The organism is Streptomyces luteosporeus (genome assembly GCF_039532865.1).
Classification (GTDB): Bacteria; Actinomycetota; Actinomycetes; order Streptomycetales; family Streptomycetaceae; genus Streptomyces; species Streptomyces luteosporeus.
Genome location: NZ_BAAASL010000013.1, coordinates 114149 through 170684, shown reverse-complemented (window position 1 = coordinate 170684; position 56536 = coordinate 114149). Strand labels below are relative to the sequence as shown.

The 56536-nt window shown below is 72.5% G+C and carries 51 protein-coding genes (2 of these 51 cut by a window edge); 19 read left to right on the top strand and 32 right to left on the bottom strand.

Going from position 1 to position 56536, the window contains the following annotated elements; all coding sequences use genetic code 11:
• The 6 genes from ABD361_RS18990 to ABD361_RS18965 form a co-directional block, all read right to left on the bottom strand.
• On the bottom strand, positions 1-49 hold the start of the coding sequence (locus ABD361_RS18990; RefSeq protein WP_344436602.1) for an acyltransferase domain-containing protein. The gene continues 950 nt to the left of window position 1, outside the view; the window shows 49 of its 999 coding nt (coding positions 1-49); its start codon is at positions 47-49; the stop codon falls past the left edge of the window.
• Positions 46-1089 carry a ketoacyl-ACP synthase III family protein gene (locus tag ABD361_RS18985; protein ID WP_344436601.1) on the bottom strand — a complete coding sequence of 348 codons (1044 nt, stop codon included), beginning with the start codon at positions 1087-1089 and terminating at the stop codon, positions 46-48. The genes ABD361_RS18990 and ABD361_RS18985 overlap by 4 nt, the downstream gene beginning before the upstream one ends.
• Positions 1086-2318, bottom strand: coding sequence for a ketosynthase chain-length factor (locus ABD361_RS18980; protein WP_344436600.1), 1233 nt, complete (start codon positions 2316-2318; stop codon positions 1086-1088). Before ABD361_RS18980 ends, ABD361_RS18985 begins: the two co-directional genes overlap by 4 nt.
• Positions 2315-3583: a beta-ketoacyl-[acyl-carrier-protein] synthase family protein gene (locus tag ABD361_RS18975; RefSeq protein WP_344436599.1), complete on the bottom strand. Its 1269-nt coding sequence runs from the start codon at positions 3581-3583 to the stop codon at positions 2315-2317. The genes ABD361_RS18980 and ABD361_RS18975 overlap by 4 nt, the downstream gene beginning before the upstream one ends.
• The gene (locus ABD361_RS18970; RefSeq protein ID WP_344436598.1) at positions 3580-3915 is read right to left on the bottom strand and encodes an antibiotic biosynthesis monooxygenase family protein; all 336 of its coding nucleotides are present in this window, start codon (positions 3913-3915) and stop codon (positions 3580-3582) included. The genes ABD361_RS18975 and ABD361_RS18970 overlap by 4 nt, the downstream gene beginning before the upstream one ends.
• 126 nt (positions 3916-4041) lie before the next feature.
• On the bottom strand, positions 4042-4608 hold the full coding sequence (locus ABD361_RS18965) for a PadR family transcriptional regulator (protein ID WP_344436597.1): 567 nt from the start codon (positions 4606-4608) through the stop codon (positions 4042-4044).
• 227 nt (positions 4609-4835) lie between these two features.
• Here ABD361_RS18965 and ABD361_RS18960 point away from each other — a divergent pair, with 227 nt between their 5' ends.
• From ABD361_RS18960 to ABD361_RS18945, 4 genes are all read left to right on the top strand, one after another.
• Positions 4836-6125, top strand: coding sequence for an activator-dependent family glycosyltransferase (locus ABD361_RS18960; protein ID WP_344436596.1), 1290 nt, complete (start codon positions 4836-4838; stop codon positions 6123-6125).
• Between the two features lie 67 nt (positions 6126-6192).
• Positions 6193-6819, top strand: coding sequence for a dTDP-4-dehydrorhamnose 3,5-epimerase family protein (locus ABD361_RS18955; protein ID WP_344436595.1), 627 nt, complete (start codon positions 6193-6195; stop codon positions 6817-6819).
• Positions 6786-7781, top strand: coding sequence for an NAD-dependent epimerase/dehydratase family protein (locus ABD361_RS18950; RefSeq protein ID WP_344436594.1), 996 nt, complete (start codon positions 6786-6788; stop codon positions 7779-7781). Before ABD361_RS18955 ends, ABD361_RS18950 begins: the two co-directional genes overlap by 34 nt.
• Positions 7778-9208: an NDP-hexose 2,3-dehydratase family protein gene (locus ABD361_RS18945; RefSeq protein WP_344436593.1), complete on the top strand. Its 1431-nt coding sequence runs from the start codon at positions 7778-7780 to the stop codon at positions 9206-9208. Before ABD361_RS18950 ends, ABD361_RS18945 begins: the two co-directional genes overlap by 4 nt.
• Before the next feature lie 67 nt (positions 9209-9275).
• On the opposite strand, the gene ABD361_RS18940 is transcribed toward ABD361_RS18945, so the two are convergent.
• The 3 genes from ABD361_RS18940 to ABD361_RS18930 are packed head-to-tail and all read right to left on the bottom strand — an operon-like array spanning position 9276 to position 11923.
• Positions 9276-10385, bottom strand: coding sequence for a DegT/DnrJ/EryC1/StrS family aminotransferase (locus ABD361_RS18940; protein ID WP_344436592.1), 1110 nt, complete (start codon positions 10383-10385; stop codon positions 9276-9278).
• Positions 10382-11113, bottom strand: a complete 732-nt coding sequence (locus tag ABD361_RS18935; RefSeq protein WP_344436591.1) for a class I SAM-dependent methyltransferase — start codon at positions 11111-11113, stop codon at positions 10382-10384. Before ABD361_RS18935 ends, ABD361_RS18940 begins: the two co-directional genes overlap by 4 nt.
• A gap of 30 nt (positions 11114-11143) precedes the next feature.
• Positions 11144-11923, bottom strand: coding sequence for a cyclase family protein (locus ABD361_RS18930; RefSeq protein WP_344436589.1), 780 nt, complete (start codon positions 11921-11923; stop codon positions 11144-11146).
• A 161-nt stretch (positions 11924-12084) separates the two neighbouring features.
• On the opposite strand from ABD361_RS18930, the gene ABD361_RS18925 reads away from it, so the two are divergent.
• Both ABD361_RS18925 and ABD361_RS18920 read left to right on the top strand, forming a co-directional pair.
• Positions 12085-12498, top strand: coding sequence for a nuclear transport factor 2 family protein (locus ABD361_RS18925; protein WP_344436587.1), 414 nt, complete (start codon positions 12085-12087; stop codon positions 12496-12498).
• 85 nt (positions 12499-12583) lie between these two features.
• Complete coding sequence (locus ABD361_RS18920) at positions 12584-13315, top strand: SDR family NAD(P)-dependent oxidoreductase (protein WP_344436638.1); 732 nt, start codon at positions 12584-12586, stop codon at positions 13313-13315.
• Between the two features lie 46 nt (positions 13316-13361).
• Here ABD361_RS18920 and ABD361_RS18915 read toward each other — a convergent pair whose 3' ends face one another.
• Genes ABD361_RS18915 through ABD361_RS18895 form a run of 5 tightly spaced genes read right to left on the bottom strand, consistent with a single transcriptional unit; the run spans position 13362 to position 19312 of the window.
• Complete coding sequence (locus ABD361_RS18915) at positions 13362-14708, bottom strand: nuclear transport factor 2 family protein (RefSeq protein WP_344436586.1); 1347 nt, start codon at positions 14706-14708, stop codon at positions 13362-13364.
• An 8-nt stretch (positions 14709-14716) separates the two neighbouring features.
• Entirely contained in the window at positions 14717-15508 is a 792-nt protein-coding gene (locus tag ABD361_RS18910) for an SDR family NAD(P)-dependent oxidoreductase (protein ID WP_344436585.1), read from the bottom strand.
• Positions 15505-16812: a lipopolysaccharide biosynthesis protein RfbH gene (rfbH, locus tag ABD361_RS18905; protein ID WP_344436583.1), complete on the bottom strand. Its 1308-nt coding sequence runs from the start codon at positions 16810-16812 to the stop codon at positions 15505-15507. The genes ABD361_RS18910 and rfbH overlap by 4 nt, the downstream gene beginning before the upstream one ends.
• Positions 16813-16823: 11 nt before the next feature.
• Positions 16824-18155, bottom strand: a complete 1332-nt coding sequence (locus ABD361_RS18900; RefSeq protein WP_344436582.1) for an activator-dependent family glycosyltransferase — start codon at positions 18153-18155, stop codon at positions 16824-16826.
• Positions 18152-19312, bottom strand: a complete 1161-nt coding sequence (locus tag ABD361_RS18895; RefSeq protein WP_344436580.1) for a cytochrome P450 family protein — start codon at positions 19310-19312, stop codon at positions 18152-18154. Before ABD361_RS18895 ends, ABD361_RS18900 begins: the two co-directional genes overlap by 4 nt.
• Positions 19313-19517: 205 nt before the next feature.
• On the opposite strand from ABD361_RS18895, the gene ABD361_RS18890 reads away from it, so the two are divergent.
• Positions 19518-20528, top strand: coding sequence for a Gfo/Idh/MocA family protein (locus tag ABD361_RS18890; protein ID WP_344436637.1), 1011 nt, complete (start codon positions 19518-19520; stop codon positions 20526-20528).
• Between the two features lie 52 nt (positions 20529-20580).
• Here ABD361_RS18890 and rdmE read toward each other — a convergent pair whose 3' ends face one another.
• Genes rdmE through ABD361_RS18865 form a run of 5 tightly spaced genes read right to left on the bottom strand, consistent with a single transcriptional unit; the run spans position 20581 to position 25354 of the window.
• Positions 20581-22173, bottom strand: a complete 1593-nt coding sequence (rdmE, locus tag ABD361_RS18885; RefSeq protein ID WP_344436579.1) for an aklavinone 12-hydroxylase RdmE — start codon at positions 22171-22173, stop codon at positions 20581-20583.
• Positions 22174-22202: 29 nt separating this feature from the next.
• Positions 22203-22919 (bottom strand): class I SAM-dependent DNA methyltransferase, encoded by a 717-nt coding sequence (locus tag ABD361_RS18880; protein ID WP_344436578.1) that lies wholly within the window; start codon positions 22917-22919, stop codon positions 22203-22205.
• Positions 22920-22941: 22 nt separating this feature from the next.
• The gene (gene rdmC, locus ABD361_RS18875; protein WP_344436577.1) at positions 22942-23838 is read right to left on the bottom strand and encodes an anthracycline biosynthesis tailoring methylesterase RdmC; all 897 of its coding nucleotides are present in this window, start codon (positions 23836-23838) and stop codon (positions 22942-22944) included.
• Positions 23835-24920, bottom strand: coding sequence for a methyltransferase (locus tag ABD361_RS18870; protein ID WP_344436576.1), 1086 nt, complete (start codon positions 24918-24920; stop codon positions 23835-23837). The genes rdmC and ABD361_RS18870 overlap by 4 nt, the downstream gene beginning before the upstream one ends.
• On the bottom strand, positions 24917-25354 hold the full coding sequence (locus ABD361_RS18865) for a SnoaL/DnrD family polyketide biosynthesis methyl ester cyclase (protein WP_344436575.1): 438 nt from the start codon (positions 25352-25354) through the stop codon (positions 24917-24919). Before ABD361_RS18865 ends, ABD361_RS18870 begins: the two co-directional genes overlap by 4 nt.
• A 193-nt stretch (positions 25355-25547) precedes the next feature.
• Between ABD361_RS18865 and ABD361_RS18860 the strand changes: the two genes are divergently transcribed.
• Positions 25548-26405 carry a class I SAM-dependent methyltransferase gene (locus ABD361_RS18860; protein WP_344436574.1) on the top strand — a complete coding sequence of 286 codons (858 nt, stop codon included), beginning with the start codon at positions 25548-25550 and terminating at the stop codon, positions 26403-26405.
• 65 nt (positions 26406-26470) lie between these two features.
• Here ABD361_RS18860 and ABD361_RS18855 read toward each other — a convergent pair whose 3' ends face one another.
• Positions 26471-27241: an AfsR/SARP family transcriptional regulator gene (locus ABD361_RS18855; RefSeq protein WP_344436573.1), complete on the bottom strand. Its 771-nt coding sequence runs from the start codon at positions 27239-27241 to the stop codon at positions 26471-26473.
• 405 nt (positions 27242-27646) lie between these two features.
• On the bottom strand, positions 27647-27913 hold the full coding sequence (locus ABD361_RS18850) for an acyl carrier protein (RefSeq protein WP_344436572.1): 267 nt from the start codon (positions 27911-27913) through the stop codon (positions 27647-27649).
• 284 nt (positions 27914-28197) lie between these two features.
• Between ABD361_RS18850 and rfbA the strand changes: the two genes are divergently transcribed.
• Positions 28198-29073: a glucose-1-phosphate thymidylyltransferase RfbA gene (gene rfbA / locus ABD361_RS18845; protein ID WP_344436571.1), complete on the top strand. Its 876-nt coding sequence runs from the start codon at positions 28198-28200 to the stop codon at positions 29071-29073.
• 37 nt (positions 29074-29110) lie between these two features.
• Here the strand turns inward: rfbA and ABD361_RS18840 are convergent, their stop codons facing one another.
• The 6 genes from ABD361_RS18840 to bla form a co-directional block, all read right to left on the bottom strand.
• Positions 29111-29986, bottom strand: a complete 876-nt coding sequence (locus ABD361_RS18840) for an aldo/keto reductase (protein WP_344436570.1) — start codon at positions 29984-29986, stop codon at positions 29111-29113.
• 39 nt (positions 29987-30025) lie between these two features.
• Positions 30026-31642, bottom strand: a complete 1617-nt coding sequence (locus ABD361_RS18835) for an FAD-binding oxidoreductase (protein WP_344436569.1) — start codon at positions 31640-31642, stop codon at positions 30026-30028.
• 164 nt (positions 31643-31806) lie between these two features.
• Entirely contained in the window at positions 31807-32247 is a 441-nt protein-coding gene (locus ABD361_RS18830) for a nitroreductase family deazaflavin-dependent oxidoreductase (RefSeq protein ID WP_344436568.1), read from the bottom strand.
• A gap of 269 nt (positions 32248-32516) precedes the next feature.
• Entirely contained in the window at positions 32517-33017 is a 501-nt protein-coding gene (locus ABD361_RS18825; protein WP_344436567.1) for a hypothetical protein, read from the bottom strand.
• Positions 33014-35485 (bottom strand): molybdopterin oxidoreductase family protein, encoded by a 2472-nt coding sequence (locus ABD361_RS18820; protein WP_344436566.1) that lies wholly within the window; start codon positions 35483-35485, stop codon positions 33014-33016. Before ABD361_RS18820 ends, ABD361_RS18825 begins: the two co-directional genes overlap by 4 nt.
• 107 nt (positions 35486-35592) lie before the next feature.
• Positions 35593-36513, bottom strand: coding sequence for a class A beta-lactamase (gene bla / locus ABD361_RS18815; RefSeq protein ID WP_344436565.1), 921 nt, complete (start codon positions 36511-36513; stop codon positions 35593-35595).
• A 164-nt stretch (positions 36514-36677) separates the two neighbouring features.
• Between bla and ABD361_RS18810 the strand changes: the two genes are divergently transcribed.
• Together ABD361_RS18810 and ABD361_RS18805 are read left to right on the top strand one after the other, a co-directional pair.
• On the top strand, positions 36678-37580 hold the full coding sequence (locus ABD361_RS18810) for a LysR family transcriptional regulator (protein WP_344436564.1): 903 nt from the start codon (positions 36678-36680) through the stop codon (positions 37578-37580).
• Positions 37577-38479 carry a serine hydrolase gene (locus ABD361_RS18805; RefSeq protein WP_344436563.1) on the top strand — a complete coding sequence of 301 codons (903 nt, stop codon included), beginning with the start codon at positions 37577-37579 and terminating at the stop codon, positions 38477-38479. The genes ABD361_RS18810 and ABD361_RS18805 overlap by 4 nt, the downstream gene beginning before the upstream one ends.
• A gap of 21 nt (positions 38480-38500) precedes the next feature.
• On the opposite strand, the gene ABD361_RS18800 is transcribed toward ABD361_RS18805, so the two are convergent.
• From ABD361_RS18800 to ABD361_RS18790, 3 genes are read right to left on the bottom strand one after another with little or no spacing between them, the layout of a single operon-like run.
• Positions 38501-39301, bottom strand: coding sequence for an ABC transporter ATP-binding protein (locus tag ABD361_RS18800; protein WP_344436562.1), 801 nt, complete (start codon positions 39299-39301; stop codon positions 38501-38503).
• Positions 39302-39309: 8 nt separating this feature from the next.
• Complete coding sequence (locus tag ABD361_RS18795) at positions 39310-40389, bottom strand: FecCD family ABC transporter permease (RefSeq protein ID WP_344436561.1); 1080 nt, start codon at positions 40387-40389, stop codon at positions 39310-39312.
• Positions 40386-41468, bottom strand: a complete 1083-nt coding sequence (locus ABD361_RS18790) for a FecCD family ABC transporter permease (RefSeq protein WP_344436559.1) — start codon at positions 41466-41468, stop codon at positions 40386-40388. Before ABD361_RS18790 ends, ABD361_RS18795 begins: the two co-directional genes overlap by 4 nt.
• A 161-nt stretch (positions 41469-41629) precedes the next feature.
• On the opposite strand from ABD361_RS18790, the gene ABD361_RS18785 reads away from it, so the two are divergent.
• From ABD361_RS18785 to ABD361_RS18755, 7 genes are read left to right on the top strand one after another with little or no spacing between them, the layout of a single operon-like run.
• A complete protein-coding gene (locus ABD361_RS18785) occupies positions 41630-42622 on the top strand; it encodes an ABC transporter substrate-binding protein (protein ID WP_344436636.1) in 993 nt (330 codons plus the stop codon).
• 8 nt (positions 42623-42630) lie between these two features.
• On the top strand, positions 42631-43425 hold the full coding sequence (locus tag ABD361_RS18780; RefSeq protein ID WP_344436558.1) for a 2,3-dihydro-2,3-dihydroxybenzoate dehydrogenase: 795 nt from the start codon (positions 42631-42633) through the stop codon (positions 43423-43425).
• 53 nt (positions 43426-43478) lie between these two features.
• Positions 43479-44675 carry an isochorismate synthase gene (locus ABD361_RS18775; RefSeq protein ID WP_344436557.1) on the top strand — a complete coding sequence of 399 codons (1197 nt, stop codon included), beginning with the start codon at positions 43479-43481 and terminating at the stop codon, positions 44673-44675.
• Entirely contained in the window at positions 44672-46309 is a 1638-nt protein-coding gene (locus ABD361_RS18770; RefSeq protein ID WP_344436556.1) for a (2,3-dihydroxybenzoyl)adenylate synthase, read from the top strand. The genes ABD361_RS18775 and ABD361_RS18770 overlap by 4 nt, the downstream gene beginning before the upstream one ends.
• A 15-nt stretch (positions 46310-46324) precedes the next feature.
• Complete coding sequence (locus tag ABD361_RS18765; RefSeq protein WP_344436555.1) at positions 46325-46957, top strand: isochorismatase family protein; 633 nt, start codon at positions 46325-46327, stop codon at positions 46955-46957.
• Positions 46958-46962: 5 nt separating this feature from the next.
• On the top strand, positions 46963-47205 hold the full coding sequence (locus tag ABD361_RS18760) for a phosphopantetheine-binding protein (RefSeq protein WP_344436554.1): 243 nt from the start codon (positions 46963-46965) through the stop codon (positions 47203-47205).
• A complete protein-coding gene (locus ABD361_RS18755) occupies positions 47202-51203 on the top strand; it encodes an amino acid adenylation domain-containing protein (RefSeq protein WP_425583250.1) in 4002 nt (1333 codons plus the stop codon). Before ABD361_RS18760 ends, ABD361_RS18755 begins: the two co-directional genes overlap by 4 nt.
• On the opposite strand, the gene fes is transcribed toward ABD361_RS18755, so the two are convergent.
• On the bottom strand, positions 51143-52399 hold the full coding sequence (fes, locus tag ABD361_RS18750) for an enterochelin esterase (protein ID WP_344436553.1): 1257 nt from the start codon (positions 52397-52399) through the stop codon (positions 51143-51145). The genes ABD361_RS18755 and fes overlap by 61 nt on opposite strands.
• Before the next feature lie 95 nt (positions 52400-52494).
• On the opposite strand from fes, the gene ABD361_RS18745 reads away from it, so the two are divergent.
• A complete protein-coding gene (locus ABD361_RS18745) occupies positions 52495-53532 on the top strand; it encodes a YncE family protein (protein ID WP_344436552.1) in 1038 nt (345 codons plus the stop codon).
• Between the two features lie 554 nt (positions 53533-54086).
• Here ABD361_RS18745 and ABD361_RS18740 read toward each other — a convergent pair.
• Positions 54087-56536 carry the end of a hypothetical protein gene (locus tag ABD361_RS18740; protein ID WP_344436551.1) on the bottom strand. Its footprint extends 5209 nt past the window's final position, so the window shows 2450 of its 7659 coding nt (coding positions 5210-7659); its start codon lies beyond the right edge, outside the window — the gene reads right to left on this strand; the stop codon is at positions 54087-54089.

The following is a 56536-nucleotide window of genomic DNA, read 5'->3' as shown; positions in this document are numbered from 1 at the left end:
GCAGGGCGACCGGGCGCCCGGGATTCCCCCGGACCGTGTCGTGCGTCATGCCGCTGGTACCGCCCTCCAGGTGGGCTGCTGCCGTACGTCCACCACGGCGCACGACCAGCTGAATCCGGCTCCGACACTGACCAGCAGGCATGTGTCACCCGGGGTCAGGGCTCCGGTGGTGGCCAGGTGGTCGAGCCCGGCAAAGGGGTCCCCGGCGCCCAAGTGTCCGATCCCGCGGCTCCACTGCCAGGTGCTGCGGGCCGGGTCGATGCCGAACCGGGCGAAGTAGGTCACCTGCAGCCGGCGGCGTCCCAGGTGCGGAAGAACGAACCAGTCGATGTCCTCCAGGGTCGAGCCGGCGTCGGCGAGCGCCTGTTTGATCACCCCTTCCTGGGCGGCGGCCACCCTGGCGACGGTCGGCGACAGGTCGTTGCGGGCGAGGAAGTCCTGCTTGTGCGCCTCCAGGTCGACCACCGTACGGTGGCCGAAGGGTCCGGTGCCGAAGGGGTCGTCCCCCCGGTGCATGCCCTCCAGGTCGGGCGCCGAGACCGATGCCAGGCTGCGCACCCTGGCGAAGCCGTCGTGCCGGGAGACCACGAGCGCGGTGCCGCCGTCGCCGTAGACGGTGCCGGGGTCGCTGCGCCACCGGTCGAAGCGGGGCTCGCAGAACCGGTCCCCGGTGGTGATCAGGGCGGCCGAACGGCCGCTGTCCGCGTGCAGATAGGCCCACGCCAGGTCGAGTGCCGCCATCCCCCCGTTGGAGACCTGCCGGACCTCCATCGCCGGGCACTGGTTGCCGAGCGTCACCCGCTGGATGTACGAGGCCGGCGCCCACAGGTCGAAACCCTGGTAGAAGAAGCTGGCATGCAGCAACAGGTCGATGTCGCCCGGGCCGGCACCTGCCCGTGCCAGCGCGGTGCGGCCGGCCCGGGCCGCCATCTCCGGCGCCGGCTCACTGCGGGAGACGGTCACCGACTCGACCTGCGCGGCCCGCGCGACGGCGGGGTCGCAGCGGCCGTCGGCGACCGCCTCGGCGACGCTCTCCACCGGTGGCAGCCAGGTTCCGGTGGCCGCGATGTACAGTTCCCCGTCGTTCACCCTGTCCCCCCTCCGGCCCGTCCGCGGCCCGTGCCGGGCGCGCGGACCACCATGGCACTGTTGAAACCGCGGAACCCGCGGGCCAGGACGAGCACCGCTGTTCCGGTCAGCGGCCGCGGCCGGTCCACCACGAGGTCCAGCCCGTACTCCTCGGGCACCTGCGCCACGTTCACTGTCGGCGGCACCAGGGCATCGCGCAGGGCCAGCAGCGCGGCGACCAGGTCCAGCGGGCCGGCCCCGGAGTACAGCCGGCCGGTCGCCGTCTTGGGTACGGTGACCGGCACCCCCCGCTCCCCGAAGACGTGGGCGAGAGCCTGCGCTTCGGCCCGGTCCAGGTGTTCCACCGCGGCCCCGTCGGCGAACACCGCACCGATGTCGCCCGGTTCCGCGCCGGCGTCGGCCAGCGCCAGCTCGACGGCACGACCCAGGTTCGGGGGCCGGCCGGAGGCGGGTGGCGGGTCGAAGGTCGCGGCGAAGCCGGCGATCTCCCCGTAGCTGCGCCGCCCCTCGCTCCGGGCCCGCTCCTCGTCCTCCAGCACCAGCATCGCCCCGCCCTCGCCGGGCAGGTGGCCGTCGGCCCGGCGGTCGAAGGGACGATAGGCACCGCTGCTCAGGCGCCCGCTGCTGATCTGGGCCGCCATGCCGTAGGGGCACAGGGAGGAGTCCGTTCCCCCGGTGAGCACCAGCCGGACTCCGCTGCGCACCAGGCGCCGGGCGTGGGCCACCGCATCGAGGCCGCCGGCCTGCTCGGAGACGAACACTCCGGTGGGGCCGCTCATGGCGTGCCGGATCGAGACCTGCCCGGTGTTGACCGCGTAGAACCAGGCGAAGGACATGTAGGCACTGACGCTCTTGGGGCCCTCGCCCCACAGGTGCTGCAACTCCCGCTGTCCGAAGGCGAAACCGCCGGAGGCGCTGGCCGTCACCACGCCGCGCTCCAGCACGGGTACGGTACTCATGTCCACCCCGCAGTCGGCGACCGCCCAGTCGGCGGCCGCCAGGGCGAACTGCGTCATGCGGTCGGTCTGGGGCAGCAGCCGCCCCGGCAGGTGCCCGGCGGCGGAGAATCCGCTCACCTCGCCGGCGCGTTGGGTGGGATAGTGGGTGGGGTCGAAGGAGCGGATGCGGCGGATGGCGTCCTCGCCCCGCAGCGTCGAGGACCAGTACGCCTCGCGCCCCACGCCGGTGGGGGCCACGACGCCCATGCCCGTGACGGCGACCGTGCTCATGCGGCCCGCCCCTCGGGCCGGCGCAGGACCATCGCGCTCTGGAACCCGCCGAAGCCGCTGCCCACGGTCAGCGCCGTCGGCACGTCCTGCTGGCGTGCGGTCAACGGCACGTAGTCGAGGTCGAGTTCGGGGTCCGGGTCGGTCAGGTTCGCCGTCGGGGGCACCACGCCGTGCTCGATGGCCAGCGCGGTGGCGGCGATCTCGATGGCGCCGATCGCACCCAGCGAGTGGCCGATCATCGACTTGATCGAGCTGACCGGCACCGCGTGGGCGTGCGCGCCCAGGCTGCGCTTGAGGGCGGCCGTCTCGTGGACGTCGTTCTGGCGGGTGGCCGTGCCGTGGGCGTTGACGTACGCGACGTCCTGCGGCGCAAGGCGCGCCTCGGCGAGGGCCGCCCCGACGGCCGCGGCCATCTCCCGCCCGTCGGGGCGCAGCCCGGTCATGTGGTAGGCATTGCTGCGCACGGCGTAGCCGGTGATCTCGGCGTGGAGGTGCGCCCCACGGCGTCGGGCCGCCGTGAGCTCCTCCAGCACCAGGATCGCGGCCCCTTCCCCGAGAACGAAACCGTTGCGCGTGCGGTCGAAGGGCCGCAGGGCGGTCGCGGGATCGTCGTTGCGCGGCGAGGTGGCCTTGATGGCGTCGAAGCAGGCCACCGTGATCGGGGAGATCGGTGCGTCGGTGGCTCCAGCGATCATGACGTCCGCGGTGCCCTCGCGGATCAGGGCGGCGGCGTGGCCGACCGCGTCGAGGCCCGAGGTGCAACCGGCCGAGACGACGGTGCAGGGGCCTTCGGCACCGGCTTCCCAGGCCAGTTCGGCCGCCATGGAGCTCGGCACGAAGTGGTCGTACAGGTGGGGGCCGGCGGCGGTGTGGTCCACCAGCCACTGCCGCCCCCGGTCGCTGACGGCCACGTACTCCTCCTCCAGCTTCCGGGTGCAGCCCACGGCGCTGCCCAGGCTGACGCCGGTGCGGTGGGCCGTGCCCGGGTGCGCCGGCAGGGCACTGTCGGCCAGGGCCTCGCGCAGCGCCACCAGGGCGAACTGTGCGGCCCGGTCCAGCCGGGCCGCGTCCGGGCCGCCGATGCCGGCCTCGGCGGCGTCGAAGTCGCACTCGGCCGCGATCCGCGACCGGAAGGGGGCAGGGTCGAAGAGGGTGATCGTACGGGTGGCGGTGCGGCCTTCGGTGATGGTCTCCCAGAATTGCTTGGTGCCGATGCCGCCCGGCGCGACGACGCCGATACCGGTGATCACGACACGTCGTGTCATGTGTGCTCCCCCGCGATGCTCATCCTGTCGAGATACAGATCCGACGCGCTGGTGCTGACCGCGCGCAACGCCTCGGCGTGCGGCCGGAACTCCGGGTGCGCCACCGCCGCGCGAAAGGACTCGACGTCCGCCCAGCGCGCGATGTTGACATAGTTGTGCGGGTCGTCCAGATGGCGCACCAGGGTGTGGCCGAGGAACCCGGGCCGGTCCTTCATGAACCGTGCCGTGCGGGCGAATATCCGCTCGAAGTCCTCCGGGGACGTGCGGAGGGTGAACCTGTTGACGAAGGTGGCCGGGCCGCTGGTGCCGACGGCGGGCTGCTCAGCTGACATGGCAGCGGTCTCCTCATCGTCCGGAAGCCGGGCGGCGGCGTGCGCCGAGGTCAGACTGAACCCTGCGACCCACGCCTCGTGGTGGCCTAGAAGACGAGTGGACCTGCCGGTCCGCGGGGTGGACGGTCAGCCCGGCTGCCGTGTCTCGCCCGCCATCTGGTACGCCCCGGCCTCCAGCCGGTCGATCAGCTCCTGGGTCCATGCCGCCTGGCTGGCCGCGCTGTGCTTCCACAGGCCCAGCAGCTCACGGATGTGGGCGCGCTCCTGCCGTTCGCCCGCCGCCTCGTCGACCCGGCTGACCAGCTCCTCCTGTTCGACGGAGAGCGAGGCGATCCGCTCGCGCAGCAGTGCGACCGCTTCCTGGCGCGGCAGGGCGGGCAGCAGCACCAGTGCCGCGCCCAGCATGTCGGAGCGGTTGTTGCCGTGCCGCAAGGCGTCCTTCAACAGGCGGAAGAACTCCTCCTCGCCGGGCGGTGCCATCTCGTAGTCGACGCGGCCGGGCCACTCCGGGATGTCCGTCGAGTGCAGCAGCCCTTCCTTGGCCAGCTGGCGCAGGGCGTGGTAAATGGAGCCGAACTTGATGTGCGCCCATTCGTCGGCGCCCCAGGACAGCAGCTCCGACCGGACCAGGTAGCCGTGGGCCCGGCCGTGCATCCGCACGACTCCGAGAACCAGCAATCGCGTGGCTGACATCGTCTCCCTACTGAGTGTCCCGGCTTCACCGGCCCCTGTGCCGCGATGCGGCAGGCCATTGGTCCGACATCGAAACGGTAGTACATGACCTGCTGCCCTCCGGTCGGCAGGGGCCGGCCGCGCACCCGGCGGTCGAGCGCCTCTGCAACCGCTCTCGACCCGGGTACGAGGTGACGGCCCGAGGGTGGGAGCAGATCATGACGGGTCCTTCGCCGAATGGGGCTGAGATGCGGGTACTCTTCACCACCTTTGCCGCCAAGTCGCACATGCACGCGCAGGTGACGCTGGCCTGGGCCCTGCGGGCGGCCGGCCACGACGTGCGGATCGCCAGCCACCCCGACCTGGCCGAGGAGATCACCCGCACCGGGCTGACCGCGGTCGGCGTCGGGGAGGAACTGCACCTGGACGAGCAGATGCAGGAGACCCAGGAGAACATCGGCCAGGACGTCGACCAGCTGGAGAGCCAGGCGCAGGTCGGCCTGGACATGAGCGAAACCCGCCCGGAGCGCCTGACCTGGGACTACACGCTCGGGGTGTTCACCGCGATGACGTCCGTGGTGTTCCAGAACTGCTGCTCGGACCGCATGGTCGACGAACTCGTGGACCACTGCCGGTCCTGGAAGCCGGATCTCGTGCTGTGGGACACCATGACCTTCGCCGGGGCGGTCGCCGCCTTCGCCACCGGCTGCGCCCAGGGCCGGCTGCTGTTCGGCATGGACCTGGCCGGGCACATGCGGCAGACGTTCCTGAGGCAGCTGGGCGAACGCCCGCCGGCACTGCGCGACGACCCCTTGCGCGAGTGGCTCACGTGGAGCCTGGAGCGTCATGGCGCCGCCTTCGACGAGGCGGCCGTGACCGGTGACTTCACCGTCACCCCGCTGCCGGAGTCCCTGCGGCTGCCCGTCGACCTGCACTACGTCCCCATGCGCTACGTGCCGTACAACGGCCAGTCCCGGGTGCCCGACTGGCTCGCGAAGCCGCCGGCCGGCCGCCGTGTCTGCATCACCCTGGGCGTGGCGCACCGGGAGGTGCTGGGCAGCGACCGGGCCTCGATCGGCGATCTGCTGGAGGCCGTCGCCGGGCTCGACGACGTGGAGGTGGTCGCCACGCTCAACGAGAACCAGCTCAAGGACTTCGACACCCTGCCCGACAACGTGCGCGCCGTCGACTTCGTTCCGCTGGACGCGCTGCTGCCCAGTTGTTCGGCGGTCATCCACCACGGCGGCTCGGGCAGCTTCGGCACGGCGATGGTGCACGGGGTGCCCCAGCTGATCGTGGTCGACGGCGTGTGGGACACCATCAACAAGTCCCGCTACCTGGAGGAACGCCGGGCCGGTTTGTACGTCCCGGGGAAGCTCAGCGCCGAGGGGCTGCGTGCGCTGCTGGTGCGCCTGCTCGACGAGCCGGTCTTCGCCGCGAACGCCGCCGTCCTGCGGCGCGAGGCGCTCGCGGCGCCGGCGCCGGCGCAGGTCGTGCCGACGCTGGAGCGGCTGGCCGTGGAGTACCGGCGCCGCTGACCTCTCGCCCTACCGTTCGCCGGTCGTCTCCCGGCGTCCCCACTAGCTCCGGACGGTGAACCCACTGATGCAGTTCCGCAGGCTCAAGGTCGAGGGTGCGTACGAGTTCACCCCGCGCCGCTTCGACGACCACCGAGGACTGTTCGTCTCGCCCTTCCAGCAGGAGGCCTTCCGGCAGGCGCTGGGGCGGTCGCACTTCCCCGTCGCCCAGACCAACCACAGCCGGTCACGGCGGGGCACCGTCCGCGGGGTGCACTTCACCGTCACCCCACCGGGCACCGCCAAGTACGTCCACTGCGCCCGGGGCAGGGCGATCGACATCGTGGTCGACATCCGTACCGGCTCCCCCACGTTCGGCCGGTGGGACGCGGTGCTGATGGACCAGGTGCACTTCCGCGCCTCCTACTTCCCGGTCGGCGTCGGGCACGCCTTCGTCGCGCTGGAGGACGACACCGTGATGTCCTACCTCCTGACCGGGGCGTACGTGGCGGAGAACGAGCTGGCCATCGACGTCTTCGACCCCGACCTGGGGCTGGAGGTGCCACGGGGCCTGGACGTGGTGCAGTCCGAGCGCGACCGCACGGCCCCCACACTGGCGAAGGCACAGGCCGACGGCCTGCTGCCGGAGTACGCCGAGTCGGTGCGCCTGGAGGAGCTGCTGTGGCAGTCGTCCGGCCAGGGTGCGAGCTGCTGACCACCATGACCACGATCACGGAGCGCACCGGAACCGTGGCCGTACTGGGTGCCACCGGGTGCGTCGGACGCAGCGTGTGCGACGTGCTGCGGGCCGCCGGGCACGAGGTGCTCGCAGTGGCCCGGCGCCCCGCCCCGCACCCGGTGGCCGACGACTTCGTTCCGCTGGACGTGGCGGCCGCCGCGCCCGGCCGGATCGCCGAACTCCTCGACCACCACCAGGTGGTGGCGGTGGTCAACGCCACGGGAGGCTGGGACACCACCGAGCAGGAGATGACGTACGCCCACGTCGATCTGGTCGACCGACTGGTCGCGGGGTGCGCGCTGGCCGGCCGGCGGATGCGCGTGGTGCACATGGGGTCGATCCACGAGTACGGCCCGGTGCCGGAGGGAACGCGCATCGACGAGGGATGGGCACCGGCCCCCGTGACGCCGTACGGCCGTACCAAGCTGGCCGGCTCCCGGCGCCTGCTGGCCGCGACGGAGGCGGGCCGCGTCGACGGCGTGGTGCTGCGGGCGGTGAACGTGTGCGGTCCGCACACCACGCCGGCGAGCTTTCTGGGGGCGGTCCTGACCCGGCTGCGCAACCGGCCGCCGGGTGAGGTGCTCTCCTTCGACGTGGCCGAGGCCCGCCGGGACTTCATGGACGTACGGGACCTGGCCCGGGCCGCACTCGCCGCGGTGCGCGTCCCCGATCCCGCCCGGGTCGTCAACCTCGGCCGGGGGGAGGCCGTGCCGGTGCGCGACCTGGTCGGCCACCTCCTCGACGCCGCCGGCGCGGGGCCGGAAGCGGCACGGCTGAAGGTTGCCGATGTGCCCAGCAAGGGCGGCAGCTGGACCTGCGCGGACATCCGGCTGGCCGCCCGGACCCTCGGCTGGCGCCCACGGATCCCGCTCCGCGACTCGCTGCGGGCGATGTGGGACGCGGCCGCCGGCACCGCCTCGCACCGGGAGCAGACATGAATGACGCCCTCGCCCTGCAGGACCAGCAGCGCATCGCCGAGTCGGCCGCCCATCGTGACGGGCTGCGCGGCGGCCTCGCCGCGTTCGACGCCTGGTTCGCGGCCTACGGGCGGCAGTGCTACACGCAGGTCGAGCGTGTGCCGCTCGACGAGCTGGACGGCTGGGTCACCGATCCGGACACCGGTGACCTGCACCACCACACGGGTCGTTTCTTCACGGTGCACGGTCTGGAGGTCGGCCGGCCCGGAACGCCCGTGCCGCTGTGGACGCAGCCGATCATCGACCAGCCCGAGGTCGGCATCCTCGGCATCCTGGCCAGGCGGATCGAGGGGGTCCTGCACTTCCTGATGCAGGCCAAGGCCGAACCGGGCAATGCCGGCGGGCTGCAGCTCTCCCCCACCGTCCAGGCGACCCGCAGCAACTACACGCGGGCGCACCGCGGTGGGTCGGTCCCCTACCTGGAGCACTTCCAGGACATCCACCGCCGGCCCGGCGTCCTGGCCGACGTACGGCAGTCCGAGCAGGGCGCGTGGTTCTACCGCAAGCGCAACCGGAACGTGGTGATCGAGACCCGGGACGAGGTCGAGGTGCTCGAAGGGTACCGCTGGATGACGCTCGGCCAGATACACCGGCTGCTCTCCCGCGACGACGTGGTGAACATGGACGCCCGGACCGTCCTGGCATGCCTGCCGTTCACCGGTGCCGGCGGCAGCCACCGTCCCGGGAAGGGGGACGGCGACGGCTTCGCCGCCGCGCTGCGTCGCTCCGGCGAGGCGCAGGCCCCTGCCGTGCACCACATGCGCGACATCTTGAGCTGGATCACCGAGATGCGCACCACCACGGACGTCGCCACGCGCCGCCTCCCGCTCGCCGCCCTGCCTGCCTGGCAGCGCACCCCGCAGCGGATCACGCACGAGAGCGGGGCCTTCTTCGACGTCATCGGCGTGCGCGTCTCCGCTCGTGGCCGCGAGGTGCGCAGTTGGTGCCAGCCCATGATCGAGCCGGCGGACCGTGGGGTCGTCGCCTTCCTCACCCGCACCGTGGAGGGCGTGCTGCACGTCCTGGTGCACGCGCGCGCGGAAGCGGGGTTCGCCGACGTGGTGGAACTTGCGCCCACCGTCCAGTGCATTCCCAGCAGTTACCGGGCCCTGCCCCCGCAGGCCCTGCCGCCCTTCCTGCCCGAGGTGCTGGACGCACCGGCGGAGCGGATCCGGTTCGACACGGTCCTCTCGGAGGAGGGCGGCCGGTTCCACCGCGCCCACAACCGCTACCTCGTGGTCGAGGCATCCGCGGAGGTGCCCATGGACCACCCGGAGTACCGCTGGATGACCCTGCACCAGCTGGCCGGGCTGCTGCGGCACAGTCACTACGTCAACGTCCAGGCGCGCAGCCTCGTCGCCTGCCTGCACAGCCTGTACGGCGCGTGAACGACGCGGTGGGGAGCGGACGGACGTCCCGCTCCCCACCCGGTCGGACACCGGCAGTGCCGCCGGGTCACAGCCCGGCGAGCACCTCGCGCAGCGCTTCGATGACCTTCTCCTGGACGTGCTGCGGCAGCGAGGGGTACATGGGCAGGGAGAAGATCTCCTTCGCCAGCCGCTCGGTGACCGGCAGGTCGCCCTCGCGGTAGCCCAGGTGCGCAAAGCCCGTCATGGTGTGCACCGGCCAGGGGTAGCTGATGTTCAGCTCGATGCCGTACGCCCGGAGCCGTTCGATGACGGTGTCCCGCTGCGGGTGACGGACCACGTAGACGTAGTGGACGTGATCGTTTCCCACCGCGTTCGTGGGAAGGACCAGCCCGGTGCCGGCCAACCCCTCCGCGTAGCGTCGCGCCACCGCCCGCCGGCCCTCGATGTAGGCGCCCAGCCGGCGGAGCTTGCGGCGGAGTATCTCGGCCTGGACCTCGTCCAGCCGGCTGTTGTGGCCCGGGGTGCTGACAACGTAGTACCTCTCCTCCATGCCGTAGTAGCGCAGCCGGCGCAGGGCAGCCGCGGTTGCGTCGTCGTCGGTCAGCACGGCGCCACCGTCGCCGTAGGCGCCGAGCACCTTGGTCGGGTAGAAGGAGAAGGCCGCGGCATCGCCCATGGTGCCGGCGAGCCGGCCGTGGTGGCGGGCGCCGTGCGCCTGCGCGCAGTCCTCCAGGACCTTCAGGCCGCGCTCCCGGGCCAGGGCCAGCACCGGCTCCATGTCGACGCACTGGCCGTACAGGTGCACCGGGACGACGGCGGTGGTCCGCTCGGTGACGGCGGCGGCGAGCTGATCGGTGCGCATCAGGAAGTCCTCTTCGCGGACGTCCACGAAGACCGGCACCGCGCCCGCCGCGTGGATGGCCAGCACCGTCGGCGCCGCCGTGTTCGACACGGTGATCACCTCGTCGCCGGGCCGCACGCCGAGCGCCTCCAGGCCGAGCACCAGGGCGTTGGTCCCGTTGTCGACGCCCACGCAGTGCGCCAGGCCGTGGTGGTCGGCGAATGCCCGCTCGAACCGCGAGACGCTCTCGCCCAGGACGAGTTGCCCGGACTGGAAGACGGTGTCGACGGCTTCGAGGATGTCCTCGCGCTCGGCGTGGTATTCCGGCAGGTAGTCCCAGACGAAGGTGGTCACCGGCCGGTCACCTCCGGCCCGGACTTGATGCCGACGAACAGGCCACGGCCGGTCGGCGGGCCGGGCCGGTACTCCACCGAGCACCCGGCATCGGTGAAGGCCTGCTCGTACTCCTCGCGTGTGAACAGGGTCAGGACGTCGATCTCGGTGAACCGCCGGATTCCGCCGGGCTCGCCGACCAGGAACTGCACCTCCATGCGGGTCGCACGGCCCTGAAGGGTGGAGTGGGAGATCCGCGCCACCGTCCGGTCGCCCTCGCGGGCGAGATCGCCGGCGACGTGGCCCTCGGTGAACTGCTCGGGGAACCACCAGGGTTCGACGACCAGCACGCCGGAAGGGTTGAGGTGGCGTGCCATGGCGGCAACGGCCGAGCGCATGTCGGGCACGCTGCCGAGGTAGCCGATCGCGCAGAACATGCAGGTGACCACGTCGTAGCGACGCCCGAGGTCGAACTTGCGCATGTCCCCCTCGTGCACGGTCAGCTCCGGCCACCGGCGGGCGGCCAGCTCGCGCATGGGTGCGGCGATCTCCAGGCCCTCCGCAGTGGAGAAGATCCTGGCGAACGGGCCGAGGTGGGCGCCGGTACCGCACGCCACGTCGAGCAGCGAGTCGGCGGCAGGTGCAAGCCGGCGGGCCAGTGCCGCGATCTGCTCGGCCTCCGCAGCCCAGTCCTTGCCCCGGCTGCGGTACACCATCTCGTAGACCTCGGCGAGGTCTGAGCTGTACATGGGTTCTCCTCGGGTCGGGCTGTCGTTGCACTAGTCGTTGACGAGGGCGACGGCGCGCGCCCATCCGGCGCCGGCACCGGCCACCTTCACGGGGAAGCAGGCCACCTGGAAGCCGTGCGGCGCCGGCAGGTCCGCAAGGCCGGCGAGCCGTTCGATCTGGCAGTACTCCCTGTGCCGGCCGGCGACGTGCGCGGGCCACAGCACGTCCGCGTCCCCGCTCTCGCGGTACCGCTGGATGATCCAGCCGAACGGGGCGTCCAGGCTGAAGGCATCGGTGCCGACCACGCGGATGCCCTCGTCGAGGAGGAAGGCGATGGCGCCGGCGTCCAGACCGACGAAGTCGGTGAAATAGCTGCTCGTGCCGGACCGGTCCGCGGCCCCGGTGTGCAACAGCACGATCTCGGACGGTGCGAGGACGTGACCGATGCGGGCGAGCTCCTTGCGCAGGTCGTCCGCGCCGACGACGCCGGCCTCGCGGCCCCTGACGTCGAGCACCACGCCGGGGGCGAGGAACCACTCCAGGGGCATGGCGTCGATGTGCCGGGGCACCCCGGTTCCGTACGTGATCCGGGAGCCGTAGTGCGAGGGGGCGTCCACGTGCGTGCCGGTGTGCGTGGTCAGGCTCAGCCGGTCCAGCGAGAGGAACTCGCCGTCGGGCAGGTCGTCGGGGTCGAAGTCGATGCCGAAGTGCTGCCGCATCTCGTCGCGCATGTGCAGCGCGCCCTCGCGCGGGGACATCACCTCGTGGACGACCGGGTCGGGTTCGAAACCGCCGGCATCCACCGGCGAGGACAGATCGACAATGCGCACGGCACACCTCCTGGACGACGCGCTCAGCCTCGCGCCGTCCGCTCGGAAGGCGTTGGGAAACGGCTCGATCACCCGGGCGGGAAGGGGTCGGCTCGACCGGGACTCGACGCGGCTGCGGCAAAGTCGAACGGTGTCATCACGCGATTCCAGGAGGCGAGACGGTGCCGAGCACGGACATCAGCGACATCCAGCAGTTCTACGCCCGCCACATGCAGTTGCTCGACGACGGCGCCGCCGAGCAGTGGGCGCGGACGTTCACGGACGACGCCGTGTTCGCCGCGCCGTCGCTGCGCGAGCCGGTGCGCGGACGAGAGGCCATCGCCGCGGGCGCCCGGGCCGCGGCCGAGGGCCGGGCCGGGGCGGGCGAGGTGCACCGTCACTGGGTGGGCATGACGACGCTCGGGCCGGGGGTGCGGGACGGGATCGAGGCCGTCTCGTACGTGCAGATCCTGGCCGTCGGCCGGCAGGGCCCGCCGCGGGTGCACCTGTCCTGCGTCATGCGCGACCGGCTGGTACGGCAGGACGGGGAACTGCGCGTGGCGGAGCGCCGCATCACACGCGACGACCGGCCGTAGAGGGGCGGGGCCGGGGGCACTGCCCGGATGGCTCGACCCCTGTTCGAGTGGACGCCACTAGCGTGCCGCCATGACACCACGCACAGTGATCATCACCGGTGCCGGCACGGGCATCGGCCGTGCGGCCGCCCGCCGGTTCGCGGCCGCGGGCGAGAACGTCCTCGTCGTCGGACGCACCGCGGGCCCGCTGCAGGAGACCGCCCGCGGCCACGAACGCATCCGCACCCTGGTGGCGGACATCACCGCACCCCAGGCGGCCGGGGAGGTCGTGGCAGCGGCCCTGAAGGAGTTCGGCCGGCTCGACGTCCTGGTCAACAACGCTGCGGTCGGAGTGTTCTCCTCGCTGGAGCACATGGACCGGGCGGAGACGGAACGGCAGATCGCCACGAACATGGTGGCGCCGCTCTTCCTCACGCAGGCGGCGCTGGACGCCCTGACGGAGACCGCAGGCACGGTCGTGAACGTCAGTTCCGCCGGCTCGCTGGGCATCCAGGCGTTCCCTGACAACTCCGTCTACTGGGCGACCAAGTCGGCGCTCAACCACTTCACGCGCACCTGGGCGGTGGAGCTGGCGCCCCGGGGCATCCGGGTGGTCTCGGTGGCTCCGGGCGTAACTGAGACCGGGATCGGCGAGCGGGCGGGAATGTCGGCCGAGGAGTACCGGAGCTTCCTGGACACGATGGCCGAGCGCATCCCGGCCGGGCGTGCCGCCACGCCCGAGGAGCTGGCCTGGTGGGTCACCACGCTCGCGGACCCGGGCGCGGGCTACATGACCGGCGCCGTCGTCCCCGTGGACGGCGGCCTGTCCCTGCGGTGACGCCGCACCGGCCGCACCCACGGGGTGCGACCCGTGCGGCGGGTCGTCAGGATCCGTCGTGCTCGATCCGCCGGTCGTGGACCAGCCACCTGCCGTCCCGTTCGACGAGCACGTCCTCGCACACGGCACTGAGGTGGACGGCGGCCGGCCCGCCCGGCGCGGTGGCGAGCACCTGCGCGTACGCACGGGTTCTGACGGTGCCGTCGGCTGCGGGCCGCACCGTGAGCATGCCGAAGACGTGCCGCCGCTGCTGCCCTGCGGCGGCCGGCCTCCGCAGGCCGTCCCGGACGGCGGCCGCCAGGGCCGCCCGGCCCCGGACCGGAGCGGTCCCGTTGCTCTGGGCGAAGACGCAGTCCTCGGTGAACGTCTCGGCCCAGGGCCCGGCCTGCCGCTCGTCGAGCAGGCGCATCTGCTCCGCGTAGAACTGCTGCACCGAGGTGTACAGCGCGGCGGGCACCGGTGCGGACCGGCGCAGGGCGCGGGCCCGGGAGGCGGCGTGTGCCAAGGTGGTCCTGCTGTTGCGGCCGAGTGCCTCGCGGACCATCCGGCGGGCGTCGTCGACGGTGGCCTGCGGGCCGAGCACTCCGGGTACGGCCCGCGGGTCGATCCGCACGGTGTGCCGGGAGGTGATGCGGCAGCCGTCCCCGTCCTCCTCGAAGAGCCACTCGCCGGTGTGGGCCGCCATCAGCGCCGGTGTCCGCATCTGCTTGTAGACGATCCGTTCGGCGGGGAAGCAGACGCGTACCGAGCGGGTGGTGTGGGTGCTGCCGTCGGCGGTCCGGGTGTCCATCTCCAGGACCTGCACGTGCGGGATCTCCTCCGTCATCGCCGCCCGGGCCACGTGCGGCAGCTCCTCCTCCCAGCGGTCGGCCGCACAGATGAAGTCGTAGGCGTCCCGGGGGGAGCCGTCGCAGCGCACCGTGTCGTCGAAGGTGAACTCCTGCTCGCCGTGCGTCGATTCGGCGGCGTCGCGCAGTGCTGCGAGCTCGGCGCCGGTGTTGGTGTCGATCGCCCGGCGGATCCATGCCACGTCGTCGGGGCCGTTGCCGACGGCGTCGAAGCTATGGGTGAAGACCACCTTCGTCCGGCCTCCGTCCAGCGGCTGCAGCAGCCACGCGCCGCTCATGGCGGCAACGGGGGCGTGGGGTTCCTCCTGGTGGAAGGAGACCTTCAGGCCCGGTCGGTCCAGGAAGCGTCGTGAGGTCCAGGTCTTGACCTCGTCGTTGGCAGTGGCCCAGATCCTGATCCGCTCCTCGCGGTCGTCGCCCTCCAGCCGTTCGACGTGCACGTTCGGCGGGAACCGCATGGGCCATCGCTTGGTATCGGCGATCAGGTCGAAAACCACCTCGGGTGCGGCGGCCACGACGATCTCGTGACGGGTCTCGTGGGACATGGCGCTCCTCAGTAGTTGCCGAGGCCGCCGCAGACGTTGATCGCCTGCGCGGTGACCGGGGCGGCGGCGTCGGTCAGCAGGTAGCCGACGAGGCCGGCGACTTCTTCGGGCGTGCTGTAACGACCCAGCGGGATCTTGGCCTGGAAGCGCTGGAGCACGTCCTCCTCCGTCGTCCCCCATGCGGCCGCGTACCCCTGGCGCACCCGCTCGGCCATCGGGGTCTCCACATAGCCGGGGCAGACGGCGTTGACGGTGATGCCGGTCTTGGCCAGCTCCAGGCCCAGGGCCTTCGTGAAGCCGACCACGCCGTGCTTGGAGGCCGAGTACGGCGCACCCAGCACCACGCCCTGTTTGCCTCCGGTGGAAGCGATGTTGACGATGCGCCCGAAGGTTCCCTCGCGCATGCGGCCCGTGGACAGGGCAGCCCGTGTGACCCGGAAGACGCCGTCCAGGTTGGTGCTCATGACGTCGTCCCACAGCTCGTCGGTGATCTCGGCCGTGCTGCCACCACCGCTGCGGCCGGCGCTGTTGACCAGGACCTCGACGGGGCCGAAGCGTTCCACCGCGGCGCTCATCAGCGCCTCCACCTGATCGGTGGCGCGTACGTCGCAGCTGCGCCCGTCCACCTGGTGGCCCCGGTCCTGGAGCTGCTTGACCGTCAGGGCCACCCGGTCGGCGTCACGCGCGCACAGGTAGACGCGGTGGCCGGCCGCGGCCAGCATCCGGGTCACGGCCAGGCCGATCCCGCTGGTTGCACCGGTGACGATGGCGACCCTGCCGGGTTGTGCGGTGAAGGTCATGACCGGACTCCCTTGGTGCAGAACTCGGTGACGGATTCGATGACGTAGTCGAGCATGTCGTTGGTCAGGCCCGGATAGACGCCGATCCAGAAGGTGTCCTCCGTGACGATGTCGCAGTTGGTCAGCTCGCCCACCACGCGATAGCGGACCTCCTCGTAGGCCGGGTGGCGCGTGATGTTCCCGCCGAACAGACGGCGGGTGCCGATCCGGCGCCCCTCCAGGAAGCCGACCAGGTCCTTGCGGGTGAAGCCGGCATCGGGCAGGACGGTGATGACGAAGCCGAACCAGCTCGGATCACTGCCGGGGGTGGCCCGGGGCAGCAGCAGACCGGGCAGGCCGGACAGGCCGTCGTGCAGCCGCTGCCAGTTGCGCCGGCGGGCGGCGGTGAAGTCCGGCAGCTTCCGCAGTTGGCTCAGGGCCAGCGCGCCCTGCAGGTCGGTGGCCTTCAGGTTGTACCCCACGTGGGAGAAGATGTACTTGTGGTCGTAGCCCGGCGGCAGGGTGCCCAGCTGGTAGTCGAATCGCTTCAGGCACGTGTTGTCCGTGCCGGGCTCGCACCAGCAGTCGCGGCCCCAGTCGCGCATCGACTCCACGATCCTCGCCAGCTCCAGGCTGCGGGTCAGCACACAGCCGCCCTCTCCCGCGGTGATGTGGTGGGCGGGGTAGAAGCTGACCGTGGTCAGATCGCCGAAGGTGCCGGTGAGCCGGCCCTGGTAGGTCGAGCCCACCGCGTCACAGTTGTCCTCGACGAGGAACAGGTCGTGGCGGGCGGCCAGTTCGGCCACCTCTGCGACCTGGAACGGGTTGCCGAGCGCATGGGCGATCATGATCAGCCGGGTGCGCGGTGAGATCGCCGCCCGGATCTGCTCGAGCGAGGCGTTGTACGTGCCCAGCTCCACATCGACGAAGACCGGGGTGAGGCCGTTCTGCACGAGGGGATTGATCGTGGTCGGGAAGCCGGCGCCCACGGTGATCGCCTCGTCACCGGGGCGCAACCGCATGTCGCCCAGCTTCGGCGAGGTGAGGGCGCCGACCGCCAGCAGATTGGCCGACGACCCCGAATTCACCATGTGCGCCTTGCGCAGGCCGAAGAAGCGGGCGAACGCGCTCTCGAACTTGCGGGTGCTCGGTCCCGCGGCGATCCTCAGGTCCAGGGCGGTCTCGACGAGCGCCAGCCGGTCGTCCTCGTCCAGCACCGCCCCGGAGCTGAGGATCGGCGTGACACCCGGCTCGAAGCCGGGCGGGGTTTGCTCCTCGTGGTACTTGCGCGCCAGCTCGAGCGCCAGCGCTTTGGTCTCGGACACCGCAGTCCCCCTTACCCTCGGTCACTTCTGAGCAGATACTGCCGCGCCCCGGTCGAGGATCCGTCAAGGCCGGGTGCGGCGGGGCCGCGGTGCTCGGCGACCAGCCTCTCCAGCACGGGTACGGCCTCGTTGGGGCTGGGTACGCCGAGCATCTCCTCCTGCAGGCGCCGTGCCCCCGCGGCGAAGGACGGATCGGTGATCAGCCGCTCGGTCTGCTTGTGCAGCAGGTCGGGGGTGATCTCGCTGCTGGTGACGCACAGCCCGGCACCGATGTCGGCCAGCCGCCGGCCCATGACCTCGGTGTCCCACCCGAAGGCGAGGATCAGCTGCGGCACGCCGTGCAGCTCGGCGGCCGCCTTGGTGCCCACGCCACCGTGGTGCACCACCGCCGCGCAGGTGGGGAGCAGGTCGTTGAGCGGGACGAAGTCCACCAGCCTCACGTTGCCCGGCAGTTCGCCGGACCTGGCGCGCGTCTCGTCGTCGGCGGTCGCGACGATCTCGGCGTCCAGGGCGGCAAGGGCCTGCAGCAGGTCGGCCATGCCGATGCCGACGTCGGAGCCCGAGGCGCCGAGCGTGACGCAGATCCGTGCGCGCGGGGGGTGGACGCGCAACCAGTCCGGCACCACGGACGGGCCGTTGTACGGCACGTGGCGCACCTGCACGGTGGGCAACCCCAGCTCCAGCCGGGTGCTGGGGGGCGTGGTGTCGATGGTCCACTGGCCGGTGACCAGGTCCTCGCTGAAGCCTTCGGCGCAGCCCAGGCGGTGCAGCGTCGCCCCGAGCCACTCGGCGGTGGGGTCCTCCCGGTGCTCGGGTTCCTGTGCGGCGCGCAGCCTCAGGAACTCCTGCCGGGCACGCACGGCGATGTCGGGGCCGGACAGCAGTCGGGCCTGCGCCGCGCCGGTCGCCCGTGCCGTGACGGCACCGGCCAGGGTGAAGGTCTCCCACACCACGAGGTCCGGCTGCCAGGAACGGGCGAAGTCCACCAGCGAGTCGACCATGGTGTCGTTGTTGAGGGCGGTGAGCAGCGTGGGAACCATGACGGTCTCCAGGCGCAACAGCTCCTCCCAGCTCCAGGGATGCTCCCCCCGGGCCGCGTAGTCGAAGCCCTGGGCATGGGCGGCGGCCTCGTCGTGCAGCCGCCCCAGCAGGCCGAGTTCCTCGACAGGTCCCAGCGACCACTCGATGGGGACGGCCGCGAGGCCGGTGCCGGTGATGACGTCGGTGAGCTCGGGCTGGCTGGCGACGCGGACCTCGTGGCCGGCGGTGCGCAGGGCCCAGGCCAGCGGGACGAGGGGGTAGTAGTGGGTGTGGTGGGCCAGTGATGTGAACAGGACCCTCATCGGGTCTCCTCCTCGCCGAGCCGGGCCGGCAACCGGGACAGGCGCCGGGTGATGGGGGCCCGGCGGTGGCGGACCGCGCCGCCGAGCGGCCGTGCCGCCGGGAACCGGTCCGCCAGTGCCCTCAGCGTGTGTCCGGCCAGGTCCCGGGCGAGCGGGAGCACGGGGCCCGGCAGTCCGTCGGGCAGGGGGGTGCCGGGCCGGTCGAAGCGCTCGGGCTGCAGGTGGTGTGCCGGGGCACCCGGGGCGGCCGCGGTCACGACGGTGACCGTCTCCCCGGTGGCAATCTCCTGGCCGGCCACCGGGACCGGCGTGGAGGCGACCAAGGGGTGGGCCCGCCATGGCGGCGCGAGCCGGAGAACCTCGTCGACGATCTGCTCGGCGTGGGCCGGGTCCCGCCGCAGCCGTTCCCACGTGGGCGGGCGGGTCAGCAACACCTCGAGCGCGTTGCCGAGTACGTCGGCGGCGGCCCGGACACCGGCGACGGCCGCAACGAGGTCCGCGTCGGCATGGGCGCGTCCCCTGAAGAGGACCCGCAGGTAGCGCAGGGCATCGTCGCTGCGTTGGTGCACCGCCCAGGTCTGCGGGCACAGCAGGGCGTCCACGGCCGGCGCGGCTGCGGCCAGCGCCGCGGCGAATCCGGTGCGCTGCTCGCCGGGCACCTCCAGGGCATCGGCGGCGACGGCGGCGGTCAGTGGGACGACCAGGTCGGCGACCAGCTCCACTGCGCCCGTGGGCAGCCGGGAGACCGCGGCCCCGGCCGCATCCCGCCACCGGTCGTGTTCCGCACCGGTGCCGGTTGGCGCACACCGTCGGGCCAACGCCCGGGCGAAGGCAGGGTCGCGCTGCCGTTCGTGGGACGGCAGCCACCGCTCCCCCGCCGGTGCGGCGGGGGCCGCCGCCAGCCCGGGGTGGTCCAGCAGCAGCACCGCCGTCTCGTGGTGCCCGCACACCCAGCCGCCGAGGCGGCTGCGCCACAGGGGACCGCGGGCCCGGATGGATGCGAGGACGGTGGTGGTGTCCTCGTCGAAGCCCCGCACGAGCCGTGCGTACGGATCGCCGTCCCCCGGGGCGAACGGCTCGTCGTTGACCGCATACAGCCACTGCGCCGCGTGGAGCAGTTGGAGGTCGTGCACTGAGGTACCCGTCGCTGCCGTCACCCGTCACCTCCGTCGTCGGTTCCTGGGAAACGTACGGGGAGGCAGTAAAAAACCGCTCAAGGCGGCAACGCACGGATCCAGCGTTCCTCAAGCCCCGTGCGATGCGGCACGCCTAGGTTGACGTACCCACCGGCTGTTTCCACCGATTGCCGTACCGTGATGGGGTTTTCATATGCCACAGCACCGTCCGCAGCGGACGCTCCGCATGGGCGTCATCGGCTGCGCGGACATCGCGATCCGCCGGATCCTGCCCGTTCTCGCAGCACACGACGGTGTCGAGCTCGTCGCGGTGGCCAGCCGGGACCGGACCCGGGCGGAGCAGGTCGGGGCGGCCTTCGGATGCTGCGGCGTTGCCGGCTACGCGACGTTGCTGCAGCGGGACGACGTGGACGCGGTCTACATCCCGCTGCCCCCCGGCATGCACCACGAATGGGCGCTGCGCGCATTGACGGCCGGCAAGCACGTGCTCGTCGAGAAGCCCTTGTCCGAGCGCTACGCGCACACCGTGGAACTGCTGTCGACGGCGAAGCAGCTCGGCCTGGTGCTCGCCGAGAACTTCATGTTCCTGCACCATTCCCAGCACCGTGCGGTACGCGCCCTGATCGAGCAGGACGTGCTCGGCGAACTGCGCGTCTTCTCGGGTTCCTTCGCGGTGCCCCCGCTGGCACCGTCGTCGTTCCGCTACCAGTCGCACCTGGGGGGCGGCGCGCTGCTCGACGTCGGCGTGTATCCGTTGCGAGCGGCGCAGCTGTACCTGCCCGGCGAGCTGGACGTCCTCGGTGCCTGTCTGCGCGTGGACGAAAGAACCGGAGTGGACGTGGCGGGCAGCGCCCTGCTGTGCGACGCGCAGGGCCGCACGGCCCAACTGGACTTCGGCTTCGAGCACTCCTACCGCTCGACCTACTCCCTGTGGGGCAGCCGTGGCCGGCTGAGCGTGCGCCGCGCGTTCACCCCGCCCGAGCAGCTCAGGCCCGTGGTGCGGATCGAGCAGCAGGACGTGGTGACCGAGCGGTCCCTGCCCGAGGACAACCAGGTCGTCAACGCGCTGGACGCGTTCGTGCGGGCGGCGCTCGGCGACGTCGGTGCGGCGCCCGCTCCGGAGGCCATGCTGCGTCAGGCGGCACTGGTCGACGCGGTGCGGCGGGTGGCCAAGGTCGTCGGCGGCACGGCCGAGCAACGGGCCGTCCTGGCGGGCCTGGGCGCGGCCCGGGTCTGACGGGCACGAGTACGGGCAAGGGCGGGGCGGCGTGTCCGCCCCACCCTCCCGGTCACCTGGACAGCACCCGCCGCAGCACGTCGCGCAGCGTGGCCTCGGGGTGGGCGCACTCCTCCGTGCGCCAGGCGACGATGCCGTCGGGCCTGACGAGGCTCGCGCCGTTCTTGCCGATGCCGTAGCGGTGCGCCAGCGTGCCCTCCACGTCGACGATGCCGTCGTCCACCCGGTACGTGCGCAAGGGAACCCCCAGGTCGTGGGCGACGGCCGGTGCGGCTGCGGTCCAGCCCTCGCCCAGGGCACCGGCCACCAGGGTCCAGCCGTCGCCGAACAGGTCGATGGTGGACAGTCGCTCACCTGCGCGTTCGATGCGCACATGGGGGGCCCGGAAGCCGGGGCGTCCGCTGGGCCGCAGCGGATCCTCCACCCGCGCGGGGTCGTCGTCGGTGGCGAGGACGGCGGAGGAGCGGCAGCGGAAACCGAGCAGGGTCTCGGCGTAGCCGACCGACCTGTCCCACACCTCCGCCATGTGTGGTGCCATCCGCTGGGCATAGATGGCCAGTGCCTCGGCGACGACCAGCTCCGCGGCGGTCCTGCGTTCCTCCTGGTAGGTGTCCAGCAGGCCGGGGCCGGCCTGTCCGTGCAGCACCGCGGCCAGCTTCCAGGCGAGGTCGAACCCGTCGGCCACCGCGCTGTTACCGCTCATGCCGCCGGTGGGTGGGGTGACCTTGCCCGCGTCGCCGACCAGGAACACCCGTCCCTCGCGCCAGCGCTCGGCGATGCGGGCGGCCATCTCCCAGCTTTGGATGTCGACGATGCGCGGCTGCAGTGAAGGGTGTTCGACAGCCAGCCGGATCAGCTCGGTGCAGCGTTGCGGCGTGAAGTCCTCGGCACTCTCCCCCTTGGGGGGGTCGTACTCGGCGAAGAGCGTGTGCCGGCCGGGGTCGGCGGTCGGCCCGAAGGTCCCGGTGAACTCGGGGTGGTGCAGGTAGTACCAGCCGGTGGTGCCCGGTTCCATGATCGAGGAGAGGTCGGCGTCGAAGATGACGCCGACCATGTGCGTGAGCGTCCCGTGCCCGTAGCGCCGGATGCCCAGGCTCTCGCGAATGCTGCTGCGGTTGCCGTCGGCGGCGACCAGGTAGCGGCAGCGCAGGGCGTAGGGTCCGGTGGGTCCGCTCAGCTCGGCGGTGACACCGTCGCCGTCCTGCTGGAAGGAGACCAGTTCGGTGCCGAAGCGGACGGCACCGCCGTGGCGCTCGGCCTGGGCCAGCAGGATGGGTTCGAGCCGGTCCTGGGAGAGCATGGCCCAGCCGGCCGGGGTGCAGGGCGCAGTGGCTGCGATCATCTCGGAGAAGCTCTCCGAGACGGTTCTGATCACTTCGCCGCGTACGCTGCGGGCCAGCCGGATGACGAAGTCGCCCTGCCGGCCCCGGATGTCGTCGGTGCGGATCACCTCGTCCGCGACTCCGCCGATGCGCAGCAGCTCCATCGTGCGCGGGTTCTGCCCGGCGGCCCGTGGGTAGGGCGAGAGCCCGGAGCGGCGTTCCACGACGAGCACGCGCACGCCCTGCCTGGCGAGGAACATCGCCGTCGACAGTCCCCCCAGTCCGCCGCCCACGACCAGGACGTCGGCTTCGTATTCGCTCATGCCGTTTGATTCCCCTCCCTGCGACACCCTCAGCGGGTGCGCACTCCTACGAACAGTCCGCGCCCGGAGATCACACCGGGCAGGTGGACGGCGTCGAATCCGGCGCCGGCGAACGCCTCCTCGTACTGTGTGCGGCTGAACAGCGAGATGACGTGGGTGTCGACGAAATGCCGGGCGCCGGAGCCGGCATCGGCGACGACGAAGTGCACGTCCATGTGCGAGGTGCGGCCGCGCCGCGCCGAGTGCGACACGCGCGAGACGGTCACGCCGCCGGCCCGGACGACGTCGGCGGAGACATGGCCGTCGGTGAACGTCTCGTCGAACCACCAGGGATCGACGACGGCCACGCCACCGGGTTCGAGGTGCCGGGCGAACATCGTCAGGGCCTGCTGCAGCTCCGCTTCGTCGCCCATGTAGCCGATGGAGCCGAACATGCAGGTCACCACGTCGAAGGTGGACTCCAGGCGGAACTGCCGCATGTCACCGTGGTGCACCGGCGTCCCGGGCAGCACGGCGCGCGCCGCGGCCCGCATGGGCTCGGCCAGTTCGAGCCCCTCCACCTGCTCGAAGAGGTCCGAGAAGTGCCTCAGGTGGGCCCCTGTGCCGCACGCCACGTCCAGCAGCCGGCGGGCACCCGGGCGGTGTCGACGGACGAGGGCGGCGACCGTCTGTGCCTCGGCCCGGAAGTCCTTGCCGCGTTCCCGGTGCACCAGGTCGTAGACCTGTGCGAGGTCGGATCCGTACATGGGTGCTCCGCTTCCCTTCCGGTCACCGCACGCTGCGGGTGTGGGCCAGGATCGCCTCGGCCAAGGGCGGATGGACCGACGACGGCAGTGCGTGGCCCATGCCGGGGATCTCCACCAGGCGAGCGGTCGGGATGAGTCCGGCCAGGTGCTTGCCGTGCGGCGGGGGCGCAATCGGGTCGTTCTCGGCCTGGACGACCAGCGTGGGCACGGTGATACCGCGCAGTTCCCCGGCCCGGGAGGCGGGCGGCAGCGTCAGGGCGTAGTGGGCGTGCGGCTCCGCCAGCCGTCCTCCCACGTGGTCGATGGCCCGCTCCTCCCACCTGCGGTACTCGTCGACGTCGAAGGGGACGCCGGGCCCGGAGAGGATCTGCCACTTGCGCACCCGCTTGGCGACTTCCTGTTCGCGGTCCTCGGTCGGCTCGGACATCAGGGCCAAGGCGTCCAGGAATTCCTGCCGCGGGCCGGGGAGCCCGTCGGGAGTGGGTTCGCCGCGCAGGGTGAGCTCGATGTTGGCGTCGAAGTCGATGTCGAGGCCGCCGCCGAGCATGAGGGTCAGGCTCAGCAGCCTGTCGGGGTGGTCGAGCGCCATGACCTGGGCGATGGTGGCTCCCATGGACAGGCCCACGACGTGAGCGGCCCGCACGCCCCAGCCGTCGAGCACCGAGGTGGCGTCGGCGGCCAGCTCGCCGAAGCCGTAGGGGTGTGCGGTGAAGTCGCGGGTGGTGGAGCGCCCGGTGTCACGGTGGTCGTAGCGGATCACGTGGTGGCCGCCGTCGGCCAGGCGCCGGGCGAACTCGGCGGGCCAGCCGTGGGCGCACAGGTTGCCGCCCATGACGAGCAGCAGCGCCGGGGCCGACGGGTCTCCGAAGTCGTCGCTCCACAGTTCCACGTCCCCGCTGGGGACGATGCGCTCGGTCATGCGGCTACGCCTTTCGTCCCGGCGGTGTTGCCCGCCGCGTGGGTGAACTCCAGGAGTGAGAAGGTGAACGGCAGGACCGACGAGCCGACGGTGCGGGCCGAGAGGTTCGTCAGGCCGGCGGAGTCGGCGAGGGCGAGGACCTCGTCACAGGTGCGTACCCGGCCCCCCATGAACACCAGCATGCGCAGGTCGAGCAGGGTGCCGATGAAGCGGTCGGCGCCGTCGCCGTCGGCGTCCGCACGGTCGAGCACCAGCAGCCTGCCGCCGGGCTCCACGGCGTCCGCGCAGCGCCGCAGGAGCCGCAGGGCGTCGTCGTCCGGCCAGTTGAGCAGGACGAAGGACAGGACGACGACGTCGGCGGTCACGGGCAGCGGGTCGAAGAAATCGCCGTCGACGACGGTGATCCGGTCGGCGAGACCCGCCTCGGCCACGGCCTGTCTGGCCCGCGCCGCCGGGCCGGGCAGCTCCAGGAGAGTGCCCCGCACCTCCGGCGCGGCCCGGGCGACGGAGGCGAGCAGGGCGCCGTCGCCACCCCCGACGTCGAGGACGTGCCGCACCCCGGTCCAGTCGAGGGCGGCCGCCGGGGCGTCGTAGGCGGCGTTCCCGTCGCAGGCCATCAGGGCGTCGAACGAGGCCGCCAGGGCGGGATCGGCGGAGAGGTCCTCCCAGAACGGCCGGCCGTAGCGGTCCGGGTAGGCCGGACGACCGGTGCGCACGGCGTCCAGGAGTCCGGTGAACGCCAGGTCCGCGCGGGCGACGGCGCCGCCGAGGTCGAGCCAGGCCCGCTGCTGGGCCGGGTGGTCGTCGGCGAGCAGCCGGCCCAGTGCCGTGGGGCGCAGGGACGTGCCGTCCTCGCCGCCCTCCAGCACGCCCATCACCACCAAGTGGCGCACGAGGCGCTCGAGGGCCCGGGCGTCGGTGCCGGTGCGCTCGGCGAGGCCGGCCATGTCGGTGGTCCCGGCCTGAAGGTGGTCCACCAGCCGCAGGGTGGCTGCCACCCGTACCGCCATCGGCGTCACCAGGTTGCCCAGTTGCCGCAGCAGTACGCCGAGGTCGTCGTCGAAGGGGGAGGGAGCACTCACGGGCGCCAGCCCTCCTCCGTGGGCCACGGCTCGCCCAGCTGCCGGTAGGTGCCGAGGTAGTCGGGCCAGTCACGATGGTCGCGGATCTTGCCGTCGACCAGCTTGATCAGGTGGATCTGCTCGCCGGAGAACCTGCGGCCGGTGGCGGGCATGCCGACGAGGTTGCCGGTGTGCCTGCCGTACAGCGCCAGCCTGGCCCGCACCCAGGGGCCCTTCTCCTCGTAGCCGATCTCCTCGAGGTGGGCCTCCTCCGAGAAGGTCGTCCTCAGCCACTGCACGGCCAGGGCGAACGCCTGGGGGCCGCGCAGGTCGGGCCGGTGTTCGAGGGCACCCGGATTGAGGTACTCGTCGTGGATGAACTCACCGACGTCGTCGGTCTTGCCCGTGTTGTACGCCTGCACCATGCGGCGCACTGCGTCGATCTGCCTGCTCATACCCAATTCCCCCTCGACAGCGGGTGATTGAGGCAATCCTTGCGGTACGGGCGGTGGCGGAACAATCGGCGGCCACCCGTTCTCGATCGGCCGGTGAGCGATGTTCGAGCCGGTGCCGATCCCGGTCCGACCAGGCCCGGAGAGTCACTCGCCAGGGTGGTGGGGCCGGATGGACCGACCCCAGGGAGGCGTCATGGACGACATGCAGTACAAATCGGCGGTCACCGAGGCGTTCGACCGGGCCGCGAGCACGTACGACCAGTTGGGCGTCGAATTCTTCACACCCATGGGCCGGCGACTGGTGGAGCGGGTGGCGCCGCGCAGCGGTGAGCGGGTCCTGGACGTGGGGTGCGGCCGGGGCGCGGTGCTGTTCGCGGCCGCCGAACGCGTCGGCCCCGCGGGGCACGTCCTCGGCATCGACATCGCGCCGGCCATGGTGGCGCAGGCCCGCCGGCAGGCCGTCGCCCTGGGCGCCGGCAACGTCGAGGTCCGGGTCATGGACGGGGAGCGGCCGGATCTGCCGGTGGCCTCCTTCGACGTGGTGGCGGGCAGCTACAGCGTGATCTTCCTGCCCGACGCGCCGGCAGCGCTGGCCCGGTATGCGCGGCTGCTGCGGCCCTCGGGCAGGATCGCCTTCACCAGCCCGGTGTTCACCGACGGCACCTTCCCGTTCCTGCCGCCGGTGTTCACCGAGCTGATCCCGGCCCGGCTGCTGGAGGCGCTGCCACCCGAGTGGCGGCCCACGGAGCTGCGGCGCCGGTTCAACAGCTGGCTCGGGGACGCCGGGGAGCTCGACCGGACGATGCGCGCGGCGGGCTACCGGGACGTGGCGATCACGGACGAGCCGGTGGACCTGGTCGCGCCGGACGGGACCACATGGGTGGACTGGTCCCACACCCAGGGCATGCGACTGCTGTGGCAGCACCTGCCCGAGCGCGAGCGCACGGCGCTGCGCGAGCGGCTGATCACGGCACTGGACCGGATGCGCGGGCAGGGGTCCCTGCACCTGCCCACACCGGTCCGGTACGTGGTCGCCGCGGTCGCCGGCTGATTGCCGTCGGCCTCCCGGCCGCGAGGTGCGGCCGGCGGCTGCCGGAGGGTTCCGCGCACGGTCCGTCAGTAGGCCAGGGCGGAACCGGACGAGGCCATGCGCACGATGTCCCCCGTGGGCCGGCGCAGGCCGCCCTGGGCGTCGATGGGCTCCGCGTTGAGGATGGCCCGGTGCAGCTGCTGCACGGCGGGGCCCGGGTCGAGCCCGAGGTGGTTGACCAGGTTGATGCGCAGCCGCTGGAAGACCTCCAGGGCCTGTGCCCGCCGGCCGTTGAGGTACAGCGCCCGCATGTACTGGGCGTGCAGGCCCTCGTGGTACGGGTTGTCCGCGGTCAGGGCCGCGAGCTCGGTGAGGACTTCGCGGTACATGCCGAGCCGCAGCTGGGTGTCCACCAGGTACTCCAGCACGACGAGGCGGGCCTCCTCGAACTGCTGGCGCCGGCCCTGCAGGATGCGTCCGGCGACCACGTCGACCAGGGCGGGGCCACGCCACAGCTGCAAGGCGCTGGAGAGGGTGCTCAGCGCCGTCTGGTCGTCGCCCGAGGACAGGGCCTTGCGTCCGTCCGCCACCAGCTGGTGGAACTGGTGGAGATCCAGGTCCCCCAGCGTGGTACGGAAAAGATATCCGCCGGAACGGGTGACCAGGACCTCGGAGGCGATCTGGCGCGTGGACATCCCGGTGGCGGACGCCAGCAGTTTGCGCAGGTTCAGGATGTAGGTCTGCAGCGTGGTCAGGCAGCTGACCGGCGGGTCCTCGTCCCACAGTTCACGCATGAGCGAGGAGACGGGAACCACCTGGTCGGCGTGCACCAGCAGCGTCGCGAGAACGCTTCGCATCTTGGGCGCACTCGGTGTGTGCAACTCGTCGTTGACCTGGACAGAAAGTGGACCCAGAACAGCCAGTTTCACGAGACCTTCCCCCAGTTACGAACTATGTGTGCCGACTATGGTGCGATGACTTCCCGGAAGCATCGGCTGTTCCGTTCAGGAACGTGCGGCGGCTCTCCCCCAGTGATCTGGAACACACGAAACGGAATTTCCGATTCGGTGAAACGGCCCCGACCGCCTCGTGCACGGCGCGGGACGCCGTACGGCGCACGTGTCGCCGCTGCGGCGAGCGGGCCCCGTACCGGAAAAACTAACACCGGTTCCGCGGCGCCCGCCGCGCTGATTTCTGTCAGACCGCACGGGGCCCCGGAAAAGCGGCCCCTACGGCGGACTATCCAATTCCGGAAAGGCCCCTCAGGGGGTGCTCGGAGCGGCCAGCAGCCGGTTCACGAGGGTGATGAATTCCGCAGGTGTATGCACGTCCGCGAGATCGTCCTCGGGTATCTCGACCCCGTACTCGCGAGACACCCGCGCCGTCGCCTCCAGGAGCGCCAAGGAGTCGTAGCCCAGTGACGGAAAGTCAGTTCCGGCGGCGTCCGCGCCGTCCGCGACGGGCTCTTCCTCGCCCGCGCACTCCCGAAGAATGGCGAAAAGTTTGCCGACTGTGAGTTGATCCGGCATGACAGCCCCTTCTGCACCGGCTTGCTCCCCCGCCCTCCTGCGCCTCCAGCCGGCATCAGAGGCCACCGCGACCCTCACGGTCAACTTCGGTCAAAGACGGGCATGGAAACAACCATAGAAGGATCAGAAGACACAGACTCGAAGGCCGATCGAGCGGGGCTCGCCCAGCGCGACGCCACCGGCCCCCTGGCTCGCATCCCGGTCAAGGACGGCATGACCTTCCTTGCCCGGGCACGGCGCGCTTGCCTAGCGTCGCAGGCGACCGCAGGAGCGAAGGGGGAAGCATGAAAGGGATCATCCTGGCGGGCGGATACGGCAGTCGGCTGCACCCCATCACACTCGCCGTGTCGAAACAACTGCTGCCGGTCAACGACAAACCGCTCATCTATTACCCTCTCTCGGCATTGATGCTGGCCGACGTGCGCGACATCCTGATCATCGCGATGCCGGACGACATCCCTCAGCTGAGCCGACTGCTCGGTGACGGAAGCCAGCTCGGCATCTCGCTTTCGTATGCGGCCCAACCGGTTCCCCAGGGCCTGGCCGAGGCATTCCTGATCGGCGCCGATCACATCGGCGACGACGAGGTGGCGCTCGTCCTCGGCGACAACATCTTCCACGGCAATGGCTTTTACGACCTGCTCGCCGAGCATCGGAGGAACATCGATGGCTGCGTACTCTTCGGATACCCGGTCACCGATCCCGAACGGTACGGCGTCGGCGAGGTCGATGAAACCGGTCGGCTCCTGTCCCTGGAGGAAAAGCCGGAGAAACCTCGCTCCAACCTCGCCGTAACAGGGCTCTACTTCTACGACCGGGATGTCGTCGAGATCGCCCGCCAGGTCCGCCCCTCGGCACGCGGAGAGCTGGAGATCACCGACGTCAACCGGTACTACCTGGAGGCCGGCCGTGCCAGGCTCGTCACCTTTGGCCGGGGGTTCGCCTGGCTCGACGCCGGCACCCCTCAGTCCCTGCTGCACGCGAGCCAGTACGTCCACACGCTGGAGGACCGCCAGGGAGTGCGTATCGCCTGCCTGGAGGAAGTCGCCCTGCGCATGGGCTTCATCGATGCCGACGCCTGCCACCGGCTCGGCGCGAAGCTCTCGCGATCCGGATACGGCGAATACGTGATGGCTGTGGCCAGCGAGCTGGCCGGCTGACGCACACCCTCCGACAGCCGGCGGACGCCGCCGTTCCTCAGCCCTGCGCGGCGACGGGCGGCGGCCCGCCGAGCGCTGCGTACTGCTCCTCGCCCAGCACCAGGTCCGCGGCGGCAGCATTGGCCTCGAGGTGGGCGACGGAGGCCGTGCCGGGGATCGGGAGGACGGCCGGTGAGCGGTGCAGCAACCAGGCGAGCGCCACCTGCGCCGCGGAGGCGCCCAGTTCCCGGGCGACGCGCGCCAGTGCCCCGTCCGGGTCGGGCCGGGCGCTGCCGGCCAGGGGCTTGTAGGCGATGAAGGCGAGCCCGTGCCGCTCGCAGTACTCCAGTACGTCCTCGTAACGGCGGTCAGTGAGACTGTACTTGTTCTGGACGCTGACGACATCCGCCACGGCGCGGGCTCGCTCGATCTGCTCCACGGTGACCTCGGAGAGCCCGATGTGCCGCACCTTGCCCTCGTCCTGAAGCTGCTTGAGCGCCCCCACCTGGTCCTCCAGCGGCACCTGCGGGTCGACGCGGTGCAGCTGGAAGAGTTCCGCGCACTCCAGGCGAAGTCGGCGCAGGCTGAGTTCCGCCTGCTGCCGGAGGTACTCCGGCCGCCCCAGCGGCCGCCACTGATGGGGGCTCGGCCGCACCTCACCCGCCTTGGTCGCGACGACCAGCCCGGCTGGGTACGGGTGCAGGGCCGCGGCCAGCACCTCCTCGGACGCCCCCAGCCCGTAGACGTCCGCCGTGTCGATGAACGTCACCCCCAGCTCGACGGCCCGCCGGGCCAGGCGCACCGCCTTCTCCGGCCGGGCCGGCGGGCCCCAGGCGTGCGGCCCGGTCAGGCGCAGCGCCCCGAAGCCGAGCCGGTGCACGGTGAGGTCCTTGCCCAGGGTGATGCTGCGGGGGACACGGGGGACGTCGTTCACGCAGGTTCCTTCACGAGTGGGCGGGCAGGAGAACCCGGGTCATCCGGGCAGGCGTACCGACAGCGGGTGGCGGAAGACGTCCCGCGGGTCCCAGCGGGCCTTGATCCGCTGCAACCGGGGGTAGGCGTCCTTGTAGTACAGGGTGTGCCACGGCACGCCGGAGGTGTTCCAGCGCGGATCCGCCATGTCGGTGTCGGGGTAGTTGATGTAGCAGCCGTCGTGGTCGGCGTTGGGCACGGGTGCCCCGCCGGTGTCGCCGAAGACGTCGCGGTAGAACTCGCGCATCCAGGTCAGGTGGAGCTCGTCCTGAGCGGGGTCCATCCACGTCACGGAGAACCACGCCTTGAGGACGGAGTCCCGCTGCGGGAGGGCCGTCGCACCGGGCGCGACGCTGTTGATCCTGCCGCCGTACGAGTAGAGGTCCACGGCGCCCCAGCCCTCGAACTTCGGGTCGGTCAGGTGCTTGTGGACGGTGGCGATGCGCTCGGCCGTCCACGCCCGGCGCAGGTAGGCGCTCTTCTGCTTGAGCCGGTTGTAGCCGCCGGTGTCGAACCGGGCGCCGATGGTGGCCTGCAGCCACAGCCCGGTCCGGTGCTCGACCTCCGGGTGCAGACCGGTGCCCTCGTTGACCGCCGCGACGTAACTGTCGATGAGAGCGGCGGAGTCGGGCCGGGAGCCGTCGAAGCGGGACTCCAGCGTCAACTGGCCGATCGCGGTGGTGTTCAGGTGCAGCGTGCTGTACAGGCTGCCGTAGCGGGGGTCGGCGTGATTCTTCTCGTACCACCGGCCGTAATTGGTCACCAGGCGCGTGAACCGGTTCCGGTCCACGTCCTTCCAGGGCCAGGTCACGTAGGTGGTGCGCAGCGTGGCCGGGGGCCTGGGCAGCAGCGTGCCCGGGTCCTTGCCCGTGGCGCCGGGCGTACGGAACAGGTAGCGGGTGACGATGCCGAAGTTTCCGCCACCGCCGCCGGTGAAGGCCCACCACAGATCCCGGTTCGGGTCCTTCTCGTCCCGGGTGGCGGTCACCACCTTGGCCTGGCCCGAGCCGTCCACGACGACGACCTCCACCCCGTACAAGTGGTCCACGACCGCGCCGTCGCGCCGGGCCAGCGGCCCGTACCCGCCCCCTGCGACGTGCCCGCCGGCACCCACCGCCGGGCACACCCCGGCGGGCAGCGTGACGCCCCAGTCGTAGAAGAGGGCACGGTAGACCTCGCCCAGGGTGGCCCCTGGCTCGACGGCGAACGCGTGGTGCTTGTCGTCGAAGTACACCGCCCGCATCGGGGAGGTGTCGACGACGACGCGGACGTCGTCGTTGTCGACGAAGTTCTCGAAGCAGTGGCCGCCGCTGCGCACGGCGATCCGCTTGCCGGAGCGCACCGCTTCCGTCACGACCCGGGCGACCTGCTGGGGCGTGTGGACCAGGTGGACGAGCTCCGGCCGGCCCGCGAACCGCGTGTTGAAGCCGCGATTGACCAGCTCCTGGTAGCGGGGGTCGGCGGCCGTGACGGTGACGGCGCGCGGCTCGTGGGCCGCGCCGTCGGGCTGCGCGGAGACGGCCGCCGCCTGCGGTGCAGTGGCGATGCCGCCGGCGGCGGCACTCACCGCACCCGCGGCGACTCCGGTGAGCAGATCTCTGCGGGTGACACTGGACATGGAGGAACCACCCCAACCTTCCCTGAGGGAATCGACAACCCGGTGGGGTGGTGCACACAGGTCGTCTCCCCCACCGGCGCGGTCCGTTCCGGTGCACCGCCGAGCGGCGTCGCACCGGGTCTCGACCGGCCGGCCCGCCGCACTCACGGCGGGCCCCCGTTCGGTCAAGCGTGCGTCGGTTGCAGGACCACGACCGGGATCTCTCGTTTCGTCTTCTTCCGGTAGCTGCGGTACTGCGGAAAAATGCCGGCCATCTGCTCCCACAGCCGGTCGCGCTCGTCACCGCTCGCGACCCGGGCCACCGCCTCGAAGCGTTCCGCCCCCACCTGCACCTGGACGCGCGGCTCGGCGCGAAGGTTCAGGTACCAGTTGGGGTGGTCGTCGGATCCGCCGTTGGAGCCGACGACGACGAAGTTCTCCCCGTCCTCCCCGTAGATCAATGCCGTACGGCGCAGGGCCTTGGTCTTCCGGCCCGTCGTGACCAGCAATAGGGTCGGCTTGCCGTACCAGATGTGACCGTTGCGGCCATTACTGGCCACGTACCGTTGCACGTGCTTGGCCACCCACCCTGTCGGGCTGTCCGCCACGTCGTCCTGCTCGGCCATCTGCTGCTCCCCCTCCTTCCGCCGACCCCTACCGTACCTCGAACTACTCCAATTTGAGCAACATCCAACTGCCGCAAAAGTGCGGGAGTTTGGGGACGACCGATCCCGGTCACCCGACGCGCTACGAGCATGCGGGAGGCCGATTCGGCCACGCAACGCCCGCCCGCGCCCCGCGCCGGACCCTTGAGCTCCAACCGAGCCCCACCCGAGAACAGGAGTCCGAAGGTGCTGGGTTTTGACCGAATGTCCCCCCTTCGTTACCGGCCCCCTCACGCCTCCGCGTACGCCGCCAAGTGCTGCGGGGCCAGGTTCTTGATCATGGTGTTGGCCCAGCGGATCTGGCGCAGTGTCTGCGGGTGGCAGGACGAGACGGTCTGCAGGAGGCGGCTGTCCTTGGTGGCCTGCGCGGCCTGGGCGAGCATCTCCCAGTAGACGGAGTTGCCGGAGGCGCAGAGGTACAGCTCGCGCAGGTCGTGCAGGAGGAGGAGGCCCGGTTCGGGGCGGTGGCCGAGGGCTTCCGCGGTCTTCTCGCGCACGGTGGCGAGGATGCCGGAGGAGACGTGGCCGGACGGTCCGGACAGGTCCAGGCCGTAGTGCTGCGCGGTGTCGGCGAGCCGGACGGTGTGCTCGTACGACCAGCGGGCGAGGTCCGTGGCGATGTGGTGGACCTCGTGCTCGGTGCGGTGGCGCCGGCCGACCGCGAGGAGGTCCTTCTCCAAGGCCTCCTCCCCGTGGTGCAGGGCCCGCAGCGTCAGGGTGATGCCGTTCACGGCCGGTGCTCCCCCGCGGTGGTGGTGTGGAGGGCGTGCGCGTCGGGGCCGCCGGTCGTGGGCGGGACGCTGCCGGGGGCGGCCGGCGCGGAGGCGGTCGTGGTCGGCGCGGGCGCGGGCGTGCCGTCCCCGCGCTCGACGAGCGTGACGCGCGCGGCCGCGGTCTTGAACAGGGGCTGCTTGGAGACCGGGTCCCAGTCGGTGACGGTGGTCTCGTTCGCCGCCCGCCCGGCCTCCTTGGGCGGCTGGTGGCCCTCGGGGGTGTCCCAGTAGCCGTAGTGGAAGGGCAGGAAGACGGTGCCGTCGCGCATCGCGGTGACCGGCAGCCGGCCGCGGACGGCCCCGCGGGCGGTGGCCACCTCCACGACGTCGCCCTCGCCCAGGCCCCGCGCCCGGGCCTCGCCCGCCGAGAGCTCGACCCACACCTCGGGGGCGGCGGCCGTCAGTTGCGGGACGCGCCCGGTCTTCGTACGGGTGTGGAAGTGGTACAGCGTACGGCCGGTGGTCAGGTGCAGCGGGAACTCCGGCGAGGTGTCCTCGTGCGGGGGCAGGTAGGCGGCGGCCTTGAGGACGGCCTTGCCGCCGGGGTTGAGCGAGCGGTACTCGACGGGTTCGACCGGTGCGCCGGTGACCGGGTCCTTGCCGTAGCTCTCGCAGACGTCCGGGTGGGCCCAGGTGATGCCGTCGGTGTAGAGGCGCTCGGTGCCGTCCGGGGCCTGCTCGGTGCACGGCCACTGGATGCCGCTCGCGCCACGCAGTTTGCCGTAGGTCAGCCCGGTGTAGTCGCAGGGCCGGCCGGCGCTGCACTTCTTCCACGCCTCGAAGGCCGATTCCGCGTCGTGCCAGGTGATCAGCGGGCCGCCGTCCTTGTCGCGGAAGTCCATGCGCCTCGCGTAGTTGAGGAAGATGTCGAGGTCGGGCCGGGCCTCGCCCGGCGGTTCGACGGCCTTCTCGGACAGGTGCACCGTGCGGTCGGCGTTGGTGAACGTCCCCGTCTTCTCCCCCCACGTGGCGGCCGGCAGCACGACGTCGGCCAGCTGGGCGGTCTCCGTCAAGAACAGGTCCTGCACGACGACGAACAGGCGCTCCTGCTCGAGGATCCGCCGGATGCGGGCGAGTTCGGGGAGGGAGACCGCCGGGTTGGTGCCGCTGATCCACAGCATCCGGACCGAGCCCTGCTCGGCGTAGCGGAACATCTGCATCGCGTGGGTGGGCGGGGCGTAGTGCGGGATGGTCTGCGGCGTCACGTTCCACACCCGTGCCAGGTCGGCGACGTGCTCGTCGTTCTGCCAGTTGCGAAAGCCCGGCAGGTCGCCGTTGGCTCCGCACTCGCGGGTGTTCTGCGCGGTGGGCTGGCCGTTCATCTGCAGGACGCCGCACCCGGGGCGGCCCAGCATGCCCCGCAGCAGATGCAGGTTGTTGACCTGCACGGCTGCCGCCGTGGCCTGGTGGGACTGGTAGACGCCCTGCAGGACCGTCGACAGCAGCCGCTCGGCACCGCAGATGATCTCGGCGGCGCGCCCGATGGAGGCGGCCGGTACGTCGCAGACCCGCGCCGCCCAGGCGGGGGTGCACGTGCTCACCCGCGCCGCGAGCTCCTCGAAGCCGACGGTGTGGGCGCGGACGTAGGCGTGGTCCACGCCGTCGTTGCGGATGACCTCGTGCAGCAGCGCGTTGAGCAGCGCGACGTTCGTGCCGGGGCGCGGCGCCAGGTGGACGGCGGCGCGCCGGGCGACGGGGGTGGGCCGGGGGTCGACGCACACGAGCGCGGGCGGGGCGTACCCGTCCAGCCGGTCCAGCATCCGCATCCACAGCACCGGCTGGGTCTCGGCCGCGTTGTGCCCGAAGAGGGCGATGACGTCGGCGTGGTCGACGTCCGCGTACGTGCCCGGCTGGCCGTCGCAGCCGAACGTCTCCTTCAGCGCCTCGGCCGCGGTCGCGGTGCACAGCCGGGTGTTGCCGTCCAGGTGGTTGGTGCCGATGCCGGCGCGGGCGAGGACGGCGAGGGTGTAGTACTCCTCCAGGAACAGCTGCCCGGTGGTGTAGAAGCCGATCGCCCCCGGCCCGTGCCGCTGCAGCAGCTCCTTCGAGCGGGCCACGACGCGGCCCATGGCCGTCTCCCAGTCGCTCTCCACGAGCCGCCCGCCCTCGCTGACCAGCGGCCGGGTGAGCCGGTCCGGGGAGGCGCCCGCCTGCCAGCCGAAGAGGTCCTTGGGGCCGAGCCGGCCCCGGTTGACCCGGTCGCCGGCGCGGCCCCGGACGCCCACGATCCGGCCGCCCGCCACCGCGATGTCCATGGCGTCGCCGTTGGAGTGCAGGACGGACGCCGACTGCACCCACCGCTCGACGTCCCCGGGTGCGACGCCCGCCCGCAGGTGGGTGTCGGTGCGCGCCGGCCAGGCACGGTCCGGCCCGTAGGGCGTGCGGGCGCCCCAGGGTTCCGCGATGCGATCGGTCGATGCCTCCACAGCCCCACACCTCTACCAGCTCCGGCGTCCCGGCACGGGTACCCGCTGCGGCGCCCCGGCACGCCTCACTCGCTCAGCCCGACGGCCGCATGCGCCGGGGCTGCCGGTCACGACAGCGTCCGTGCCACCACCGATGCCGCCTGCGCGATCAGCTTGTTGTCGTAGCCCGCGTCTTCCTTGGTGCGGTTGGACATGATCGCCACGACGACGGGGGCGCCCTTGGGAGGCCAGAGCACGGCGATGTCGTTGCGGGTGCCGTAGCCCTTGCCGGCTCCGGTCTTGTCGCCGACCACCCAGCCCTGGGGCACGCCGGCCCTGATGAGCTCGTTCCCGGTGGTGTTGGTCTTGAGCCACTGGGCGAGCTGGGCGCGTTCGTCCTTGCCGAGGACGTCTCCGAGGACGTAGGCGCGCAGGTCCCCCGCCAGGGCCCGCGGGGTGCTCGTGTCGCGCGTCTGGCCGGGGGCCCAGAGGTTGAGGTCGGGCTCGCGGCGCTCCATCCGGGTGACGTCGTCGCCGATCTCCTTCAGCGCCGCGTTGAGGCCGTTCGGTCCGCCGAGGGCGTCGAAGAGCAGGTTGCCCGCGGTGTTGTCGCTGTAGCGGACGGCGGCGTCGCACAGCTCGCGCAGGGTCATCCCGGTGTCGACGTGCTTCTCGGTCACGGGCGAGTAGTCGACGAGGTCGTCCTTGGAGTACGTGACCAGTCGGTCCATGGCGTTCGGGGAGTATTTACGGAGGACGGCACCGGCGGCCAGTGCCTTGAAGGTGGAGGCGTGGGCGAACCGCTCGCCGTCGTTGTAGGCCACCTCGCGCCCGGTGCCGGTGTCGACGGCGTAGACGCCCAGTCGTGCGCCGAACCGGCGCTCCAGCTCCTGGAAGTCCTTGGCGAACGGCTTCGCGGCCGTGCCCGTTCTCGCCGTGGCGGAGGACGAGGCGGCCGAGGAACCGTCCTGGCCGCAGGCCGCGAGCGGGACGAGGGCGAGCAGGGCCAGCGTGCCGAGAACGGCGCGGCGGGCGCGGGTGTGCTGCATGGTCCGAACCTCCGAGGGCGCCCGGTGCACAGGGCGCATAGGGGACGGGCGGCCCGTCCCGGTGCGTGGTCGTGACTGACGACGACCACCCTCACCGCCGCACGGTCATGCGGTCCAATACGCCCGTGCACGGTTCCATGCGGATCTGACATAGGCTCGGGGCCGTGGATCTGGTGGGAGCATGTCGCGCGTTCGTCAGCGTCAGCAAGCACGGCAGCTTCACCGTCGGAGCGGCCGCCGCCCGCATGTCGCAGCCGGTGGCCAGCCGTCGCGTCGCCGCGCTGGAGGAACACTTCGGGGAGCATTTGTTCGAGCGGACGTCGCGGCGGGCCGTCCTCACGCCCTTCGGCCGGGACATGCTGCCGGTGGCCCGCCAGCTCGTGCAGGCGGCCGACGCGCTGCTCCACGAGGCGCAGACGGCCCGGCGCAAACCCTGGCGGCTCGCGGTTCCCGGCACCTGCCCCACCGTCTCCCTCGCACGCCTGGTCGCCGACGCCCGCGGGCACGACGTCACGCTCGACCTGCGCATCGCCGCGCCCGCCCAGCGCACCGAGCTCGTCCGCACCCAGCAGGTGCGCGCCGCCCTGCTCGCGGTGCCGCCGGACGAGGCGAGGTGGTCCGTGCCGCTCGGGCTCGCCGCGGCCGGCGATCCCGGTGCGCGGCGCGTCTACCTCGAAACCCTGCGGATCGGCCGCGCCTCGACCGGGCCGGCCCGCCGTGTGTGGATCCAGCCGGAGGACGACGTACCGCACATCCGCGACCCGCTCACACGCCTGCGCGACGCCGTCGGCCTGCAACCCGCACAGGTCGTCGTCGGGGCCGACCTGACCACCGCCGCGGCGGACGTCCTGCGCACGCGCGACCTGCTGCTGTGCACCCCCGCGCAGGCGGAGGAACTCACCCTGCACTGGCGGCCCGTCGGCGAGATCACGCTCAGCCGGGGGTACGCCCTGGCCACCGCCGCGGACGGCAACCCCCTGCACATCGAGGCGCGCCTGGGGGACGCCATCGCCCGCTGCCTGGGGGCGTCCACCCGTGCGCGCGCCGCCGGAGGAACCACGACGTGAACACCGAGGCACTGCTGCACGACCTGCGCCGCCGGCTGCACGACGGCGGCCTGCGCGCCTGCCTGCTCGTACGGGACCTGCGCACCGGGGACGAGCTGGGCATCGAGCCGGACACCCCGCTGCCCTCCGCGTCGCTGGTGAAGATCCCGCTCGCGCTGGCGACGGTGGAGCGCATCCGGCGCGGCGAGCTCGACGGGGCCCTCGCGCTCGACGTCCGGCCGGGCCGGATCACCACGCCCGGCCCCACCGGGCTGAGCCGCTTCCGCCACCCGGCCCGCATCGCGATCGACGACCTGCTCTACCTCAGCACCTGCATCAGCGACGGAACGGCCGCCGACGCGCTGTTCGAGCTCACCCCGCCCGCCCGGGTCACCGCCGTCCTGCGCGAGCTCGGGCTGCGCGGCATCACGGTCCGCCACCCCCTGCGCGAGCTCTCCGAGACCCCCGCCGAACGCCTCGGCGCCTCCCAGGCCCACCTGGCCCACGCCCTGGCCATCGACGCCGGCACCAGCGGCCGCGGGCACCGCGTGCCCCAACTCGACACCACCCGTGCCAGCTCCGGCAGCGCACGCGCCTGGGTCGAGTTGCTGCAGGCCCTGTGGACCCCCTCGGCGATCCACCCCGAGGACGCCGCGCGCATACGCGACCTCATGGCCCACAACCTGCTGCGGCACCGGCTCGCTCCGGACTTCAGCTCCGACGCCACCACCTGGTCCTCCAAGACCGGCACCCTCCTCAACCTCCGGCACGAGATCGGCGTGGTCGAGCACGCCGACGGCCAGGCGTACGCCATCGCCGTCCTCACCGAGTCGCTGGTGCCGGCCGGCACCCAGCCCGGCGCCGAAGCCCTCATGGCCCAGGTCGCCCGCGCCCTGCGCGACCATCTGCGGCACCTGTAGCGCGAGTCCCCGGGCGGGCGTTCAGCCGCGGGCGCGCGGGACGACCACCGGGGCGGCATCCCCAGGGGCATGCAGGATGTCGGCCTCCACGCGGTAGAGCTCCTTGACGAGTGCCTCGTCGACCGTGTCGCGGGGCGGCCCCTGGGCGAGGACGCGGCCGTCCTTCATGGCGATCAGCGTGTCGGCGTACCGCGCCGCGGAGGCCAGGTCGTGCAGGACCATGACGACGGTCCGGCCGGTCGCGGCGACCTGGCGGACGAGTTCGAGGACGTCGACGACGTGGCCGAGGTCGAGGGCGCTGGTGGGTTCGTCGAGCAGGACGACGGGGGTGTGCTGGGCGAGCACCATCGCGAGCCAGCAGCGCTGGCGCTGGCCGCCGGAGAGCCGGTCGAGGCGTTCGGCGGCCAGTTCGGCGGTGCCGGTGGCCTGAAGGGCGTCGCGGACGGCGTGTTCGTCCTCGCGGGACCACTGGCGCAGCAGCCCCTGGTGGGGGTGGCGGCCGTAGCGGACGAGTCCGGCCACGGTGACGGCCTCGGGTGCGCGCGGGGACTGGGGCAGCAGGGCGACCTTGTGGGCGGCCTGCCGCTGGGTCAGCTTCCAGACGTCGGCGCCGTCGGCGTGCACGCTGCCCGCCTCGGGGCGGTGCAGCCGGGCGATGGTGCGCAGGAGCGTCGATTTGCCGCAGCCGTTGGGGCCGACGACGGCGGCGACGTGGCCTGCGGGCACGGTCAGGTCGACGCCGTGGACGACGGGCCGGCCGGGGTGGCCGGCGTGCAGGCCACGTACGTCCAGGCCGGGGTGGCCGGGGTGGGCGGTGGTCATGGGAGTGCTCAGGCCTTTCCGGTGGTGCGGTCCGCGCGGAAGAGGACCCACAGGAGGAAGGGCCCGCCGAGGACGCTGGTGACGACGCCGACGGGCAGTTCGACGGGGGCGGCGACCCGCCCGAGGGCGTCGGCCGCAGTGATCAGGGCGGCTCCGGTGAGCGCGGAGCCGAGGACGGGCACCCGGGTGGGGCCGGCGAGGCGTGCGGCGAGGATCGGTGCGGCGAGCGCGACGAAGGCGACGGGGCCGCCCACGCCGACGGCCAGGCCGGCCAGGACGACGGCGAGCGCGAACGCGGCGGCGCGCAGCCGGCGCAGGTCGACGCCGAGGCCCGCGGCCGTGTCGTCGTCGAACCGCAGCAGTTGCAGGCGGTGTCCGGCGGCGAGGGTGAGGGGGAGGAGGAAGAGCAGGGCGATCAGCAGCGGGGTGCCCACGGCCCAGTCGCGGCCGTTCAGGCTGCCGACGGCCCAGAGGAAGACGCCGCCCGCGGTGTTGTCGTTCTGGCGCGACATCACGAGGTCGCCGGCGGCCCCGACGACGGTGGACACGCCGATGCCGGCGACGAGGACGCGGTGGCCGGCGCCGCCCGCCCCGCCCGCGCACAGGACGACGAGGACGGCCGCGGCCACGGCCCCGACCGGGCCGAGCCACCAGTGGCCGATCATGCCGGTCGAGGAGCCGGCGACGGAGGCCACCACCGCGGCGGTGGCGCCCTCGCCCACTCCCAGGAGGTCGGGGGTGGCCAGCCGGTTGCCGGCCAGGGTCTGGGTGAGGCAGCCGGCCGTGCCGAGCGCGGCGCCGACCATGACACCGACGCACACGCGCGGCAGCCGGAACTCCCGTACGACCATGACGGTGCCCGCATCGCCGGTGCCCAGCAGCCCGGAGAGGGTCTGCGACAGGCCCATCCCGGTTGAACTGGCCATCACCGCGAGCGCGATGAGCAGCAGGAGCAGTGGCGCCAGGAGGGCTGCGGCCAGCGCGCCGCGCCGGGGGAAGAGCCAGGAGAGCGTGCCGGTGCGCAGCACGAGGCTGTCCGGCGGGGTGACGCCCTCGGCAGCAGGTCCCGGGGCGGCGGGGGTGGTCATGAGGGGGCTCCGGCGGTGGACAGGCGGGAGGAGCGGGCGATCCAGACCAGCAACGGGCCGCCGACGAAGGCCAGCAGCACGCTGACCGGTGTCTCCCACGGGCGGATGACCACGCGCGCGAGGACGTCGGCGAGGGTCATCACGTCGGCGGCGATCAGGGCGGACAGCAGGAGCTGGGCGGCCGTGCGGGCACCGGCCAGGGCCCGGGCGGCGTGGGGCGCGAGCAGGCCGAGGAAGGCGATGGGCCCGGCGACGGCGACCGCGCAGCCGGCCAGCAGCGAGACGGCGCCCGCGACCACCAGGCGGGTGCGACCGGGGCGGTGGCCCAGGGAGCGGGCGCTGTCGTCGCCGAGCCCGAGCGCGGACAGCGGGCGGGCGCAGCCGGCCGCGAGCAGCAGACCGACGGCGGCGACGGGCAGCAGGGGGAGGATGTCGCCGGTGCGGACGCCGGCGAGCGAGCCGATCGTCCAGTAGCGGTAGACGTCGAAGGTGGCCTGGCTGCCGAGCAGGACGTACGAGGTCAGGCCGTGGAAGGTGGCGCCGAGGGCCGCGCCGGCGAGGACGAGCCGCAGCGGTGACCCGCCGGCGCGTCCGCCCGCCGCCAGCAGCAGGACGACCGCGCTGGCGGCGATGCCCCCGCAGAGGGCCCACAGCAGCAGGTCCGTCGTGGAGGAGGCCCCGCACCAGGTGAGGCCGACGACGACGGCGAACGCGGCTCCGGAGTTGACTCCGAGGAGCCCGGTCTCGGCGAGCGGGTTGCGGGTCGCGGCCTGCAGCAGGCAGCCGGCCGTGCCGAGGCAGACGCCGACCAGGACGGCGGCCAGCGTGCGCGGCAGGCGTACGTCCATGACGGCCAGGCGCAGTTGGGGGTCGGCGCGGGCGGCGGGGTCGCCCAGGAGGTAGTCGAGGGCGCGGGCCGGTGAGCTGGAGCCGGTGCCGACGAGCAGCGACAGCAGGCACAGGACCGGCAGCAGGACGAGGAGGGCCGCGCCGGCCGGGACGGCGGGATGCCCCCGGGGCGGCCGCTCCTCGCGGCGGCCGGATCCGCGTCCCACCCGCAACCCCCTCGTCATCGTCATATGGTTAGCCTAACCTAAGTAACCGTCCGCCGACGGTCGGCCGCCGAGCATCCGCATGTCCGGAATGCCGGCTGCTTCGCATGTCCTTCGAGGAGCGCACGGCGGACGAACCCGGGCCCCTCCTGCGGGCCCTGACGGACGAACAACGGAGATCCCAGGCCATGACGCCGCCGCCCCGCCCTGCTTCCCGATCCGCCCGCCGTGCGGCCGCCACGGCCCTGGCCCTCGCCTGCGGGCTCGTGAGCGCCTGCGGCTCCTCAAACGACGCCGCCCCGCAGGGGTCCGCGTCCCGCAGCAGTACCGGGAGCGGGACGACGACGGTCACCGACGCCACCCACGCGTCCGTGAAGGTGCCCGCCGCCCCCGAGCGCGTCGTGACGCTCAGCGAGATGGACCTGGACTCCGCACTGGCCCTCGGCGTCAGGCCGGTCGGCCTGGCCGCCGGGCGCGGGCAGAAGGGCGCCCCCGAGTACCTGGGCAAACAGGCCGAGGGCATCCCCGTGGTCGGCGCGGTCACGGGCCCGGACATCGAGAAGGTCGTCCGGGCCCGGCCGGACGTCATCCTCGCCGGGCAACTGGCCGACGAACAAGTGCTGGCACAGCTGAGGAGGATCGCCCCGACGGTCGTCACCATCGGCGGCGACAAGAGCTGGAAGAAGTCGCTGCAGCTGACCGCGAAGGCCCTGGGCCGGACGGACCGGGCCAACAAGCTCCTCGCGCAGTACGACAGCGCCGCCGCGACGCTGAAGAAGGACCTCGGCGACGACGCGGGCCTGAGCGTGTCCGTCGCCCGCTACTCCGCCAAGGGCACCGCCGTCATGCAGCAGGGGGTGTTCATCAGCGACGTGCTGAAGGACCTCGGCTTCCGCCGCCCCGGCATCCAGAGCGAGCCGGGCAAGGGCCACTCGACGCCGATCAGCGACGAGAACCTCCACGAGATCGACGGCGACTGGCTGTTCATCGGCACCCTGTCGTCGGCCGGCCCGGACGCCGGACTCCTCAGGACGCTCACCGACAAGCCCGCCTACCGGGAGCTGAAGGCCGTCCGCGACGGCCACGCGAGCGTGATCGACGGCTCCAAGTGGACGAGCCAGGGCGGCGCCGAGGCGGCCGCCTCCGTCCTCGGCGACATCCGGAAGGCCATGGTCAAGTGAGAGGTCACGTGAGAACGGAAGCGGAACTGGCCGGACGCCTCGCCCTCGTCACCGGCGCGGCCCGCGGCATCGGCGAGGCCGTCGTCGCGGCACTGGCCGGGCGCGGCGCCCGCGTCCTGGCCACCGACGCCGACGCCGGCGCGCTGGCGGCCACGGCCGCGCGCGCGGGCGACCGGGTGACCGCGCGCCCGCTGGACGTCACCGACGCCGGCGCCGTGGAACGGCTGGTCGCCGAGGCCGAGGAGACCCTCGGGCCGGTGGACATCGCGGTCAACGTCGCCGGAATCCTGCGCACCGGAGCCGTGCTGGAGCTCGACGACGCGGACTGGGCGGCCGTCTTCGCGGTCAACACCCACGGCGTCCTGCACGTCTCGCGCGCCGTCGCCCGCCGCATGACCGCCCGCGGGCGCGGCAGCATCGTCACCGTCGCCTCCAACGCGGCCGGCGTCCCGCGCAGCGGCATGGCCGCCTACGCCGCGTCCAAGGCCGCCGCGGTGATGTTCACCAAGTGCCTGGGGCTGGAGGTCGCCGCGCACGGCGTGCGCTGCAACACCGTCTCCCCCGGCTCCACCGACACCGCCATGCAGCGCGCCCTGTGGGAGGCCGCACCCGGTGGCGCCGAACGCGGCCGGCGGGCCGTCGTCGAGGGCGACCCGGCCGCCTACCGCACCGGCATCCCGCTCGGCCGCATCGCCGAGCCGGCCGACGTGGCCGAGGCCGTCGCCTTCCTCGTCTCCGACCGGGCCCGCCACATCACCCTGCACGACCTGTACGTCGACGGCGGCGCCACGCTCCGGGCCTGACCCGCCCGGCCCCCGCGCACCCGCCCCGCTCCCCCACGGCCCTGGAGAGACCCATGACTGCCTCCCTGAGCGTCCAGCCCGCCCCGCCCCTGGTGACCCCCGGCGCGGCGGTCGCCCTGCTGGACGCCTACCGCCCCGGCTCGGACCGCTTCCTCGCAACCCCCCGGCGCACCCTGCTCGCCCACGGCACGGCCGCCGAAGTCCCGGGCGGCAGCAGACCGTTGCCGCAGCGGGTGCACGAGCTGCTGCACTCGCTGCGGGAGCCGGCCGCCCCCGCCCCGCTGGTCCTGGGCGCGATCCCCTTCGCCCTCGGCGCCCCCGCGGCCCTGGCCGTGCCTCGGACGGTGCGCAGCGCCCCGCCGCTGGCCCAGGACCCGCTGATCGCGCTGCCCGCCCCCGAGGCGGCGGACGGCGCCGGCTGGCAGGTGCGCGAGTGGCCGGCGGCCGAGGCGTACGCGGCGGCCGTGGCCTTCGCCGTCGAGCGCATACGCGCCGGGGAGCTGAGCAAGGTGGTCCTCGCCCGCACCCTGGAGCTGACCGCGCCGCACGCCCCCGACCTGCCGGCCCTGCTCGGCCGGCTGGCCCGCCGCGACCCCTCCGGCTACACCTTCGCGGTGCCCAGTGGGCCGGGCCGCACCCTCGTCGGGGCCAGCCCCGAGCTCCTCGTCGCCCGCCGCGGCGAGGTGGTGACCGCCAACCCGCTGGCCGGCTCGGCGCCGCGCAGCGCCGACCTGGCCGAGGACGTGCGCCGGGCGGTGGCGCTGCTGGAGTCGCCGAAGGACCTGCACGAGCACGCCGTCGTGGTGGACGCCGTACGGCAGGCACTGGCCCCGCTGTGCCGCCGCCTGACGGTGCCCGAACGGCCCACACTGGTGCGGACGGCGACGATGTGGCACCTGTCGACGACGGTCACCGGCGAGGTCGCCGACCCCGGCGTCACCGCGCTCGACCTCGCCTCGGCCCTGCACCCGACTCCCGCGGTGTGCGGCACGCCGACCGACGTGGCCCGCGCCGTCATCGCCGACTGCGAGCCCTTCGACCGCGGCGCGTACACCGGCATGGTCGGCTGGCAGGACGCCGACGGCGACGGCGAGTGGGTGGTGACCATCCGCTGCGCCGAGGCCGAGGGCCGCACCCTGCGGCTGTTCGCCGGCGCGGGCGTGGTGGCCGACTCCTGCCCGCAGGCCGAGACCGCCGAGACCGCCGCCAAGTTCCGTACGTTCCTCGACGCCGTGGGGGCCGCGCTGTGACCGCATCCGCACTGACCCCCGGCACCGACGCGCCCACCTGGCCGCCGGAGTTCGCGACGCGCTACCGCGCGGCGGGCCACTGGCGCGGCGAGACCTTCGGCGGGATGCTGCGTGAGCGCGCCGCCGCCCACCCCGACCGGATCGCCCTGGTCGACCCGGCACCGCGGCGCCGCACCTGGACCTACCGCGAACTGGACGAGGCCGCCGACCGACTGGCCGCGGGCTTCGCGGCGCGCGGCATCGGCCGCGGCGACCGCGTGGTCGTCCAGCTGCCCAACGTGGGCGAGTTCGCCGAGGTGGTCTTCGCGCTGTTCCGTCTCGGGGCGCTGCCGGTGTACGCGCTGCCCGCGCACCGGGAGACGGAGATCACGCACTTCTGCTCCTTCGCCGAGGCCGTCGCGTACGTCGTCCCGGACGTGCACGAGGGCTTCGACCACCGGGAGCTGGCCGCCCGGGTGCAGCAGCGCACCCCCTGCCTGAAGCACGTCTTCGTGGCCGGTGAGCCGGGCGGGCACACCGCGCTGTCCGAGGTGCCGTGCGAGCCGTCCGGGCCACGGGAGGGCCCGCGCCCGCACGAGCTGGCGTTCCTGCAGCTGTCGGGCGGGACGACCGGGGTGCCCAAGCTGATCCCGCGCACCCACGACGACTACCTCTACTCGCTGCGCGGCTCGAACGAGATCTGCGGCGTGGATGCCGGCACGCGCTTCCTCGTCGTCCTGCCCGCCGCCCACAACTTCCCCATGAGCTCCCCGGGCTGGCTCGGCGTGCTGTACGCGGGCGGCACCGCCGTGCTGTGCCCCAGGCCCGATCCGGCCACCGCCTTCCCGCTGATCGAGCGGGAGCGCATCACCATGACGGGGCTGGTGCCGCCGCTCGCCCTGGTGTGGACGGACAGCGCGGCCGGCAGCGCGTACGACCTCTCCAGCCTGGAGCTGGTCCTGGTCGGCGGCGCCAAGTACAGCGAGCAGGCGGCGCGGCGGCTGGAGCCCGCGCTGGGCTGCCGACTGATGCAGGTCTTCGGCATGGCCGAGGGCCTGGTCAACTACACGCGCCTGGACGACGACACCGAGACCGTCGTCACCACGCAGGGCCTGCCGATCTCCCCCGACGACGAGATCCGTGTCGTCGACGACGCCGACCGGGACGTGCCCGACGGCGCGTTCGGCCATCTGCTGACCCGCGGCCCCTACACCATCCGCGGCTACTGGCGGGCGCCCGAGCACAACCGGACCGCGTTCACCGAGGACGGCTTCTACCGCACCGGCGACATCGTGCGCCGCCTGCCGAGCGGGCACCTGGTCGTCGAGGGCCGGGCCAAGGATCAGATCAACCGGGGCGGCGAGAAGATCGCCGCGGAGGAGATCGAGAACATCATCCTGGCCCACCCGTCCGTGCACGACGCCTGCCTGGTCGCCGTGCCCGACGACTACCTGGGCGAACGCACCCTCGCCTACGTGATCCTGCGCCCGGGCGCAGGTCCGCTGCGGCCCGTCGACGTCAAACGCTTCGTCCGCGAACGCGGCGTCGCCGCCTACAAGATCCCCGACCTCGTCGCCTTCGTCGACTCCTTCCCGCAGACCGGCATCGGCAAGGTCAGCAGGAAGCAGCTGCGGTCGACCGCCGAGCAGCGCTGAAAGGCCCCCTTCCCCATGGCTCTTCCCTCCATCTCCGCCTACCCCCTGCCGTCCGCAGGCGACCTGCCCGAAAACCGCGTGTCCTGGAGCGCGGAGGCGGACCGTGCCGTGCTGCTCGTGCACGACCTGCAGCAGCACTTCCTGTCCGCCTTCCCCGCCGGGCAGCAGCCGCTGACCGGCATGCTCGCCCACACCGCCCGCCTGCTGGCCCGGGCCCGCCGGCTCGGGGTGCCGGTGGTCTACTCCGTCCAGCGCGGCGGGCAGAGCCCCGAGGAACGCGGGCTCCAGCTCGACTTCTGGGGCCCGGGCGTCGCCGACGACCCCGCCGCCCTGGCCGTGCCGGACGCCGTGGCGCCCGCACCCGGGGACACCCTGCTCACCAAGTGGAAGTACAGCGCGTTCGCACGCACCGACCTGGAGGAGCGGCTGCGCGACTGCGGCCGCGATCAGCTGGTGATCACGGGCGTGTACGCGCACATCGGCGTGCTGATGACGGCCGCCGACGCGTGGATGCGCGACATCCAGGCGTTCGTCGTCGCCGACGCCGTCGCCGACTTCTCCGCCGAGGAGCACGCCCTGGCCCTGCGCTGGGCCGCCGGCCGCTGCGCCAAGGTCACCACCACCGACGCGCTCTTCCAGGAGGTCTGAGCCGCATGTCCCCGACCCCCCTCCCCCTCACCCTGGAGAAGATCCGCGAGGACGTCGCCGACTGCCTCGGCGAGGACCCGGCGGACATCCCCGTGGACGAGAACCTCCTCGATCACGGCCTGGACTCGATCCGTGTCATGACGCTGCTGGAGCGCTGGCGCCGCGAACACGCCGTCACGGCCGACTTCGCCGACCTCGCCGAGCGGCCCGCCGTTGAGGCCTGGGCGTCGCTGCTGGGGGCCTCGTGAGCGCCGTACCGACCGCCGTACCCACCGCCGGCCCCCGTGCCGGGCGCACCGCCCCCGCGACCGTCCTGCCGCTGACGGCCGCCCAGTCGGGCATGTGGTACGCGCAGGCACTCGACCCGCTCAGCCCCGCCCAGAACACCGCGGAGTGCCTGGAGATCGACGGCCCGCTGGACCCCGGCACCTTCGCCGCCGCCCTGCGCCGCGTGGTGGCCGAGTGCGAGGCGCTGCGCGTGCGGGTGACGGACGGCCCGCAGGGCCCGCGCCAGCACGTGGCCGAGGCGGTGGAGTTGCCGCTGACCGTGCGCGACCTGCGCGGCGCGGCCGATGCGCACGGCGAGGCCGAGGCGTGGATGCGCGCCGACCTCGCCGAGCCCTGCGACCTGGCGGCCGGCCCGCTGTTCCGGCACGCCCTGTTCCGGGTCGCTGACGCGCGCTGGCTGTGGTACCAGCGCATCCACCACCTGGTGATGGACGGCTACGGGTACTCGCTGCTGGTGCGCCGCACCGCCGAGGTCCACACCGCCCTCGCCCGCGGCGAGGAGCCGCCACCGCGGCGGTTCGGGAGCCTCGCCGAGCTGGTGGCGGACGACGCGGCCTACCGTGCCTCGCAGACGTTCGCCGCCGACCGCGCGCACTGGGCGGCGGCGTTCGCCGACCGCCCGGAGGTGCCCCGCCCGGCGGGCCGCGGCGCGCTGCCCTCGCGCACGTTCCTGCGGCGCAGCGCCCGGCTCTCCCCGCAGGCCACCGAGCATCTGCGCGAGCTGGCCGGCCGGCTGCGGGCCACCTGGCCGGACGTGCTGATCGCCGCGCAGGCGCTGTACGTCTCGCGGGCGACCGGGCGCACGGAGGTGGTGCTGGGCCTGCCGATGATGGGCCGGCTGGGGTCGGCCGCGCTGCGCGTGCCGGGCATGGTGATGAACGTGCTGCCGCTGCGGCTGACCGTCGCCCCGGAGGCGACCTTCGCCGAGCTGGTGCGGCAGGTGGTCCTCGGCATCCGGCAGGTCCGCCGCCACCAGCGCTACCGCTACGAGGACATCCGCCGCGACCTCGGCCTGCTCGGCGAGGGCCGCGGCCTGGTGGGCCCGCTCGTCAACGTCATGCCGTTCGACTACGGCGTCGACTTCGCGGGCGCGCCGGCGCGGGCCCGCAACCTGTCCGCGGGCCCGGTCGAGGACCTGACGGTCAATGTGTACGACCGCGCCGACGGCCGGGGACTTGCGATCGACCACGACGGCAACCCCGCCCTGTACGACGAGGAGGCCCTCGGCGCCCACCAGGAGCGCTTCCTGCACCTGCTGGACGTCATCGCGCAGGCCGACCCCGGGCAGCCGACCGCCCGCCTCGGCATCGCCACGCCTGCCGAACGCGCGCTGGTCCTGGAGACGTTCAACGACACCGAGCAGCCGGTGCCGCCGACGACGCTGATCGGTCCCATCGAGGCGCGGGCGGTGCACACGCCCGGCGCGACCGCCCTGGTGTACGGGCAGACCACGCTCACGTACGGCGAGCTCAATGTGCGCGCCAACCGGCTGGCCCACCACCTGCGGGAGTTCGGGGCCCGGCCGGGCGAGGTGGTGGCGGTGTCGGTGCCGCGCTCGGCCGACCTGGTCGTCGCCCTGCTCGCGGTCCTCAAGACGGGCGCCGCCTATCTGCCGCTGGACCCGGACTATCCGCAGGCGCGGCTGGCGTACATGCTCCGGGACGCAAGGCCGGTCTGCGCGGTCGCCGACCGCGCCGGCCGCCTGCCCGGGGACGGGCGGCCCCCGGTGGTCGTCCTGGAGGGCCTCGACCTGTCGGGGTACGCGTGGGTCAATCCGCCGAAGGCGCTGACCCCCCACCACCCGGCGTACGTCATCTACACCTCCGGCTCGACGGGCCGCCCCAAGGGCGTGGTGGTCCCCCACCGGGCGATCGACAACCGGCTGCGCTGGATGCAGCACGCCTACCCGCTGACCGGCGAGGACAGGGTGCTGCAGAAGACGCCGTCGTCGTTCGACGTGTCCGTCTGGGAGTTCTTCTGGCCCCTGCGGGTGGGCGCCACCCTCGTCGTCGCCCCGCCGGACCTGCACAAGGACCCGCTCGGCCTGGCCCGGCTGATCCGGGAACAGTCCGTCACCACCTGCCACTTCGTTCCCTCGATGCTCCAGGTCTTCCTCGCCGGGGCGGAGGCGGGCGGGTGCGCGGACAGCCTGCGGCGGGTCTTCTGCAGCGGCGAGGCCCTGCCCCGGGAGACGGCGCACGACTTCGCCCGCGCCCTGCCCGGCGTCGAGCTGCACAACCTGTACGGCCCGACGGAGGCCGCCGTCGACGTCACGTACCACGCCTGCGACCCGGCGGCCACCGGCCCGGTGCCGATCGGCCGGCCCGTGTGGAACACCCGCCTGTACGTCCTGGACGCCGCCGGCCAGCCCTGCCCGCCCGGCGTGCCCGGCGAGCTGTACCTGGCGGGGCGCCAGCTGGCCGAGGGCTACCTGAACCGCCCCGACCTGACGGCGGCCCGCTTCGTCGCCGATCCCTTCGGGCCGCCGGGCAGCCGCATGTACCGCACCGGCGACCTGGCCCGCTGGACGGACGACGGCGAGATCGCCTACCTCGGCCGCACCGACCACCAGGTCAAACTGCGCGGCCAGCGCATCGAACTCGGCGAGATCGAGGCGGTGCTCACCGCCCAGGAGGGCGTGGCGGGCGCCTGCGCGCTGGTGCGCGAGGACCGGCCCGGCGAGCAGCTGCTCGTGGGGTACGTGACGGGCGGCGCCGACCCGGCCGCCGTCCGGGCGGCGGTGGCCCGTGAGCTGCCCGAGCACATGGTGCCGGCCGCGGTCGTCGCCCTGGACGCGTTCCCGCTGAGCCCCAGCGGCAAGCTGGACCGGCGCGAGCTGCCCGCCCCCGTCTTCGCCGGGGCCAAGGGGGGACGGGCGCCGGCCGACGCCCGGGAGGCGGCGCTGACCCGGCTGTTCGCCGAGGTGCTGGGGCTGGGGAGCACCGGGCCGGACGACTCGTTCTTCGACCTCGGCGGCACGTCGCTGCTCGCGGTGCGCCTGGTGACGCGCGTCCGCGAGGAGTTCGGCACCGAGCTGACCATCGGCTCCCTCTTCGAGGCCCCGACCCCGGCCGCGCTCGCGGCCCGCATCGCCGCCGCCGCACCGGCCGCCGGCGACGCCCTGGGCGTCGTCCTGCCGCTGCGCGCCGGCGGGGAGGGCACCGCGCTCTTCGCCGTCCACCCGGCCGGCGGCCTCGCCTGGTGCTACGCGGGCCTGGCCGCCCGGCTCGGCCCCGGCCGGCCGCTGTACGGCATCCAGGCGCGCGGGCTCGGCGACGAAGAGCCGCTGCCGCGCACCATGGAGGAGGAGGCGGCGGACTACGCCGCACGGATCCGGGAGGTCCAGCCGCACGGCCCCTACCGGCTGCTCGGCTGGTCGGTCGGCGGCGTCCTCGCCCACACCGTGGCCGTCCTGCTGCAGGAGGCCGGCGAGGACGTCGAGCTGCTGGCGCTGCTGGACGCCTTCCCCGCCGAGCAGTGGCGCGAGCGGCCCGCACCCGAGGAGGGCGACGCGCTCACCGCCGTCCTGCGCATGGCCGGCTTCGAACGGGCCGGCGAACGCACCCGCGAGGACGTCCTGGCCACCCTGCGCCGCGCGGGCAGCCCGCTCGCCGGGCTGGGCGAGGGGACCCTGTCGAGGATCGTCGACATCGTGCCGAACCACGCCCGCATGATGCGCGAGCACCGGCACCGGCGCTTCGACGGCGACATGGTGTTCTTCACCGCCGCCGCGCCCCGCGCCGAGGACTGGCTGACCAGCAAGGCGTGGCGCCCGCACCTCGGCGGCACCCTCGACAACCACGACCTGGACTGCACGCATCCGCAGCTGCTCCAGGGCCGCCACCTGGACGCGGTCGCGGCCGTGCTGGCGGCCCGGCTGGAGGAACTGGACGCGGCTCAGGAGGGGGAGAGCAGCCCCACGAGCCCGTCGGCGAGTTCGGTGCGCCAGCACAGGTAGTCGTGGCCGCCGTTGAAGGTGCGGTGGACGGCGTCCTCGTAGCCCGCCGCGGCCAGCGTCTCGCGCAGGCGCCCGGCCGCGGGCAGGGCCACCCACTCCTGCTCGCCGAAGGAGAGCCAGAAGCGCACCGGCAGCCGCTCGGCGGCGGCGAGGACGCCGGTCAGCCACTCGGTCTGCAGTCCGGCGGGCCACCAGAACGAACCGGACTGGGCGAGCACGTTGCCGAAGCGGGACGGGCTGGTGACCGCCGCATGGGCGGCGGCGAGCCCGCCGAGGCTCTGCCCGGCCACGATCGTGCGCGCGGGGTCCGCGGTGAGCGGCAGCCGGGTCGCGGCCCAGGGCAGCAGCTCCTCCTCCAGGAAGGCCACGAACTCCGGGCGGCAGGTCAGCTGCGCCCAGCGGGTGGCCGCGTCCACGGAGTCGGGCAGCACGGCGGCCAGCGGGGGGATGCGGCCGTCGGCGATGAGGTTGTCCAGGAGGTGGGCGATGCCCAGCTGCGGTTGCCAGTGCTCGCCGTCCAGCAGCACCAGGACGGGCAGGTCGGTGGCCTTTGCGGCCCCGGGAGGTGCGTACAGCCACACCCGGCGGCGGTCGCCCAGGTGGGCGCTTGTCACCTTGCCCTCGCTGACGGTGCCGCGCGGCACGTCCGCCCGGGGCAGCCAGTCGTCCGCGCCGGGGGCGTCCGGCAGTTCGGCGCAGGCGACGGGCTGCCCGCCCCAGCGCCGCGGCAGACGGCGCGAGTTGTACGGGTCGGGGCGGCGGTTGCCGCGCATCCAGGGCCAGTACCCGGGGTCCTCGGGCCGCGGGCCGTCGCCCTCGTCCACGTGGAGGTCGTAGGTGCCGCGCCAGTCCGCGCGCAGCCGTACCGTCCAGTGCCACACGTCGGTGCCGGGGACGTGCCGCATGAGGTTGGCCTCGGGGGCCCGCGGGTCGCCGAGCTTGTTGGGCAACACCTGCACCGCGCGCGTACGGGGCGAACCGCGCCACAGGAACGTCACGGCCCGGTGGTCGGCCCTGCCCAGCGGATCGGGCCCGACCAGCGGCGTACCGCGCCGGCGCACGTCCGCCCAGAACTCCGCCAGGCCGCCGGGGCCGGGCAGCGCGAAGGGCGGTGCCGGGAGCAGCGGCAGCGCCTGCGGGCGTGCGAGGCGGGGCGGGTGCTGCGGGGCGCCTTCGGGCGGGGCGGTGGGCGTCATGCGGGGCGACTCCGATGCGATTGGATAACTTAGGCAAGCCTAAGCTAACTTAGCCTTCATTCGCATTCCTCCCGCCTCAAGGAGACCGACGCAGCATGCCCTCGACCACCCGCCGTACCGCCGTCGCCGCCCTGGCCCTCGCCGCGAGCAGCGTGCCGATGCTGGCCGGCACCGCCTCGGCGTCCTCCCACCCCTCGACCGTCGTCTCGGCACCGCTCGCCAAGGGCCTGTACCAGTCGGCCTACTCCGAGCGCCATCACGTCCTGTGGGCCACCACGGCCGTCGGCCGCCCGCCGGTCACCTCCTCGGCCCTGCTCAAGGTCGACCCGAAAACCCTGAAGGTGCAGGCGACCTCCACCCCGCCCGTGACGGACGCGGCCACCGGCGCCGTCGAGGCCGTCTACGGCGTCGCCGTGGACGACGAGCACGACACCGTCTGGACCACCAACACCCGCAACAACTCCGTCGCCGTCTACAGCCAGCGCACCGGCAAGCACCTGGCCACCCTGCCGAACGTGGCCCACGCCCGCGAGGTCGTCGTCGACGAGCGCCACGACCTCGCCTGGGCGAGCGGCTTCGGGGACGGCACGGTGGTCGCCTTCGACACGCGCACGTTCAAGGAGAAGAAGCGCGTCACCGTCCCCGGTGCGGCCCCGGCCGGCCTCGCGGTCAACGAGCGGACGGGCACGGCGTACGCGACCGACCTGAAGGGCAACCGCCTCATAGCCGTCTCCCCGTACGCCAAGGACCCCTCCTTCATCCCCGCCGGCAACGGCCCCATCTCCGTGGCCCTCTCCCCCGACGGCCGCACCGCCTACACCGCCGACCAGGCGGCAGGCGGCATCTCGGTCGTCGACCTGCGCAAGAAGTCGGTCACCAGGACCATCCCCACCGGCGCCGGCACCCTCTCCGTGGCCACCGACCGCCGCACGGGCCGCGTCCTCGTCGCCAACCGCACGGCGGCCAACGTCACGATCGTCGACCCGGCGAAGGCCACCGTGACGGAAACCCTCCCGACGGGCCCCAACCCGAACCACGTCACGGTCGCCGGCACCACCGCCTACGTCGTCGACAAGTCCGGCGCCGGCCCGGAGGGCCGGGACCAGGTCCACCGCATCCGGCTGGGGCGGTGAGGCCGCAGCGTTGTCTTCGACCCCACCGTGAGCACGTCCGGCCCGGCCATCATGCGCCCGGGCCGGGCCATTGTGGTCGAATGATGGAGGGTATTCATCCCGTTACTTGGCCTGGCCGCCAGTGGTTTGCCTCAGGTTCCGCCAAGAATACGGGGCCCGTCCTGGTGCCGTCGCGGCGCGAGGGGGGGACCATGAGGTGACGCGATCGATGGTCAGACACCTGTGGACGCTGGCAGTCGGGGGCGCGATAAACATATGGGTCGTCACGGGAATGACGACGCCGGCCTTCGCCGCTACGGCTATCTGAACATGCACCCAGTGCGTGTACTCCTCCAGCTCAGCCCTCCGACCACTTTCACCACCGTGATGACGGACGGTTCGCCACCGGGAGCCACGCATCGGGCACCGCCGAAACGAGCGTGGCCCGGTCGGTGTCGCCCAGACAAGTTCGCCCCCAACCGCCACCACGTTCCCGTCCCGCAAATGGGACTGCTGCGAACCAGCCAGACAGCCGACACCTCCAACCGACGCTCGTGGGCCGGACTCAGCTTCCATCAGTACTGACGCCAGAACGCCCGCCGGTCAACCCGCCAATGACCGATGTGCTCGCCGGTACCGTCCTGGTGGGAGAGCTCTTCGCCATGCACGTCACACAGTGCTGTCCACGTTGTCTCACCGAAGCGGTGGTTCTCGGTCACTCGGACGCGCCAAGCCAGCTTCCACCCTTGAACGGTAAGGGTGTCGATGCCACCGGCAGCAAGCAAGAGAGCCGGTGGACCGAGGCATCCCAAGCTTGGGTCGAGAACGACCGCTTCCTCCTCACCAGGAACGTGGAACTCAAGACGCCGACCGCTCCAGCGCAGACCGAGCCGCTCAGCCAGCGTCCGTGAAGGTACTGCTCGGTCCCTCGGCTTGCCCTTCGTACCATCCTGCAGCCGAACAAGGAAGGTGTCCTCGTACAGTGTCGTCGCGGCGAACACCGCCCCGACACCTTGGAGAGCAGCCACCGTCGCGAGGGGTTGCCGGTAGTACTCCCCGAGGTACATCTGCGATGGCCACCGTTCACTCAGAGTCGGTGCTTCCGGCTCCATCAGATTCGTGACCAAACAGTCCTGCGCATCGATCCGCGTAAGGACAGCCTTTACTTCCACCCGGACAGTCCTGCCGTCCTGGCGTTGCCTGGTGGGCGAACCGGCTGGCCCAGTGTTCTCGAGCCGGACGAGCGTGTAGGGGTCGGTGACCAGTACGGGCAGACCGTCCTGCCTGTCCGGCCCGCCAGGCGGCCGAAGCTCGTACTCGGAGTGCAGCACGTACCACGTGGCACCGTCAGGATCACACACGGTCAAGAACTGGGAAGGACGCACTTCCTGCAGAGCGGTGGAGGCATCTGCTTCGCCCACAGGAGCGCACCACCAGGAATGTGGCTGGAGGCCTGTTCCTACGGAATACGACCACTCGGGTGGGACAGTCGGATCGATCGCGTGCCGTCGGTCCAGCGCACAAGGCTCAGAGGGCTCGGACCAGGGCCGCAGTCCGCCCGAGCCGGGTACCGTCACGCCGTGCCACTCCTCCAGAACCGTGTCGAGTAACTTCTGCTGCTGTGCGTAGGCAGACCACTCCTCAACTTTGTAGCCCCGCCTGTGACGCAACTGCACGTCAAGCCGCCTCGGCTTGAGAAAGCGCAAGCGGCGGATCATCCATGGGAAACGCTTTGGATCACTGTCGGTCCTTCCGACCACCGGTCCGAAGTAGATTTCGCAGCGCTCCGTCTCCCTTGTGGACACCGGCAGCACAGAGACTCTCGGCAGCTTGACGAGCGGCTTTCGTGACGGCACGAGCATCGGCTGACCCAGCAACGTCCGTATGCCGAAGATCGTCTGCTGGATACTCCTGTGCGCCTTGCGCTGACCGCGCGCCATAACGCCTTGCCACCGCTCCATCGGTACTGCTTCAGCCCCGAGCAGCAACGCACCATAGGCTGCCAGCCAGCTTGCCTCGGCGATGAACCCGTCGTCGCTGTTCCCGAACAGCTCCAATTGCTCGATGGCCGTCTCCGGATCGTCCCTCCAAATCTGCGCGACAGTGCGTACGCACAACGAGCGCAGCGGCTGACTGGGTACCGCACAAAGCCACAGGAGCACCGTGGTCACAGCCCCTGCGTCCCGCCGCACCTCCTCCGAGCCCGAGGACGCCCAACGGAGGAATTCCTGGAGCATGTTCAACCCGTCTCCGTCTTCCAGGAGGTGGAGGATGGGGGCAATGAAGCGACTTGCCAACTGCTTTCGCCCCAGCTTACCGAGTTCCTCGTGGAGGAAGCCGGCACCTGCCGGATGGTCCCGGTTCGCGGAGTTCACCAGCACCGTGTACCAGACCCAGGGCGCCAGTTCGGGGTCGGCTGCCCAGCGCCTCAGAAAATCCAGGGAGGATTTACTGCGTATCAGGTCACGACGCCTCCCTTCGAGTGACTCCAGGATGGCCATGACCACGACGGGTGGCAGTCTCCTCGGCAAAAAATTCGAGAGTTCCTTACCGACGTGAATGTGGGGTACCGCGCCGGCCAGGGCAAAGAGCAGCCGAGCGGCACGGTCGGCAGCCTCTTTTACTCCGGTCAAGTCCCTCAGGAGGGACGTCAGATGGTGCCGGTGCCTCGGATCGCGCATCAGATTGCCAGCCCATATGTGCTCCGCGAAGCGCTGTACGGCAAAGCTGATCCGTTGATTCTGCGGATCGAAGGCCAGCACGCCGGCTTGGAACAGCCATTCCAGTAGATGTGCGGGATCCCCCAGCTCCGTCTCGGGGCGCAGGGCCTCGCAGGCGGCATGGTAGTCGAGGGAGTCCATCAAGCCGATGCGTGCGCCGAGAAGGGCGCAAGCCCTGCTCACCAGGGGGTGTTCCGCAGTGGCCGGCCTGCCGTGAAGATATTCGAAATAATCTTTTCCGAGGATCCTCAGCCACCATTCGAAGAGGTCGCCGATACTGGGCACCGAAACGGGCATCCCGCGAT

Excerpts from the sequence above, each read along its gene's own strand:
- ABD361_RS18860 (WP_344436574.1), top strand. The coding sequence starts at position 25,548 with ATGGACGACATGCAGTACAAATCGGCGGTCACCGAGGCGTTCGACCGG.
- ABD361_RS18880 (WP_344436578.1), bottom strand. The coding sequence starts at position 22,919 with ATGTACGGATCCGACCTCGCACAGGTCTACGACCTGGTGCACCGGGAA.
- rdmC (WP_344436577.1), bottom strand. The coding sequence starts at position 23,838 with ATGACCGAGCGCATCGTCCCCAGCGGGGACGTGGAACTGTGGAGCGAC.
- ABD361_RS18790 (WP_344436559.1), bottom strand. The coding sequence starts at position 41,468 with ATGACGATGACGAGGGGGTTGCGGGTGGGACGCGGATCCGGCCGCCGC.
- ABD361_RS18945 (WP_344436593.1), top strand. The coding sequence starts at position 7,778 with ATGAATGACGCCCTCGCCCTGCAGGACCAGCAGCGCATCGCCGAGTCG.
- ABD361_RS18915 (WP_344436586.1), bottom strand. The coding sequence starts at position 14,708 with ATGTCCCACGAGACCCGTCACGAGATCGTCGTGGCCGCCGCACCCGAG.
- ABD361_RS18955 (WP_344436595.1), top strand. The coding sequence starts at position 6,193 with ATGCAGTTCCGCAGGCTCAAGGTCGAGGGTGCGTACGAGTTCACCCCG.
- ABD361_RS18855 (WP_344436573.1), bottom strand. The coding sequence starts at position 27,241 with ATGCGAAGCGTTCTCGCGACGCTGCTGGTGCACGCCGACCAGGTGGTT.
- ABD361_RS18865 (WP_344436575.1), bottom strand. The coding sequence starts at position 25,354 with ATGAGCAGGCAGATCGACGCAGTGCGCCGCATGGTGCAGGCGTACAAC.
- ABD361_RS18965 (WP_344436597.1), bottom strand. The coding sequence starts at position 4,608 with ATGTCAGCCACGCGATTGCTGGTTCTCGGAGTCGTGCGGATGCACGGC.
- fes (WP_344436553.1), bottom strand. The coding sequence starts at position 52,399 with ATGACGCCCACCGCCCCGCCCGAAGGCGCCCCGCAGCACCCGCCCCGC.
- rdmE (WP_344436579.1), bottom strand. The coding sequence starts at position 22,173 with ATGAGCGAATACGAAGCCGACGTCCTGGTCGTGGGCGGCGGACTGGGG.
- ABD361_RS18850 (WP_344436572.1), bottom strand. The coding sequence starts at position 27,913 with ATGCCGGATCAACTCACAGTCGGCAAACTTTTCGCCATTCTTCGGGAG.
- ABD361_RS18970 (WP_344436598.1), bottom strand. The coding sequence starts at position 3,915 with ATGTCAGCTGAGCAGCCCGCCGTCGGCACCAGCGGCCCGGCCACCTTC.
- ABD361_RS18835 (WP_344436569.1), bottom strand. The coding sequence starts at position 31,642 with ATGTCCAGTGTCACCCGCAGAGATCTGCTCACCGGAGTCGCCGCGGGT.
- ABD361_RS18765 (WP_344436555.1), top strand. The coding sequence starts at position 46,325 with ATGGCTCTTCCCTCCATCTCCGCCTACCCCCTGCCGTCCGCAGGCGAC.
- ABD361_RS18910 (WP_344436585.1), bottom strand. The coding sequence starts at position 15,508 with ATGACCTTCACCGCACAACCCGGCAGGGTCGCCATCGTCACCGGTGCA.
- ABD361_RS18960 (WP_344436596.1), top strand. The coding sequence starts at position 4,836 with ATGCGGGTACTCTTCACCACCTTTGCCGCCAAGTCGCACATGCACGCG.
- bla (WP_344436565.1), bottom strand. The coding sequence starts at position 36,513 with ATGCAGCACACCCGCGCCCGCCGCGCCGTTCTCGGCACGCTGGCCCTG.
- ABD361_RS18760 (WP_344436554.1), top strand. The coding sequence starts at position 46,963 with ATGTCCCCGACCCCCCTCCCCCTCACCCTGGAGAAGATCCGCGAGGAC.
- ABD361_RS18800 (WP_344436562.1), bottom strand. The coding sequence starts at position 39,301 with ATGACCACCGCCCACCCCGGCCACCCCGGCCTGGACGTACGTGGCCTG.
- ABD361_RS18775 (WP_344436557.1), top strand. The coding sequence starts at position 43,479 with ATGACTGCCTCCCTGAGCGTCCAGCCCGCCCCGCCCCTGGTGACCCCC.
- ABD361_RS18900 (WP_344436582.1), bottom strand. The coding sequence starts at position 18,155 with ATGAGGGTCCTGTTCACATCACTGGCCCACCACACCCACTACTACCCC.
- ABD361_RS18745 (WP_344436552.1), top strand. The coding sequence starts at position 52,495 with ATGCCCTCGACCACCCGCCGTACCGCCGTCGCCGCCCTGGCCCTCGCC.
- ABD361_RS18935 (WP_344436591.1), bottom strand. The coding sequence starts at position 11,113 with ATGTACAGCTCAGACCTCGCCGAGGTCTACGAGATGGTGTACCGCAGC.
- ABD361_RS18975 (WP_344436599.1), bottom strand. The coding sequence starts at position 3,583 with ATGACACGACGTGTCGTGATCACCGGTATCGGCGTCGTCGCGCCGGGC.
- ABD361_RS18795 (WP_344436561.1), bottom strand. The coding sequence starts at position 40,389 with ATGACCACCCCCGCCGCCCCGGGACCTGCTGCCGAGGGCGTCACCCCG.
- rfbA (WP_344436571.1), top strand. The coding sequence starts at position 28,198 with ATGAAAGGGATCATCCTGGCGGGCGGATACGGCAGTCGGCTGCACCCC.
- ABD361_RS18980 (WP_344436600.1), bottom strand. The coding sequence starts at position 2,318 with ATGAGCACGGTCGCCGTCACGGGCATGGGCGTCGTGGCCCCCACCGGC.
- ABD361_RS18830 (WP_344436568.1), bottom strand. The coding sequence starts at position 32,247 with ATGGCCGAGCAGGACGACGTGGCGGACAGCCCGACAGGGTGGGTGGCC.
- ABD361_RS18785 (WP_344436636.1), top strand. The coding sequence starts at position 41,630 with ATGACGCCGCCGCCCCGCCCTGCTTCCCGATCCGCCCGCCGTGCGGCC.
- ABD361_RS18890 (WP_344436637.1), top strand. The coding sequence starts at position 19,518 with ATGGGCGTCATCGGCTGCGCGGACATCGCGATCCGCCGGATCCTGCCC.